Annotated in this window: 51 protein-coding genes and 1 pseudogene (1 of these 52 cut by a window edge); 19 read left to right on the top strand and 33 right to left on the bottom strand. The window is 61.0% G+C overall.

Annotation, left to right across the window (positions count from 1 at the left end; translation table 11 throughout):
* The 6 genes from MLC59_RS09360 to MLC59_RS09335 all read left to right on the top strand — a co-directional run.
* Positions 1-191: the end of a long-chain fatty acid--CoA ligase gene (locus MLC59_RS09360; RefSeq protein WP_248233663.1), read on the top strand. 1468 nt of this gene lie to the left of the window's left edge; 191 of the gene's 1659 nt are visible here — the last part of the coding sequence; the start codon falls outside the window, past its left edge; the stop codon is at positions 189-191.
* A 338-nt stretch (positions 192-529) separates the two neighbouring features.
* A complete protein-coding gene (locus MLC59_RS09355) occupies positions 530-1393 on the top strand; it encodes a branched-chain amino acid ABC transporter permease (RefSeq protein WP_248233662.1) in 864 nt (287 codons plus the stop codon).
* Between the two features lie 2 nt (positions 1394-1395).
* Entirely contained in the window at positions 1396-2433 is a 1038-nt protein-coding gene (locus MLC59_RS09350) for a branched-chain amino acid ABC transporter permease (RefSeq protein ID WP_248233661.1), read from the top strand.
* Entirely contained in the window at positions 2426-3193 is a 768-nt protein-coding gene (locus tag MLC59_RS09345) for an ABC transporter ATP-binding protein (RefSeq protein WP_248233660.1), read from the top strand. Before MLC59_RS09350 ends, MLC59_RS09345 begins: the two co-directional genes overlap by 8 nt.
* Positions 3180-3887, top strand: a complete 708-nt coding sequence (locus tag MLC59_RS09340) for an ABC transporter ATP-binding protein (RefSeq protein WP_248233659.1) — start codon at positions 3180-3182, stop codon at positions 3885-3887. The genes MLC59_RS09345 and MLC59_RS09340 overlap by 14 nt, the downstream gene beginning before the upstream one ends.
* Before the next feature lie 74 nt (positions 3888-3961).
* Positions 3962-5101 (top strand): ABC transporter substrate-binding protein, encoded by a 1140-nt coding sequence (locus tag MLC59_RS09335; protein ID WP_248233658.1) that lies wholly within the window; start codon positions 3962-3964, stop codon positions 5099-5101.
* A gap of 96 nt (positions 5102-5197) precedes the next feature.
* On the opposite strand, the gene MLC59_RS09330 is transcribed toward MLC59_RS09335, so the two are convergent.
* Entirely contained in the window at positions 5198-5656 is a 459-nt protein-coding gene (locus MLC59_RS09330; RefSeq protein WP_248233657.1) for a MaoC family dehydratase, read from the bottom strand.
* Between the two features lie 107 nt (positions 5657-5763).
* On the opposite strand from MLC59_RS09330, the gene MLC59_RS09325 reads away from it, so the two are divergent.
* A complete protein-coding gene (locus MLC59_RS09325) occupies positions 5764-6777 on the top strand; it encodes an NADP-dependent oxidoreductase (RefSeq protein ID WP_248233656.1) in 1014 nt (337 codons plus the stop codon).
* A gap of 97 nt (positions 6778-6874) precedes the next feature.
* Here the strand turns inward: MLC59_RS09325 and tpx are convergent, their stop codons facing one another.
* From tpx to MLC59_RS09310, 3 genes are all read right to left on the bottom strand, one after another.
* Positions 6875-7372: a thiol peroxidase gene (gene tpx / locus MLC59_RS09320; protein WP_248233654.1), complete on the bottom strand. Its 498-nt coding sequence runs from the start codon at positions 7370-7372 to the stop codon at positions 6875-6877.
* Between the two features lie 151 nt (positions 7373-7523).
* Positions 7524-8741 carry a Bcr/CflA family multidrug efflux MFS transporter gene (locus MLC59_RS09315; protein ID WP_248233652.1) on the bottom strand — a complete coding sequence of 406 codons (1218 nt, stop codon included), beginning with the start codon at positions 8739-8741 and terminating at the stop codon, positions 7524-7526.
* A 95-nt stretch (positions 8742-8836) separates the two neighbouring features.
* Complete coding sequence (locus MLC59_RS09310) at positions 8837-9739, bottom strand: LysR family transcriptional regulator (RefSeq protein ID WP_248233731.1); 903 nt, start codon at positions 9737-9739, stop codon at positions 8837-8839.
* A gap of 89 nt (positions 9740-9828) precedes the next feature.
* Here MLC59_RS09310 and MLC59_RS09305 point away from each other — a divergent pair, with 89 nt between their 5' ends.
* Positions 9829-10752: a 1-acylglycerol-3-phosphate O-acyltransferase, YihG family gene (locus MLC59_RS09305; RefSeq protein WP_248233650.1), complete on the top strand. Its 924-nt coding sequence runs from the start codon at positions 9829-9831 to the stop codon at positions 10750-10752.
* A gap of 22 nt (positions 10753-10774) precedes the next feature.
* On the opposite strand, the gene MLC59_RS09300 is transcribed toward MLC59_RS09305, so the two are convergent.
* The 8 genes from MLC59_RS09300 to MLC59_RS09265 all read right to left on the bottom strand — a co-directional run bounded on the left by MLC59_RS09300 (position 10775) and on the right by MLC59_RS09265 (position 22501).
* Complete coding sequence (locus MLC59_RS09300) at positions 10775-12760, bottom strand: ribonuclease R family protein (protein ID WP_248233649.1); 1986 nt, start codon at positions 12758-12760, stop codon at positions 10775-10777.
* Positions 12761-12885: 125 nt separating this feature from the next.
* Positions 12886-14619, bottom strand: a complete 1734-nt coding sequence (locus tag MLC59_RS09295) for a diguanylate cyclase domain-containing protein (RefSeq protein WP_248233647.1) — start codon at positions 14617-14619, stop codon at positions 12886-12888.
* Between the two features lie 162 nt (positions 14620-14781).
* Positions 14782-15234: a DUF411 domain-containing protein gene (locus MLC59_RS09290; RefSeq protein WP_248233645.1), complete on the bottom strand. Its 453-nt coding sequence runs from the start codon at positions 15232-15234 to the stop codon at positions 14782-14784.
* Between the two features lie 120 nt (positions 15235-15354).
* Positions 15355-18135 carry a heavy metal translocating P-type ATPase gene (locus MLC59_RS09285; protein WP_248233644.1) on the bottom strand — a complete coding sequence of 927 codons (2781 nt, stop codon included), beginning with the start codon at positions 18133-18135 and terminating at the stop codon, positions 15355-15357.
* Complete coding sequence (locus tag MLC59_RS09280; RefSeq protein ID WP_091852062.1) at positions 18128-18571, bottom strand: MerR family transcriptional regulator; 444 nt, start codon at positions 18569-18571, stop codon at positions 18128-18130. The genes MLC59_RS09285 and MLC59_RS09280 overlap by 8 nt, the downstream gene beginning before the upstream one ends.
* Before the next feature lie 586 nt (positions 18572-19157).
* Positions 19158-19469: a hypothetical protein gene (locus MLC59_RS09275; protein WP_248233642.1), complete on the bottom strand. Its 312-nt coding sequence runs from the start codon at positions 19467-19469 to the stop codon at positions 19158-19160.
* A gap of 67 nt (positions 19470-19536) precedes the next feature.
* Positions 19537-21810: a putative bifunctional diguanylate cyclase/phosphodiesterase gene (locus MLC59_RS09270; protein WP_345799763.1), complete on the bottom strand. Its 2274-nt coding sequence runs from the start codon at positions 21808-21810 to the stop codon at positions 19537-19539.
* Between the two features lie 259 nt (positions 21811-22069).
* A complete protein-coding gene (locus tag MLC59_RS09265) occupies positions 22070-22501 on the bottom strand; it encodes a CoA-binding protein (RefSeq protein WP_248233640.1) in 432 nt (143 codons plus the stop codon).
* A 171-nt stretch (positions 22502-22672) separates the two neighbouring features.
* On the opposite strand from MLC59_RS09265, the gene MLC59_RS20120 reads away from it, so the two are divergent.
* Positions 22673-23194: a 2-amino-4-hydroxy-6-hydroxymethyldihydropteridine diphosphokinase gene (locus MLC59_RS20120; RefSeq protein WP_427901715.1), complete on the top strand. Its 522-nt coding sequence runs from the start codon at positions 22673-22675 to the stop codon at positions 23192-23194.
* Here the strand turns inward: MLC59_RS20120 and MLC59_RS09260 are convergent.
* Both MLC59_RS09260 and folE read right to left on the bottom strand, forming a co-directional pair.
* Positions 23081-23806, bottom strand: a complete 726-nt coding sequence (locus MLC59_RS09260) for an SDR family NAD(P)-dependent oxidoreductase (RefSeq protein WP_248233638.1) — start codon at positions 23804-23806, stop codon at positions 23081-23083. The two genes, MLC59_RS20120 and MLC59_RS09260, sit on opposite strands and share 114 nt — an antisense overlap.
* Before the next feature lie 4 nt (positions 23807-23810).
* Entirely contained in the window at positions 23811-24380 is a 570-nt protein-coding gene (gene folE, locus MLC59_RS09255) for a GTP cyclohydrolase I FolE (RefSeq protein ID WP_248233636.1), read from the bottom strand.
* A 272-nt stretch (positions 24381-24652) separates the two neighbouring features.
* On the opposite strand from folE, the gene MLC59_RS09250 reads away from it, so the two are divergent.
* Positions 24653-25735: a patatin-like phospholipase domain-containing protein gene (locus tag MLC59_RS09250; protein ID WP_248233631.1), complete on the top strand. Its 1083-nt coding sequence runs from the start codon at positions 24653-24655 to the stop codon at positions 25733-25735.
* 11 nt (positions 25736-25746) lie between these two features.
* Here the strand turns inward: MLC59_RS09250 and MLC59_RS09245 are convergent, their stop codons facing one another.
* The 12 genes from MLC59_RS09245 to pilG form a co-directional block, all read right to left on the bottom strand.
* Positions 25747-27255, bottom strand: coding sequence for a CHASE domain-containing protein (locus MLC59_RS09245; RefSeq protein WP_248233630.1), 1509 nt, complete (start codon positions 27253-27255; stop codon positions 25747-25749).
* An 86-nt stretch (positions 27256-27341) separates the two neighbouring features.
* Positions 27342-28154, bottom strand: a complete 813-nt coding sequence (znuB, locus tag MLC59_RS09240; RefSeq protein ID WP_248233628.1) for a zinc ABC transporter permease subunit ZnuB — start codon at positions 28152-28154, stop codon at positions 27342-27344.
* A complete protein-coding gene (gene znuC / locus MLC59_RS09235; protein WP_248233626.1) occupies positions 28141-28932 on the bottom strand; it encodes a zinc ABC transporter ATP-binding protein ZnuC in 792 nt (263 codons plus the stop codon). The genes znuB and znuC overlap by 14 nt, the downstream gene beginning before the upstream one ends.
* Positions 28929-29423: a Fur family transcriptional regulator gene (locus MLC59_RS09230; RefSeq protein WP_248233624.1), complete on the bottom strand. Its 495-nt coding sequence runs from the start codon at positions 29421-29423 to the stop codon at positions 28929-28931. Before MLC59_RS09230 ends, znuC begins: the two co-directional genes overlap by 4 nt.
* Before the next feature lie 90 nt (positions 29424-29513).
* Positions 29514-29987, bottom strand: coding sequence for a chemotaxis protein CheW (locus tag MLC59_RS09225; RefSeq protein ID WP_248233623.1), 474 nt, complete (start codon positions 29985-29987; stop codon positions 29514-29516).
* A 10-nt stretch (positions 29988-29997) separates the two neighbouring features.
* Positions 29998-31056 carry a chemotaxis protein CheB gene (locus tag MLC59_RS09220; RefSeq protein ID WP_248233621.1) on the bottom strand — a complete coding sequence of 353 codons (1059 nt, stop codon included), beginning with the start codon at positions 31054-31056 and terminating at the stop codon, positions 29998-30000.
* A complete protein-coding gene (locus MLC59_RS09215; protein ID WP_248233619.1) occupies positions 31056-38657 on the bottom strand; it encodes an Hpt domain-containing protein in 7602 nt (2533 codons plus the stop codon). Before MLC59_RS09215 ends, MLC59_RS09220 begins: the two co-directional genes overlap by 1 nt.
* An 11-nt stretch (positions 38658-38668) precedes the next feature.
* On the bottom strand, positions 38669-39568 hold the full coding sequence (locus MLC59_RS09210; protein ID WP_248233618.1) for a CheR family methyltransferase: 900 nt from the start codon (positions 39566-39568) through the stop codon (positions 38669-38671).
* Positions 39569-39596: 28 nt separating this feature from the next.
* On the bottom strand, positions 39597-41675 hold the full coding sequence (locus MLC59_RS09205) for a methyl-accepting chemotaxis protein (protein ID WP_248233616.1): 2079 nt from the start codon (positions 41673-41675) through the stop codon (positions 39597-39599).
* A gap of 82 nt (positions 41676-41757) precedes the next feature.
* Positions 41758-42303 (bottom strand): chemotaxis protein CheW, encoded by a 546-nt coding sequence (locus MLC59_RS09200; RefSeq protein WP_248233614.1) that lies wholly within the window; start codon positions 42301-42303, stop codon positions 41758-41760.
* A gap of 22 nt (positions 42304-42325) precedes the next feature.
* A complete protein-coding gene (gene pilH / locus MLC59_RS09195; RefSeq protein WP_248233612.1) occupies positions 42326-42688 on the bottom strand; it encodes a response regulator in 363 nt (120 codons plus the stop codon).
* Between the two features lie 32 nt (positions 42689-42720).
* Positions 42721-43113 carry a twitching motility response regulator PilG gene (gene pilG, locus MLC59_RS09190; protein ID WP_091852009.1) on the bottom strand — a complete coding sequence of 131 codons (393 nt, stop codon included), beginning with the start codon at positions 43111-43113 and terminating at the stop codon, positions 42721-42723.
* A gap of 301 nt (positions 43114-43414) precedes the next feature.
* Here pilG and gshB point away from each other — a divergent pair, with 301 nt between their 5' ends.
* Genes gshB through MLC59_RS09155 form a run of 7 tightly spaced genes read left to right on the top strand, consistent with a single transcriptional unit; the run spans position 43415 to position 49110 of the window.
* Positions 43415-44362 carry a glutathione synthase gene (gshB, locus tag MLC59_RS09185; protein ID WP_248233611.1) on the top strand — a complete coding sequence of 316 codons (948 nt, stop codon included), beginning with the start codon at positions 43415-43417 and terminating at the stop codon, positions 44360-44362.
* Between the two features lie 42 nt (positions 44363-44404).
* Complete coding sequence (locus tag MLC59_RS09180) at positions 44405-45268, top strand: energy transducer TonB (RefSeq protein ID WP_248233608.1); 864 nt, start codon at positions 44405-44407, stop codon at positions 45266-45268.
* Positions 45265-45831, top strand: a complete 567-nt coding sequence (locus tag MLC59_RS09175) for a YqgE/AlgH family protein (protein WP_248233606.1) — start codon at positions 45265-45267, stop codon at positions 45829-45831. Before MLC59_RS09180 ends, MLC59_RS09175 begins: the two co-directional genes overlap by 4 nt.
* Complete coding sequence (gene ruvX, locus MLC59_RS09170) at positions 45824-46294, top strand: Holliday junction resolvase RuvX (protein ID WP_248233603.1); 471 nt, start codon at positions 45824-45826, stop codon at positions 46292-46294. The genes MLC59_RS09175 and ruvX overlap by 8 nt, the downstream gene beginning before the upstream one ends.
* A gap of 7 nt (positions 46295-46301) precedes the next feature.
* Positions 46302-46811, top strand: a complete 510-nt coding sequence (gene pyrR, locus MLC59_RS09165; protein WP_248233601.1) for a bifunctional pyr operon transcriptional regulator/uracil phosphoribosyltransferase PyrR — start codon at positions 46302-46304, stop codon at positions 46809-46811.
* Positions 46808-47845: an aspartate carbamoyltransferase catalytic subunit gene (locus tag MLC59_RS09160; protein ID WP_427901713.1), complete on the top strand. Its 1038-nt coding sequence runs from the start codon at positions 46808-46810 to the stop codon at positions 47843-47845. The genes pyrR and MLC59_RS09160 overlap by 4 nt, the downstream gene beginning before the upstream one ends.
* Positions 47845-49110: a dihydroorotase gene (locus tag MLC59_RS09155; protein WP_248233599.1), complete on the top strand. Its 1266-nt coding sequence runs from the start codon at positions 47845-47847 to the stop codon at positions 49108-49110. The genes MLC59_RS09160 and MLC59_RS09155 overlap by 1 nt, the downstream gene beginning before the upstream one ends.
* Before the next feature lie 85 nt (positions 49111-49195).
* Here the strand turns inward: MLC59_RS09155 and MLC59_RS09150 are convergent, their stop codons facing one another.
* The 6 genes from MLC59_RS09150 to mutM form a co-directional block, all read right to left on the bottom strand.
* On the bottom strand, positions 49196-50809 hold the full coding sequence (locus MLC59_RS09150; protein ID WP_427901714.1) for a phosphoenolpyruvate carboxykinase: 1614 nt from the start codon (positions 50807-50809) through the stop codon (positions 49196-49198).
* A gap of 98 nt (positions 50810-50907) precedes the next feature.
* Complete coding sequence (hslO, locus tag MLC59_RS09145) at positions 50908-51765, bottom strand: Hsp33 family molecular chaperone HslO (protein WP_248233596.1); 858 nt, start codon at positions 51763-51765, stop codon at positions 50908-50910.
* A gap of 33 nt (positions 51766-51798) precedes the next feature.
* The gene (gene hslR, locus MLC59_RS09140) at positions 51799-52212 is read right to left on the bottom strand and encodes a ribosome-associated heat shock protein Hsp15 (RefSeq protein ID WP_248233595.1); all 414 of its coding nucleotides are present in this window, start codon (positions 52210-52212) and stop codon (positions 51799-51801) included.
* 52 nt (positions 52213-52264) lie between these two features.
* Positions 52265-52954: a GMP/IMP nucleotidase gene (gene yrfG, locus MLC59_RS09135; RefSeq protein WP_248233593.1), complete on the bottom strand. Its 690-nt coding sequence runs from the start codon at positions 52952-52954 to the stop codon at positions 52265-52267.
* 69 nt (positions 52955-53023) lie between these two features.
* Positions 53024-53350, bottom strand: a complete 327-nt coding sequence (locus MLC59_RS09130) for a hypothetical protein (RefSeq protein ID WP_248233590.1) — start codon at positions 53348-53350, stop codon at positions 53024-53026.
* Between the two features lie 167 nt (positions 53351-53517).
* A complete protein-coding gene (gene mutM / locus MLC59_RS09125; RefSeq protein ID WP_248233589.1) occupies positions 53518-54330 on the bottom strand; it encodes a bifunctional DNA-formamidopyrimidine glycosylase/DNA-(apurinic or apyrimidinic site) lyase in 813 nt (270 codons plus the stop codon).
* Positions 54331-54483: 153 nt separating this feature from the next.
* Here mutM and MLC59_RS09120 point away from each other — a divergent pair, with 153 nt between their 5' ends.
* Positions 54484-55659: a DesA family fatty acid desaturase gene (locus MLC59_RS09120; protein WP_248233586.1), complete on the top strand. Its 1176-nt coding sequence runs from the start codon at positions 54484-54486 to the stop codon at positions 55657-55659.
* Here the strand turns inward: MLC59_RS09120 and rsmD are convergent.
* Positions 55638-56273: a 16S rRNA (guanine(966)-N(2))-methyltransferase RsmD gene (gene rsmD, locus MLC59_RS09115; protein ID WP_248233584.1), complete on the bottom strand. Its 636-nt coding sequence runs from the start codon at positions 56271-56273 to the stop codon at positions 55638-55640. The genes MLC59_RS09120 and rsmD overlap by 22 nt on opposite strands.
* 186 nt (positions 56274-56459) lie before the next feature.
* Here rsmD and MLC59_RS09110 point away from each other — a divergent pair.
* Positions 56460-56782, top strand: a pseudogene (locus MLC59_RS09110) (signal recognition particle-docking protein FtsY); the annotation flags it as partial.

Below are 56782 nucleotides of genomic sequence, written 5' to 3'. Positions count from 1 at the left end.
TCAAGGCGGTTGTGGTACTGACTCCCGAGGGCGAAGGGTCTACCACCGAGGAAGACATCGTCGCCTGGTGCCGGGAACAGATGGCGGCCTATAAGGTGCCCTCTGAGGTGCAGTTCGTCAGTGAACTGCCGAAATCCCCCACGGGCAAACTGATGTGGCGTGCTTTGCAAGAAGAGGAATGGAAGAAGTAATCCTGCCCTGACTGACTACCCCACTGGCCATCCTGGCCAGTGGGGTGCCTGACCTGCCCCTGCCTCCCGGCCTATTATGACGGCCATTGAAGGACCTGCCAGAATTCCATTTTCGTCATTGAAATTAACAATAAGGTTCGCATAGCGAAATCACATTCTGTCTATTGACAGTGCATGCTCGCAGTGTACTCTTGTGCATCGGCGTGAGGCTTTTTGCCAATACGTCTGAATTGTAAAGAAAAGCAAAAAAATCCAGAAACGTAAACCCAATAAAATCAATGAAAGTGTTGCAGTAACGGCAACTCTACAAAAACAACGTCGCCACGGGAGGGGCCGGTTTGACTACATTTCTCCAACAGGTTTTCAACGGGTTGACCCTGGGCAGCATCTACGGTCTCGTAGCGCTCGGTCTGACCCTTGTTTACGGGATACTCCATATCCCGAACTTCGCACATGGTGCGCTCTACATGGTAGGCGCCTTCATGTCGTACTTCTTTATGGTGGACATGGGCGTCCACTACTGGGTTGCCATGGCCGGGTCGGCCGTCGTGATTGCTGTACTTGGCATCATCTGTGAGCGCCTGGTATTCCATCCCCTGAGAAACTCGCCTCCAATACACGACAAGATTGCCGCTATCGGTATACTCCTGTTCCTGGAGGCCGTGGTGCACATGTTCTGGGGTTCCGATTTCCGCCGCATGTCGACGCCTTTCGGCGGTGTGGTTAACCTGGACGGTGTCTTCCTGCGGGAGCAGGGCATCCTGATCATTGCCTCCACCGTGGTGCTGGTGGTTGCCCTCAACCTGTTCCTGCGCAAGACCATGGTGGGTGCCACCATCATTGCCATGGCCCAGAACCGTGAGGGTGCATTCCTGGTGGGCATCGATGCCAACCGCGTGGCCATGATGACCTTTGCCATTTCCGGCATCCTCGCCGCCGTGGCCGCTACCCTGTATGCGCCGATGAACCTGGTATACCCCGCCATGGGCCACCTGGTCATCATGAAAGCCTTCGTTATCATCATCCTTGGCGGTATGGGCAGCATCCCTGGCGCCATTGTCGGTGGCATGATCATTGGCTTCGCCGAAGCCTTCGGTGGCTACTACATTTCCGACGCCTACAAGGACGTAATCGCCTTCGCTTTGCTGGTGGTTATCCTGTCCATCCGTCCACAAGGTCTGTTTGCTAAGGGGGCGCACTGATCATGATGTTTAAGCTTGGAGCCCTGTTAATGCACCCGGCCAGCAAATATGTGCTGCTGGCCCTGGCCCTGGTCTTTCCGGCCCTGGCCTCAAACGAGTACCAGGTCTATGTGATGGCAACCGCCTTCATATGGGCGATTGCGGTATACGGTTTTAACGTCATTACCGGTTTCTGCGGCCAGCTTAACCTGGCTCATGGTGGCTTTTTCGCCATCGGTGCCTACACGGTGGCACTGCTGACCTCGGACGCAGGCTGGAATTTCTGGCCCGCCTTCGTCGCGGCGCTGCTGTTGACCGCAGTGCTCGGTCTGCTGGTTGGCGCCGTATCGCTGCGGCTGAAGGAGCATTACTTTGCCATCTTCACCCTGTGTGTGGGCTTTATCATCTACCTGCTGCTGGACAAGTGGGAGGAGCTGACCCACGGTGCCCTGGGTGTTCGTAACATTGCTGCCCCTGATGGTTTCGGGCTGGTGAACTTCCGTGAAACCATGCCGCTGTATTACCTGGTCCTGTTCTTCCTGGTATTCATCATCTGGTTTACCAGCCGTATCCAGAAGTCCCTGGTGGGTCGAACCTTCGTTGCCATTCGCAACGGCGACGAACTTGCGGAGTCTCTGGGCATCAACCTGATGAAAACCAAGATTGTGGCGTTTGTGATCTCCACCACCTATGCCGGCCTGGCGGGTGCGCTCTATGCGGGGATGATCCGCTTCGTGGGGCCGGAAGACGGCAACGTGCTGCACACCTTCAACATGATCATGTACATGCTGGTCGGTGGTATTGGCACACTGTTCGGACCGCTGGTGGGTACTGTTGGCATTGTCTGGATCACCCAGTCCCTGCAGTTCCTCGAGGAGTACCGGATGATCATCTTCGGGCCGCTGCTGGTGGTGCTGGTGATCTTCTTCCCGCTGGGCGTGTGTGGTTCCTTCCTGACCTGGATGCATCGCAAGGCACAGGCTCTGGGTCTGGGTCCCAAGAAAGTGCAGACGGAAAGTAAAGTGAAGACCAGCAGTCAGGAGGCCAGCAACAATGCTTAAAGTAGAACACCTCACCAAGATGTTCGGCGGCCTGGCTGCGGTCAACGATGTGTCCGTGGACTTTGGCGCCAACCAGATCAATGCGATTATCGGCCCCAATGGTGCTGGTAAGAGTACTTTCTTCAACCTGATTTCCGGGATGCATCAGCCCACATCCGGCCGCATTCTGCTGGATGGCACCGATGTCACCCGGATGCGGTGTGATCATGTCGCCAAATTGGGTGTCGGGCGTACCTTCCAGACCACCAATCTGTTTGAAACCGCTACAGTTCTGGATAACCTGATCGTAGGTTACCGGTTGCGTACCCAGTCAGGTCTGTGGGATGTACTGATCAACTCCAAGCGCCTGCAGCGGGAAGAGAAAGCGGCTCGCGAGAAGGCCCGCGAAGCGCTCGACTTTGTTGGCCTGACCCATGCCGAGAACCGCTACATCGCGGACTGTACCCAGGAAGAGCGCAAGCGTGTCGCCTTTGCCCTGGCACTGGCCACGGATCCGAAGATCGTCCTGCTGGACGAGCCGGCCGCCGGGGTTAACCCGGAGGAAACCGAGGGCCTGGCTGAGCTGATGAAAAAGATGGTAAAAAATGGCCTGACCGTGTGTCTTATCGAGCACAAGATGGACATGATCATGGGTATTGCCGACAAGATCATGGTTCTGGACCATGGCGAGAAAATTGCCGAAGGCACGCCGGAAGAAGTGAAGAACAATCCGGTAGTTATTGAAGCGTACCTGGGGAGTGACCACGATGCTGCAGCTTAAGAACGTCGACGTCCACTACGGTAGCTTCAAGGCCCTGAACAACATCAACATGACTGTCGATACCGGCGGCCTGGTGGTGTTGCTGGGTGCCAACGGTGCGGGCAAGTCCACACTTTTCAACGCCATCAGTGGCCTGATCAAGCCATCGGCCGGCAATATCGAGTTTGAGGACAAGATCCTCAACGGCATGAAGCCCAGCGCCGTGGTTTCTGCCGGCGTGGTCCAGTGTGCGGAAGGCCGCCAGCTGTTCCCGCAGATGAGTGTCCATGACAACCTGATGCTGGGTGCCTACGTGCACCGCAAGGACAAGGACGGTAATCGCAAGCGCCTGAACGAGGTGCTGGAACTGTTCCCCATCCTTGAGGAAAAGGCCCACCAGCCGGCAGGTTCCCTGTCCGGTGGCCAGCAGCAAATGGTGGCGATCGGCCGTGCCATGATGAGCCGTCCGCGCCTGCTTTTGCTGGATGAGCCATCCCTGGGCCTGGCGCCGCTGGTGGTCAAGCAGATGTTCGAGACCATCCAACAGATCAACAGCCTGGGCACCACGGTGCTGCTGGCTGAACAGAATGCCTTTGCGGCACTTAAAATTGCCACACACGCATACGTTATGGAAAACGGCCAGCTCGTTATGGACGGCGACCGTGAGACGATGCTGGGTAACGAGGAAGTGCGCAAAGCATACATCGGGGCCTGATGATGGCCCCGGCTCGCTTGTAAATATACCTGACAAGCGCCTGTGAAAAGGCGAAATAAAACCAGGAGAAAACAATGAAAACAGCGAAGAAACTTGGACTGGCAGTTGCTGTAGCAACCACAATGGGCATGAGTTCCGCGATGGCGGCCGAGGTCAACATCGGCTTCACCGGCCCGCTTTCCGGTGGCGCCGCCCTGTACGGCGAAAACGTTCTGTCCGGCCTGCGTATGGCAGCCGATGAAATTAACGAGGCGGGTGGCTTCGACCTGAATGGCGAGAAGACCACCATCAACATCGTTGCCCTGGACGACCAGTACTCCCCGGCACAGGCGGCGACCAACGCCAAGCGCCTGAAGCAGGAATCCAATGTTCCTGCGGTATTTGTTCCGCACTCCGGCGGTATCTTCGCACTGATGGACTTCAACGTGGAAGACGACTTCCTCGTGATGGCCTACACCAGTGTTCCCACCATTACCGAACAGGGTAACCCGCTGACGCTGCGTATTCCGCCGACCTTTGACGGCTACGTGAAAGCGTTTACCAACTACGCCCTGGAGACCTGGGGCACCAAGCTGGCCATGGGTGGTGCCACCCACGAATACGCCAAGATCTGGGCATCCATGGTAGAGAAGGCCTGGACTGCCAACGGTGGCGAAGTCGTCGCCCAGAATCCGATGGACTATAACAAGTCTGCGGACTTCTTCACCGGCGTCAGCCGCCTGATCTCCGAGAACCCGGACGTCATGTTCGTTGGTGGTGCTTCCGAGCCGACCGGCCTGGTTATCCAGCAGGCGCGTCAGCTGGGCTATGAAGGCGCGTTCATCATGATGGACCAGGCCAAGATCGATGAGGCTGCCAACGTGGTCGGTGGCTACGAGCCGCTGGAAGACACTGTTGGTGTGGTTCCGCTGGGTGTATATGAAACGGAAGCCGCCCAGTCTTTCATCAAGCGTTATGAAGAGATCTACGGCAAGACTCCGGGCTCTGAAGCCGCGTTCAACTACGGTGCTCTGCATGGCCTGGTAGACGCCATGGATAAGACCGAAAGCACTGACCCAGAAACTATCCGGGCGGCACTTGGCGATGCCATTGCCAATCTTGAGTCCAGCAAGAACCCGTATGAAGTGGAAGGTGTCGACGAGAAGGGTGGCTTTATTACTGCACCCACCATGGCCATCGTGAAGGATGGTGAGATCGTCGAAGAGGAATTCTGATCCTTCCGGACGGAGTTCACTGAATGAAAAAGGGGGCCTCGGCCCCCTTTTTCACGTCCGGAGAATGCCAGGTATACTCCGGATAACGGATTGAACTTACGGCTTGACGTACATGGCCAGGTTTTCTGCCACTACGGCCGGCTTGTCCTCACCCTTGATCTCGATCAGCGTCTTGTAGGTGGCCAGGATTCGCTTTTCGTCCACGTCCTCAATATTCACCAGCTCGACGGTGGAGCGGATGTCCGATCCGGACTTAACGGCTGCCGGCAGCCGTACCTTGTTCATGCCGTAGTTGATGGTGGCGGCAGGACCTGTCACGGTCATGGCCTGCTGGTTGAGCTGCGGGATCAGCGACAGGGTCAGGAAGCCGTGGGCGACCGGGGCTCCCCAGGGGGCTTCTTTCTTTGCCCGTTCCACGTCCACGTGGATCCACTGGTGGTCACCGGTGGCATCGGCAAAGGCCTGGATCATCTCCTGGCTGACGTTCAGCCAGGGGCTCTGGCCCACAACCTTGCCCTTGTGTTTCGGCAGATCTTCGAGTGCGATACTTGTCATTATTGTCTCCTGGTTTCGTTTCGCGAAAATCAATTTCGTAAGCTATTCTCATGGACCTGAGCGTTTGGTGCAACAACAAAAATTCCCCCGGAACCAAGAGGTGTGATATGTCAAAAAGGCAACAATATACGCTGGTTGAGCGTCCGGTCGGCATGCCCGACGAAACCCACCTGAAGCTTGAAGAAACCGATATACCCGCTGCCGCTGATGGCGAGGTACTTCTCAAGACCCGTTATCTCTCCCTGGATCCCTATATGCGTGGTCGCATGAACGACTCCGCTTCCTACGCCAACCCGGTAGCCCTGGGCGATGTCATGACCGGGGAGGCTGTCAGCGAAGTACTGGAGAGCAACCACCCGGACCTGTCGCCGGGGGACCTGGTGATCGGTCGCACCGGCTGGCAGACCCATTCTGTTGCAACGCCGGACATTCTCTATCGTATTGATCCGGACCTCGCACCCCCCAGCGCCTGGCTTGGCGTAATCGGCATGCCTGGGTTTACCGCCTACGTCGGCCTGCGGGAATTCGGCCAGCCCAAGGCGGGCGAGACCGTGGTGGTATCTGCTGCATCCGGCGCGGTGGGCCAGGTCGTGGGCCAGATCGCGAAAATGAAGGGCTGTCGCGTGGTCGGCGTTGCGGGTGCTGAAGACAAGTGCCAGCACGTGGTGGACCACTATGGTTTTGATGCCTGCGTGAACTACAAGGACGAGGATTTCGAGGAGCAGCTCAGCACAGCCTGCCCGGACGGCATCGACCTCTACTTCGAGAACGTCGGCGGCAAGGTTTTCGATGCGGTGATGAAGCTGATCAATGATTTTGCCCGTATCCCGGTCTGTGGTCGCATTGCCCACTACAATCAGACGAAGTTACCGGAGGGACCTGATCGGCTGATTCCCTTTATGGGCCAGATCCTGATCAAGCGCCTGATGTTCAGGGGCTTTATCCAGTCCGACCACAATGAACTGTTACCGGATTTCCGTCGGGATATGGGGCAGTGGCTGAAGGAAGGAAAGGTCAAATACCAGGAAGATGTGGTGGAAGGTATTGAAAACACGCTCAACGCCTTCCAGGGGCTGTTACAGGGCCGTAACCGCGGCAAGCTGGTCATCAAGGTGTCCTGATCCCAAACGGTCAAACAAAAAGGGGCGTACCCGTGAGGGGCGCCCCTTTTCTGGTTATACCGGCAGCAATGTCGCTGTCGGCAGTAGTCTTGGTGAATCAGAGTACGGCCAGCGCCGCGTCGTAGTCCGGCTCCTTCTTGATCTCATCGACCAGTTCGCTGTGCAGCACCTTGTTGTCTTCGTCCAGAACCACCACGGCACGAGCGCACAAGCCGGCCAGCGGCCCGGTCTGCAGGGCAACGCCATAATCCTGCTGGAAGCTGTAGTTGCGGAACGTGGACAGGGTTTGTACGTTTTTGAGTCCTTCCGCTCCGCAGAAGCGGCCAGCTGCGAAGGGCAGGTCGGCGGACACGACCAGCACCTCGGTGTTGTCCAGGCTGCCCGCCTTCTCATTGAACTTGCGGGTGGAGGCGGCGCATACGCCGGTGTCGATGCTGGGGATGATGTTGAGGATCTTGCGCTTGCCGGCAAACTTGTCCAGCCCCACATCCTGCAGGTCGCCGGTGGTGAGGGTGAAATCCGGTGCGGTGTCGCCGGGCTGGGGGAAGGTACCGCTGAGCTCCAGCGGGTTGCCGTCGAGTGTGACTTGACTCATGGGTGTCTCCTGACTTTCGGGTTGGGTTTTTCCGTTTCCGGTACCGGTAACATACACCTGTTTAGTGCATTTTGGATGACCCGTCGAGCAGGATTCGTGCAATCCTTCCGTTAACACGCCCCCGCTGGATGACGGTCTGGCGTGGTCGATGTCAGCGGGAAGCTTCCGCCGGCTCGAACCCGCGGGCCGGATAGCGTTGCACCAGCAGCAGGTAGGCCCCCATGGCGGCAACGGCACAGATGGCGATGATACTTGCCATCACCAGTGAGGTCCCGGTATAGAGATAGCCCACCAGGGACCCGACACAGGCGGCCAGGGCCATCTGCACGAAGCCGAACAAGGCCGAGGCCGACCCGGCCATGCGGGGGAAGTTGGCCAGGGCGCCGGCCATGGTCTGGGGCAGTGTCATGCCCACGCCGGCCATGAACAGGCTCTGGGGAATCATCACCGCCCAGACGTTATAGACCTCGGCCATGGCCAGCGCCGCCATGGAGGTTCCGCCGGCCACGCTCACCAGCAGCCCCCGCAGAAGGATCTGGTCTGGCAGCCAGCGACGGCCCAGACGGATCGCCAGCAGGTTACCGGCAATATAACCGGCCACTACGCAGGCAAAGTAGAGCCCGAAATGCTCCGGCCTGACCCCCAGAAAGTCGATCAGCACGTAGGACGAGCCGGACAGGAAGGCGAACAGCCCGGCGAAGGCAAAGGCATTGGTCAGGGTGTAGCCGATAAAGCTCGGGTCGGTACCGATGTGCCGGTAGTTCCTGACCAGGGACCCCAGTTTCAGGGACTGACGGTTTTCCGGGGCCATGGGTTCACGGATACCAAACGCCACGATGGCCGCCACCACAAGCCCGTAAACGCCGAGCGCCACAAAGATGGATGGCCAGCCAAAACCGGTCAGCAGGAACCCGCCAACGGTGGGTGCCAGGGCCGGGGCAAGGGCCATGATGCTGGCCAGCAGCGCCATGATGCGCGCAGCATCCCGCGGCGTATAGATATCCCGGATGGCGGCCCGGCCCAGAACAGGGCCAGCCGAGCCACCGAGGGCCTGCAGGAAGCGGAACAGCATCAGGGTTTCCACGTTGCTGGCCATGGCACAGCCAATACTGGCGAGGAAGAACAGCAGCAGTCCGCCGATCATGATCGGCTTGCGCCCAAACCGGTCCGCCAGCGGTCCGCAGAACAGCTGGGCCACGGCAAAGCCCGCCATGTAAAGGCTTAGGGTGAGCTGTACCTGGTCAGGACCTGCTGACAGGGCCTGGCCCATGGCGGGCAGGGCGGGCAGGTACATGTCGGTAGCCAGCGGCCCGAGGGCTACGGCGGCCGCCAGCAATACGGTTGTCCAGATACTGGTCAGTGCGAGCATGGGTCTTCCGATCATAAAAACAGGTCGCCCACTATACGGCGAGCGGCTGCAAAGATAACGACCGGTCGGATCATAGAACCTATGAAGAAAATCGATTAATGGTCAAGGTGCCGGGCCACAGCAGCCAGGCGGTTTCGCAGCCAGCGATGGCCGCTGTCGGTCTGGTAGCGCTGGTGCCAGATCATCAGCAGGTTCACGTCCCGGTAGTCGAAGGGCAGGGGCGCCGTGGCGAAGCCCCGCAACAGCTGGTGCTGCATGCGGGAGGGGGCCGAGGCCAGCAGGTCTGTGCCCCGCAGGAATTCCGGAAGGCCGGAGAAGTTGGAGACGGTAACGGCGATATTCCGGCTCAAGCCCCGGGCCCGCAGGGCATTCTCCAGTCCGGTGCGCTCCCCGGTGCCAAACAGCACATCCACATGCCTGGCCCGCAGATACTCCGCCAGGGTGGCCGGAGCGGAGCGCACGGACGGGTCGTAGAAAATCACCATCTGATCCCGGAGCAGGCCTTTCTGGATAATGTCGCCGGTATCCGGTGCGTGGGGCGTGATGATCAGGTCGCATACATCCTCCCTCAGCAGTTCCGGGCCCGGAATGCCCGAAGGAATCACCTGCAGCCGGATACCGGGGGCCTCCAGCGCCAACTGTTTCATCAATGGGGGCAGTAACAGGTCCCGCTGGTAGTCGTTGGCGGCAATGGTGAAGGTGAATTCGGCTGAGGCCGGCTCGAACGGGGGGCCGGCGGAGAGGGCGCGCAGTTCATCCAGGATCTGCTGGATATGGGGCCCGGTTTTCAGGGCATAGCGGGTCGGTGCAATGCCTCGGCCGGATTTCACGAACAGCGGGTCGCCCAGGGCCTGGCGCAACCGCTCCACGGTGTGGCTGACGGCTGACTGGCTCATGCCCAGGGTGACCGCGGCACGGGAAACGCTGTTCTCTCTCAGTACCGCGAGAAAGACTTCCAGGGAGCGGGTATCAAGGTGGAATTGATCAACGGTTTTCATGAATGCAGTGTAGCATGCCATAGGTCTGCCCAATCGAGGCCTCCATTGTTATGATGCTCGCCTTATAACACCGGAAAACGGACGACAAGATGTTGGGATTCCTGCCTAAGCCCCTGATTGGTGTGATTGCGGTCACCCTGTTGGCTCTCAATACCCTGTTCTGGGCGCTCTTCCTGTATATACCGGCACTGCTCAAGTTGGTGGTTCCCCACAAGGGCTTCCGCATTGGCTGTACCCGCCTCATTATCTGGGTGGCGGAGAATTGGGTGGCCGGTAATAATGCCTGGATGCGCCTGACACAGCGCACTCGCTGGTATGTTACCGGTGCTGAGGAGCTGGAGCGGGAAAGCTGGTACCTGGTGCTGAGCAATCACCAGAGCTGGGTGGATATCCTGGCCATGCAATGGGTCTTCAACCGGCGGGCACCGTTTCTCAAGTTTTTCCTGAAAAAGGAGCTGATCTGGGTGCCGGTGATCGGCATCGCCTGGTGGGGGCTGGACTTCCCCTTTATGAAGCGCCACTCCCCCCAGTACCTGTTAAAGCACCCGGAGAAGCGTGGGCAGGACCTGGCGACCACCCGCAAGGCCTGTGAGAAGTTTCGCTTTACGCCGGTCAGCGTGATGAACTTTGTCGAGGGCACACGCTATACCCCTGAAAAACACCGCAAGCAGAAATCCTCCTATCAGCACCTGCTGCAGCCCAAGGCCGGCGGTGTCGGGTTCGTGCTGGATGCCATGGGGGATGCCATGGAAACCCTGGTGGACGTTACTATCGCCTACCCTGATGGCGCACCCAGTTTCTGGGATTTCGCCTGTGGCCGGGTCAGCGAAGTGCGCATGGAAATCCATACCCACCCCATTCCGGAGGCCCTCAAGGGACGGGATTACTCCAAGGATGCAGAATATCGTCGCCAGCTTAAAACCTGGTTGGGGGATCTGTGGCGGGAAAAGGATCAACGACTGGAGCGTATGCTGGCGGAGGCAGGCCAGGGCGAGCCCAGCGTGAGCCGCTGAGCCTGCCCGGCCTGGAAAGCACTTAGCCCTGAGAGGACGGTTGTGCCTCGTCAACGTTGTCAGCAACCAGTTCCAGGTTGATCTGGCGGCGCTCCTCATCAATACCCGCCAGTCTTACCGTCACCGCCTGGTCCAGCTGGAAGGTCCGGGCCCCCTTGGTCGCCTCCAGGCGCAGGGTCACAGGATCAAAGCTGAACTTGCCTGACAGGGTCTTGCAGCTGACAAAGCCTTCCAGCCCGTTGCTATCCAGCCTTACGAAGAAACCAGCAGGTACGGTGCGGCTAATCACCCCGGTAAAGCTGGCGCCTTCGTCCAACTGGCGGGCGTAATCGCTCTTGAGCCAGCTCTCCAGCGAGTTTGACGCCTGCCGTGCCTGTATCTGCGCGGATTGCAGCGCATTCAGGCCTGCGTCTGCCAGGCGGTCGTGTTGCTCATCCCACAACGCTGCCTTGATCAGGCGATGCACGTAGAAGTCCACGTAACGCCGCAGTGGTGAGGTGAACGTGGTGTACGCCGGCAGGCCCATGCCCTGGTGAGGGGCTGCCTCGAACACCATCTCGGCGCGGGCCAGCTGGCGGGCGATAATGGTTTTCACCGGTACTTCCGCGTCCAGGTCAGAGGTGCGTACCATCAGCTCACGGAAGCCTTCCGGGGTGGCCGGGTCGATGCTGGCCAGGTCTGGTGCATAGCGCTCCAGCAGCGTGCGGATATTATCGGCGCGGTCGTCCCGCAGGCCGGGATGGGCAATAAACAGGCCGTGTTCCTGCCGGGCGAGGAAGTCTGCTGCACAGCGGTTGGCGGCGACCATGCACTCCTCCACCAGCCGGTGGGCTTCGTTCTGTACAGTCGGCTCGATGGTACGGATGCGCCGGTTTTCGTCGAGCCGCAGGCGGAACTCCGGCCGATCGCCGTTCAGCAGGGCATGGTCCGAGCGCCATTTGCGCAGGGCCGTGGCCGCCTGGTGGAGCTGGTCCAGGTTGTTGGTGACCTCCGGCGCCAGGGCGTCGGTTTCCTCGGTGTGCTGGTCTTCCAGCAGCTGGGTCACCAGCTCGTAGCTGAGCTTGCCCCGGGAGCGGATCACGGCGCGGTGAAAACTGAACTCGCCCAGGCTGCCATCGTTGTTTACCTGCAGGTCACATACCAGGGTGAGCCGGTCGGTGTCCGGCATCAGCGAACACAGCCGGGTGCTGATGGCTTCCGGCAGCATGGGGCGTGGTTCACCGGGGAAGTAGATTGCCGTCGCACGGTTGCGGGCTTCCTGGTCAGCCGGCGAGCCTTCGGGGATCAGCGCTGTGGGGTCGGCAATGGCTACAGACAGCCGCCAGCCAGTGGCATTGGGCTCTGCCAGCAGGGCGTCGTCCATGTCCTGCGTGCCCGGGCTGTCGATGGTGACATAGGGCTGGGCGGTGCGGTCTTCGCGACCTTCCCGTTCCGGTGCGATGGATTCTTCCGACAGGTTGGCGGCCTGCTTTTCTACAGCGTCCGGGAAGGCGTCGTCCATATCGAAACTGGCGAGGGTAAAGTTGCGCTCTATACCCGGGTCGCCGGTTTTGCCAATTACCCGGATGACCTGGGCCTGGCCTTTGCCATCCTTGATGGGGTGGCGCAGTATGCGGCAATAGATGAAATCATCCGGTTTCGCTTCACTGCGTTCCTTGGGCGGAATAAAGATCCAGCGGCCTATGCCCGGGGTTTCAGGTGCAACGAAATGGCCCTTGCCCTTCACCAGGTAGCGGCCGACAAAGGTGGTCAGGCTGGTTTCCAGCAGTTCCTCGACGATACCCTGGGTACGGCCTTTCTCGCCGGCCACTTCGGATACTGTGACCCGGTCTCCGGGCAGGACTTTCTGCATCTCCTCAGGCGGCAGGAACACGTCGCGACCTTCGTCCAGTGCTACAAACCCGAAACGACCGTTGGTGGCCTTGACGGTGCCGGGATAGACCGCCTTGTTTTCCTTGATGTCTGTTTTGAGCTGGCGCAACTGGTTGAGCGCGTCGGCATTAAGCATGAATGAAACCTGGCTGGTAAGAGTGACTGTTGGCGGGAGTATACCGGTTATGGCTGGCTGAGTCAGATGGTGTGGTGTGTCGGTTGGCGGTAAGAAAGGAGTCTTTCAGCCAGGTTCGTCTCGCCTCAGGTTTCACTCGGTACTGGCTGAGTGGCCGTTTCAGGCATTGCGTCACTGATAACCAGCTGGTTCCGCCCTGCCTGCTTGGCCCGGTACAGTGCCTGGTCAGCCTGCCTGAGAATGTCATCCAGTGGTTCCCCGGGCTGGACAAGGTGTCCACCCATACTGACGGTAACGGGCATGCCCATGGCCCGGCTCTGGCTCTCGACGTGGGTGCGTATACGCTGGCCGATATGGCTGAGCGTATGAGAGTCGCATGGGGAGAGGATCACCACGAATTCGTCCCCACCCCAACGGCCGGCCTGGTCATAGGGGCGCAGGCTGGCCCGCAGCCAATGGGCAACATCGCAAAGAATGGCGTCACCGCTCTGATGGCCCTGTTCGTCATTGATGTCCTTGAAATGATCAATGTCGAGCCAGAGTACGCCAAAACCGCTGCCCTGGCGGTGGCTTCTCTCGATCTCGGCGGCGAAAAGTTCATCCAGGGCCCGGCGATTACCCAGCTCTGTCAGGGGATCCATACGGGCAAGCCGGTGTAAGTCCCGGGTGCGCTCGTCCACCTGGCCTTTGAGGTCGTCGTTGACGATTTTCAGGTTGGCGGTCATGGCCTCGAAATGCGTGCTGAGCCGGCCAATTTCGTTATCAGGCTTGGGCAGGGGCGGCAGTTCGAAATTCCCTTTCTTGACCCGGTAAACGGCTTCTTCAAGTGCCAGCACCGGGTTCAGCACCCGGCGACTGATCAGCCAGTGGAATAACAACAGGCTGATCAGCAGGGTGGCCAGGAAAACCCCGACCAGTGGCCACAGGTAACTCACCGGTAGCAGGGTTTCCAGGTCCAGCAGGGTAATCTCGAACCAGCCAATGGCGGGCAGGTAGGCAACCCCCGCCAGGTGTTTGCGGCCCTCCACCTCAACAAAGCTGCTGGCAACGGCGCCCTGGCGGCCGCCCTCATTCTTGAGCATTTGCAGCATGCCCAGGACTTTCTTCTGGTCGTCCGGCGACTCGAACAGCAGGTCGACCGTGTTCTTCTGGCCTTCGGGTTTGATGATGCTGGCAAAGTCGATGTAGTTGCGGTCCCGGTAGAGCTGTATGGCGCCGTTGTAGTCGACAAACAGGGTGGTGATGCCGTCCTGCCCGATGTCCACGATATCCTTCAGGAAGTCATCCAGGGCCATTCCGGTGCCCACCATACCCAGAATCTCGTCGTCAGGCCCGCGCATCAGCACATCGATCCAGAGCTTGGTAACGCCCAGTTCGGTGTCCGGGTTCACATTCAGGTGGAAGTCGCGGCCTTCCTCAATCAACTGGAAGAACCAGGCATCGTCCGGGTCGTCGGGGTTGAGCACATAACGGAACTGGTTACCGGCGTAGTCGTTAGCCTGGTTGTTGAAGTAATAGCGACCGGTTTCCCGCAGGGCGACGAAATAGCTGTTGTCGCGGAAGTTGGCGCGGAAGCTTTCCATTTGCTCGATTGCCGCAGCCTCCAGGGCAGGGTCATCCGGGTTGCGGGCCCACTGGATCAGAGTGGAGGAGTCCGCCATCTGGCGGGCCAGGCCAATCTCCCGTTCAAGGGACTGCAGCAGCCGTGCGCTGTCATAGCGAACCTGGATCTCGGCAACCTGCTGCCCCCAGCGTTCAATAATATCTTCCGAGAGGGCGCTATAGGCCAGCCAGGAGGCAGCTGAGGCTGCTATGATCAGAAGTGCAGTTAGTCCAAGGATGCGGGTTTTCAGGCTCAAGGCGGTAATCCTTCCGGCTTGGGGTCAGGTGTCTCCATGATAGACCAGGCAGGTGCTGCATGCGTAGTAATCCCGTCGACTCACGCGACAGAGCACTGTGTTGTGATTCGAAGTGCGTCTGTCGCCGGCAGCACCTTGTATGGCGAGCCGACGGGACACCATTCAGTGGTAGTCGGCAAACACCCGGGTCTGGCCGGCCTTGTTGAACAGCAGCACCTGGTAGTTGTCCTTGCGGTCACCCATCTCCATGCCCGGTGAGCCTACCGGCATACCCGGAACGCTCAGGCCATGGGCCATCGGCTTCTCTTCCACAAGCCGGCGAATATCGGCCGCCGGTACATGGCCCTCGATGACATAGTCATCAATAAACGCGGTGTGGCAACTGGCCAGCTGTGGCGTCAGGCCGGCGTCCATTTTTACCTGGTTCATGTTGTTGGTGTCGGTGACGTCCACCTCGAAGCCATTTTCTTCCAGGTGGTCCACCCAGTCGCCACAGCAGCCGCAGGTGGGTGATTTGTAGATCTTGATGCTCAGGTCGTCGTCGGCCCAGGCGGTCTGACCGACCGTCAGGGTAGCGACCAGGCCAAGGCCAAGGGCAAGGGTAAGCTTCTTCATAGTACTGTCCTCAATGGTGATCGTGTTGGTCGCCGGCACCGCCGGATTCCGAGAGCCAGAACCACCAGACGATGGCGCCCATTAGTAAAAGTCCTGCAAGGTTGACTAGCACGGTGGCCATCAGTTCCCCTCCTGCGTTTCAGATTCGTGACGGGGTTTGAACAGCCGCAACCGGTTGGCATTGGTGACCACGGTGACGGATGACAGTGACATGGCGGCGCCGGCCAGGATCGGGCTCATCAGCACACCCCAGACCGGATACAGCACCCCGGCGGCAATGGGAATACCCAGGGTGTTGTAGATAAAGGCCCCGAACAGGTTCTGGTGAATATTGCGAACCGTGGCCCGGGAAATCTGTATCGCATCCGCCACTCCGTGCAGGGACCCACGCATCAGGGTGATGGCGGCACTTTCGATGGCCACGTCGGTACCGGTGCCGATGGCAAAGCCGACGTCCGCCGCCGCCAGTGCCGGTGCGTCGTTGATGCCGTCCCCCACCATGGCCACAGTGTGGCCCTTGCGGCGCATCTCTTCCACGATTTCTGCCTTGTCTTCGGGCAGCACTTCGGCGCGAATATCATCAATGCCGGCCTTGCGTGCGATGGCCTCGGCGGTGGCCTGCACGTCACCGGTCACCATCATCACACGGATGCCCGCATCGTGCAGGCGCCGGATGGCTGCCTCGGAGTCTGCCTTGATGGCATCGGCTACCCCGATCACGCCCTGGGCGCGGCTGCCCCGGGACAGGAACAGCGGCGTACCGGCCTCATCGGTGATGGTGCGCGCGGCCTCGTCCAGGGCAGACAGGTCGATGCCTTCGCTCTCCAGCCAGCGACGATTGCCAAGGCGCAGGGGCTCACCGTCCAGCTCACCCTGAACACCCTTGCCGTTGAGGGCCTCGAAGCCGGTGACGGAGCGCTTGGCTGCCCCATCGGACTTTGCCCTTTCCAGGATGGCCTCCGCCAGTGGGTGCTCGGAGTTCTGCTCGAGGCCGGCGGCCAGTGCGAGCAGTTCGGCTTCATCGCCCTCAGTAGCGTGAACCTGGGTTACTGCCGGGTGGCCCTCGGTAATGGTTCCGGTCTTGTCCAGGATCACCAGGTCCAGCTTGCCGGCGGTTTGCAGGGCATCCCCCTGACGGATCAGGGCACCATACTCGGCCGCCTTGCCGACACCTACAATGACCGACATTGGCGTGGCCAGGCCCAGGGCACAGGGACAGGCGATGATAAGCACGGTGGTGGCCGCAACCATCATGTGGACCACCCGTGGGTCAGGGCCAAGGTTGAACCAGGCCAGCGCTGTGACCACGGCAATCAGCATCACGCTGGGTACGAACACCGCCGAGATCCTGTCCGCCAGCCGACCAATGGCCGGCTTGGAACCCTGGGCCTTTTTCACCAGCCGGATGATCTGGGCCAGGGCGGTCTCGCTGCCCACCCGGGTAGCCTCGTAGACGATGGAGCCGTGGGTGTTCAGGGTACCGGCGGAAACCTCGTCGCCGCTGGCCTTGGTGACCGGCATGGGTTCGCCGGTGAGCATGCCTTCGTCAATGCGGGTGCTGCCGTCCACGATAACGCCATCCACCGGCAGCTTTTCACCGGGCCGCACGCGGATATGGTCGCCCTTGCGCACCTGTTCGACAGGAATGTCCTGCTCCTCACCATCCCGGATCACTCGGGCGGTCTTGGCCCGCAGGTCCAGCAAGCGCCGCACCGCTTCTGATGTCTTGCCCTTGGCCCGCAACTCCAGGGCCTGGCCCAGGTTGATCAGGCCGATAATCATGGCCGACGCCTCGAAGTAGACGTGGCGGGCCATGCCCGGGATCACGTCCGGGAATAATGAGACCACCATGGAGTAGAGCCAGGCAGTACCGGTACCCAGGGCAATCAGTGTGTCCATGTTGGCGTTGTGGTGGCGGAAGGCCTTGGCAGCACCCACATAGAAATGCCCGCCGGTGACGACCATGACGGCGAAGGTCAGTATGCCCAGGTTGATCCAGGTCAGCTGGTTGGCGTCGCTGATCATCATGGAACCGAAGCCCATGCCATAGGCCATAAGCCCGATACCCAGGCCAAGGCTGACGGCCATCTTGACCATCATGTCCCGGTACTGCTTGCGGTCCTGGGCCTGCTTTTGTTCATCGGCGGCGTCGGGGTCGTCAATAACGCTGGCGCCATAGCCGGCACTTTCCACCGCCTGCACCAGGGCATCGGGATCGGCATCGCCGGTAGCCGTGGCGGTATTGTCCGCCAGGTTCATATGAGCCCCGGTTACTCCTTTCACGGACATCAGGGCCTTTTCGATGGTGGCCACGCAGGAGGCGCAGGTGGCGCCGGTCACCGAGAGCTGGACCTGGTCATCGTTGCTGGCCGGTGCCGGTGTATCCGTTTCCGGAGTTTCGTCTTGTCCAGGTGTTTCGTGCACCTTGTTTGTTTTCGGTTCTGGTGGCTCCGGTTCGACGGGCTCTTCGTCGTTCAGGGGCCGTGCCGGGTACCCGGCTTCCGTTACTCGTTCAGCCGCGTCGTTCCGGTCAATACCGGGCATCAGCAGAACGGTCTGCTTTTCCAGGTCCACATGGGTGCGCTCCGGCGCGCCGGTTAGCGGCTCCAGGGCATTGCGAATCTTGCGGGCACAACCCTGGCAGGTGGCACCGGAAACCGAGAGTGCCGGCTGCCACAGGGGTTCGGCCGGGTAGCCGGCATCGGTGACTCGCTGGGCGGCGTCGGACAGGTCGGTATCAGCCGGCAGTGCCACAGTCTGTTTCTCAAGGTCCACCTCAACACGTTCCGTGCTGCCGGTGAGGGGCTCCAGGGCCGCGCGAATCTTTTTGGCGCAACCCTGACAGCTGGCGCCAGTAATTGACAGGGCCGGTACCAGGGTTTCCATTTCAGCTTCAGCCATGGTGGCGGTCCTCCTCGGGCCTGGATGGGGTGTCGTTATCCCAGTGTTCGATCAGCCGGCAGATAGTGTGGCCGTCGGGTGTGCCGTCCGGCATTGCCTGCCAGGCGGTGAGGGCGCTTTGCATGCGTTCCCGCAACTGCTGCAGCTGTTCGATCTCTTTCTCGACCTGGGCGAGCCGGTCCTCGAATACTTCGCGGACCATGGGGCAAGGGGAATGATGGTCATCCGCCTGTTCCAGGATGGAGCGAATCTCCGGCAGTGAGAACCCCAGCTGCCGCGCCTTGCGGGCAAATCGCAGTCGCCGCAGGTCTTCGGCGTCATACTGCTGGTAGTTGTTGTCCGGGTTGCGGGTCGGGTTCAGCAGGCCTTCGCGGGTGTAGAACCTGACCGTGTCCGGTTTTACCTTTGCCGCCTTTGCCAGTTCGCTTACTTTCATTGCGGTTAGTCCGGTTTTCGATCTATATGAGATTAGACTAAAACCTGTGAGTTGCTCATAGGTCAAGAGTTTGTTTGTTTATTGGTGCTGGTTGGTTCCGGCTAGGAAGTATGGAGCTTTACTTTGGGGGCGGGCCCGGGGGTGGGGGGGGGTATTACTCCGCCACAATTCACGGTCCGTCCGTGGACCGGCCTTGCTCCGCGCCATCCATGGCGCTGCTGCGTAATACCCCCACCCACCCCCAGACCTATGAGCAGATGCAGTTAACGCCGATTTTTTGCGGGGCCTGTAAGCCGGGACGGTTATTGTTCAGCCGCCGTTCAGTGAGGCATTAAAAGGGCATTTCAGGAGGCAAGTTACGGAGTAAGGTTGATCGATCCGATTGTGCTGTAGTGCTGTTGGAGGATAGCTCATTAGTCTGACGGATCTGGGGTGGCCTGGGGATTTTGGAACAGCGCCATGGATGGCGCGGAGCAAGGCCGGCCCAGGGATGGGCCGTGAATTGCGGTGGAAAAATCCCCGGGGCGCCCCAGAGCCAGGCACCAAAACCCAGCAGGCGTGGTAATTCCTGATCTGGACATCCAGGTCAACCAGAACGAGACCGAAGAAACACCCCACAGTGCCGACACTGATCCGGCGCCATCAGCTTGGCCTGCCAACCAATGGGGTGCCCACAGGCCGGGCACTTGAGCCGCAACTGCAGGACGACGATGGGAGTAACCAGAAGGCCAATCAGCACACCCAGGGGCCCCCAGCTATCACCACTGGACAACCCAAGCTGACTGCTGAACACCAGCAGGATAATCAGCGCCGCAAAGGCGAAAATGAAATAGGCCTTGTTAACCGCTTCCCAGCGGCGCAGGCGCTGGTTCTGTTCAGGCGTCAGATAGCTTGCCATGGGATCCTGTCTGTCAGAAAAAGGGGAAATAGAGCCTGAATCCTAACATGATCTGCTTCGGCCAGGCTCAGATGCGGGTTTCGGTGGGGTTCCCTGAGGGATGCGGGTACAGCCCGTTTTCAATCAGCCCTGGCAACTCCCTGGCGGGCACCGGGCGACTCATCAGATAGCCCTGGGCCAGGTCGCACTGGTTCTGCTTCAGGAATCGGAGCTGCTCCTCGGTCTCGACGCCTTCTGCCACCACCCGAATACCCAGGTTGTGGGCCAGGTTGATGACCGCCCGGGTAATGACTGCGTCATCATGACGCTGGGTGACGTCTGTAATGAAAGAGCGGTCAATCTTGAGCTGATCCACGGTAAAGTCACGAAGATACCCCAGGGACGAATAGCCGACCCCGAAATCATCGATAGCGAGCTTAACACCCAACTCGCTGATACGTCGCAGCTGCTTGTGGTTGTGTTCTATGTTGGCGATAAACGACTCTTCCGTCAGCTCGATTTCCAGCTGCCCAGGCTCGACACCGTATTCCCGGAAACAGGCCGAGAGGAAGTCCGGCAGGTCCACCTCTGCCAGTTCACGACCGGACAGGTTGATGGCAATACCGAGCTTCGCAAGGGAAGTGCCGTGCCACTGCCTGAGCTGCTGGCAGGCGGCACGGATGACCCATCTGCCGATCTCGGTAATACGACCGCTTTCCTCCGCCAGGGGAATGAAGTCGATGGGCGGCACCAGGCCCCTCTGCGGGTGGTTCCAGCGAATCAGCGCTTCCACACTGGTGGCTTCAGAGGTGGTCAGGTCCAGCTGGGGCTGGTAATAGAGTTCGAATTCGTTCCGTGCCAGGGCCTCGCTCAGGTCCTTGTCCAGTTCCAGCCGTCGTACTTCCCGTTCCTGCATGCCCTCGGTGTAGAACTGGTAAGTGTTGCGGCCCTGTTCCTTGGCCCGGTAAAGGGCGATGTCGGCGTTACGCAGCAGTGTGTCTGCATCCAGGCCGCTCTGGGGATAGACTGCGACGCCCATGGTGGCGGTTACGAAATGGCGCTGGCCATGGATATCGAAGGGCTCGGCGAAACAGCCTTTGAGCAGGCCGAGCAGGTAAATCACGTCGTCAATATTCTCCACATGCTGCTGGCAGACCATGAATTCGTCGCCACCGGAATAACCTACCATGATCCGTTCGTTACTGAGGGTTTCCAGCCGCCGGGAGATCTGGCGTAACAGTTCATCGCCAAAGTGATGGCCCAGTGAGTCGTTGAGCATCTGGAACCGGTCCAGGTCCATCATTACCAGGGCCACCTGCCGCAGTTGGCGGTCCGCCTGGCCCAGTGTGTGCTGCAGATCTTCCATGAAAAACCGGCGGTTGGCGAGGCCGGTGAGGGGGTCCGTGGATTCCAGCCGGGCCAGGTCCTGCTGGATGGCTACCCGTTGGTCGATTTCCTCTTCCAGCTCCTGCCGGGTGCGCAACAGCGCCTGGTTGCGCCTGAAAATCTGCTGGACCAGCAGGATGGTGAGAGACCCGAGCAATCCGAGGGTAAGCATGCTGATAAAGGTCACCCAGGGCCAGGGGCTCCGATAACGCTGTATCCACTCTGCGGTGGGTCTGACGCTGATCGACCATTGGACCGAGGGCAGGTTGGTGGCCGTGGTATGGCTGAACTCTGACTGTGCCGGCTGGCTCGCAGGGAGGCTGAAGGCAACCTCGCCATCTTCCAGTAACTCGACGCTGAAGTTGCCGCGGATGCGGGGCAGGATCAGGGCATCGGCCAACCGTTCCATACGGAAGACACCGGCCATGAAGCCGTTGTTGTTGTCGCCGGCTCCCACAGGCGCATAGACCACCAGCCCGGGCCCACCCTGGGTCAGGCGGATCACCCCGGAAATATCCAGCTTTCCTTCCTGCTGGGCACGTTCGAGTTCCCGACGGCGCTCCGGCGTGAACCCGGCGTTGTAGCCCAGGGCTGCTTCATTGCCTTCCATCGGCTCTACCCAATGGATAACCAGGTTGCGGTCGATCCATTCGATAGCCTGGAAGGTCTGGAAATCCTCCAGGTAATTGCGGGCGTCTTCGCGCCATACGGCCTGGGGAAGGTCCGGCTGTTCCTCCAGACGGCTCGCCATTCGTCGTAGGGCAATGACATGATTGAGGAAATCCTGCTCCAGGCGCCTGGCCAGGGCTTCGGTGTCCAGGGCCAGGGTCTGGCGGATCTGGGCATCCTCCTCGGAGTCCAGGCCGATCTTCAGGCCGGTGGCAATGGCGAGAAACGTCAACAGTACGATGGCCGGGAAAACCGGCTTCATCAACTGGCGTAACAGAACGACAGATATGGGACGTCTCAGCGGCACACAGGGCTCCGGTGCGAGGCGGGGGAGCCCACTGACAATCCCGGATCACTCTACAGGGCAGAGATAATACGGAATGTTCAGGGGTTCCCGGTGCGATGGTTCGATTATTATTATGGTCCGGCGTCGCCGGACAATGTCCCGGCATGTCCCGGAAGTTCGTTATCCGAGTAATTTTCGAGTACAGATAGTGTAAACGGCTCCGGCTTCCGGTTCTTTAATACTTTCCGTTAATGGGAACCGGGGCACTGTTTCATTCCCCTCAGGCTGCTACCGGTGGAATTCCCAGGCGGGGAATTTCCTGCTTTGGGCAACGGTCCATGACCACCCGTGCTCCGGCGGCTTCCGCCCTGTCTGCACCGTCCTTGTTAATCACTCCGATCTGAAGCCAGATGACCGGAATCTTCTCTGCGACAGCAGCGTCCATAACCGGGTCAGTGCGTTCAGAGGCGAGGAAAAGCTCTGCCATGTCTACGGCGACGGGCAGGCTTGCCAGGTCCGGGTAGACAGTCTCGCCCAGCAGGGTTTGCCCGGCGAGTTTCGGGTTTATCGGAATTACCCGGTAACCCCGTCCTTGCAGGTAGGCCATCACTTCGTGGCTGGGGCGGTGGGGCTTGTCGCTGGCGCCCACCAGGGCAATGGTGCGAACCTCGCCCAGAATCTTGCGAATTTCCTCGGGGTGTTCAACTGGCATGCTCAGGATCTCTCGCTGACGTATGGTGTGCCCTCATACTAACGCCCTGTCCGGGAGTCTGTCAGCACCCGGCTTTCCGGTAACTGGGCCGAAGCAGCCAGAAATCCGTATGATGTTGGAGAAAGCAACGGATAAGGCTTGGGTAGCCTGTCATTCAGTCGGGTAACCGGTATGTGGTATCTGTGTGGTATGGGCAGCAATATTGCGCCTGAAGAAAATCTGCCGCGGGCTGTCGCCAGGCTGTCCAGCCTGTTCGGAAAGGTCTCCCTTTCAGTGGTTATTCGTACCTCGCCCGAGGGCATGGTGTCTGCTAATCCCTTTCTCAATGCCCTGGCGATTTTTGAATCGCAGGAGCCTCCCGGCCGGGTCAAGGGACGGCTGAATGCACTGGAAGAATCCCTGGGCCGGGACCGGTCGGACCCCCTGAGTAGTGTGCGGGACCGTCCTATTGATGTGGACATTCTGGAGACTGCAAGCATGCCCCGTTTTAACGGAGCAGACATCGGTGAGGCGTATTTCCGGCAGCTTCTACGGGGAGATGCTGTGTCTGGGGTGGCCCTGTTGCTGGATGGACAACCCCTAGGCCAGGCGCCGGCCACCGTCTACCGGAATCAGGGCGCCGGTCATGAAGTGATTGTCCTGCAAGGCGAGAATCTGCTGGACCACGCAATCAAATCCCCCCTCCCGGGCTAGCAGGGTTTCCGACAGCACCTGGGCCTGGTCCTCGGTCGTATGGTCCGGTAAAAAGCGGATGGGACCGGGCATGATGGCGTTCACCCGAACGTCCGGTGCCAGCATGCGGGCGTAGCTCAGGGTCAGGTTGCTCAGGGCGGCTTTGCTGGCACAGTAGGCCGCGAACTTCGGATTGGGTTTTTCCACAAAAATATCGGTGATGTTGATCACCAGGGCCGGCTTGTGGGGCTCACGGCCACCCTTGCGCAGGGCTTCCGTCAGCCCGGCCATCAGCATCATGGGGGCAATGCTGTTTACCTGGAACAGCCGGCTGGCCTGTCGGGCCAGGGCCTGCTGGTCGGGCTCGTCCGCCGTGAACTCGGAGGCGTTGTTGACCAGTAAATGCACGATGGGGGTGTGTTCCAGAATGGAGGCAATGGCTGTGTCAACGCTTTCCGGGTCCGCCAGGTCTGCCTGCAGTGTCATGGCCCCGCGGTCGGCCAGCTGGCAGAGCCCATCGGTTTCGCTGCGGTAAAGGGCGAAGATCCGGAAGCCCCGGTCCAGCAGGGCCTTACAGGTTTCCAGGCCCAGACGGCGCCCGGCTCCGGTTACGACAGCGACAGGACGGTCCATGGTGTCAGTTGTGCCCGGAGACCAGTTGCAGGAATTCGGTGCGGGTAGCCTGGTTCTTGCGGAAACTGCCCAGCATCATGGATGTCTTCATAACCGAGTTCTGCTTCTCAACGCCCCGCATCATCATGCACATATGCCGGGCCTCGATGACCACGGCAACCCCGGCAGCATTGGTCACCTGCTCTACCGCTTCGGCGATTTCCCGGGTCAGGTTTTCCTGGATCTGCAGCCGGCGGGCGTACATGTCGACGATACGGGCAAACTTGGACAGGCCGAGCACCTTGCCATCCGGGATATAGGCGATGTGGCACTTGCCGATAAAGGGCAATACATGGTGCTCACACAGGCTGTAGAGCTCGATGTCCTTGACCACCACCATCTCGTCCATGGCCGACTCGAATACAGCCCCGTTGACCAGGTCATCAAGGCTCTGGCTGTAACCACGGGTCAGAAACTGCATGGCCTTGGCGGCTCGGGTGGGAGTATCCCGCAAACCTTCACGGTCAGGGTCTTCGCCGAGGCCTTCAAGGATGGCGCGGTAGTGGTCGGAGAGGGAGTCGAGAGCGTCGGTCATGATGGATTCCGTCTGCGGTGTAGCATGGCTGAACCGGCCATTGTAAGACAAGTTGGCCGTTAACAGTATCCTATACGGCCGTCCTGTTGAGTGGACCACAGAAGTCCGGATAAACCTGGCCAAGGCCCGGGGTGGCAATGGCACCGCAGGCTGGACTTCGATAAACTCCCGGCCATCGAGATAAACGCGTGTTTGATTGCACGTCAAGGTGTCGCGAAACCCCGCCGGACCACTGCGGGATGGACACCACGGACCAGGGAGGTTACCCAGCCATGCCAGCCATTCATACCCGACCGCCGGCACTGGTAGTCCGTGCCGGGCGTCGCGCCCTCGAGCGGGTACGGGACAGGGGCCTGCGGCCTGAAGATGTACACGTGGTTCCGGGCGCCGCAGGTGGTCCCAAGGCACTGGGGCTTTCCGGGCTGGACCGGGCCATTTTCGGCGACTGGTTACTGAGGCATCCACAGGAACGGGCACTGATCGGTTCCTCCATCGGTAGCTGGCGCTTTGCGGCGGTGACGTCGTCTGACGATCCGGCCGCCCAGCTGGCAAAGCTGGCGGAGCTTTATACCTGCCAGCGTTTCTCGAAAGGCGTCAGCCCGGCGGAAGTCACCCGCAAGAGCACGCTTTTCCTGGAAGAGCTTATCGGTGGACGGGAAGAGGCCATTCTTGCGCATCCCTGGTACCGGCTCAGTATTGTGGTCGTACGCAGCCTGGCAGGGCTGGAGGATGATGCCCGGGGCCGGCTCGGGCTGGGCCTGATGAAGGCTATCAGCGCCAATATGGTCAGCCGCCGTCACCTGGGGCGTTTCTTCGAAAGGGGCATTATCCATGACCGCCGTCTGCCGGCGCCCCTGGCCAGGCTGGTGGACTTTCCCAGTCACCAGGTACCACTGACCCGCGAGAACCTGATCCCGGCCCTGCTGGCGTCCGCCTCGATACCCCTGGTGATGTCGGGTGTGCGCAACATACCGGGGGCGCCGGAAGGGGTATATCGCGACGGCGGCCTGCTGGATTATCACCTGGATTTGCCTTACCAGCAGCCTGGCGTTGTGTTGTATCCCCATTTTACAGACCGGGTGGTTCCGGGCTGGTTCGACAAGACACTGCCCTGGCGGCGTGGCGACGCCGGTCGCCTGCAGGATGTGGTGCTGGTGGCACCGTCCCGGGCCTACCTGGACTCCCTGCCTGACAAGAAGCTGCCAGACCGGAAGGACTTTGAGCGTTACGCCGGGGACGACGCCGGCCGCGAGCGAACCTGGCGTACTGCCATTGCCCGCAGCGAGCGCCTGGGCGAAGAGTTTCTCGAGCTGGTGGACTCAGACCGGGTTCGGGAAGTTCTGCAACCTCTCTGATTTCAGGATGGTTATCTGGGAGTGATTGATACCCGGAAGCCGGCGCAACCACTGAGTGGATCCTTCAGCGCTTTCACCCGCAGGGAGACCGGGATGGCGAGGCCATCCCGCGTTACCAGTTCGGTATCCAGCCGCTGGATGCCCTGGTCCCGACGGGCGGCATCGAAGGTCATCGCGATCTCCCGCTTTTCTTTTTCGGCAAACAGGGCATCCAGTGGTGTACCCACCAGTTCGGTTGACGGTATGTCCAGCAAGGTGGCGGTCTGGGCAGACAGGTAGCCAATATGCCGCCCTTCATCCAGCTCTGCAAAGATACCCGCCCCCAGCTCAATAAGGTCCCGGGCGCGGCGGTCACTTTCCTGTAGCGAATGGTGCAGAATGGTTTTCTCCACCCGGGTATTGTCCAGTTGCTGGCCGAGCCTTCGAGCACGAATTGTGCGGCGTTGAAGCAGGCGCTTTTGGGTGATCAGCTGCCAGCAGGCCAGGGCCGTGAGCAGGGTGGCCAGCAATGTGATCGTCAGACCCGTAAGCCAGGCCGGCCAGAGCGCCTGTTGACGCAGGCTGTCCAGCCAGTCGCCGGCCGGGCGGGTGCTGAGCATCCACTGACGGTTTGCCAGGGTCAGGGTGGATCGGGTCGCCGGAATGTCACCGGCCGGTGGGCTGGCTGCTGGCAGTGTAGCCAGGGGCTGGCGGGCGTGTTGCGAGATGTCATGGATTTCGACTTGCCAGCGGGTGTCGTGTATTCCCGACAACTGGTGCTCGAGCCACTGGTCGGGCCTGATTACCAGTGCCAGCAGATGCCGGGCCTGGTTCTGTTCGCCGGCGTCCGGGAATGGAATAAAAACCCGTAACGCCCTTTGTTCTCCGCCGTTTCGTTCCAGTTCGGTGACTGTGGTGGCAGCGGGGCGCCCCTCTCTTTCTGCCAGCCGAAGCGCCTCCCGCCAGTGGGGGACCGAGCTGGCGACCAGGCCAAGGCCCGAATATCCCGTGCCGGCATCCGGCTGAAATACGCCCTGGAGTATCACCAGGTAGTGGTCGGCCGGCTCCGCAAGCTCGCTGTCGCGAGTGCCTGTCCAGCGGGCGAGGCGGACAAACTGTCCCGCCTGCTCAGTGAGCTGGCGTTCAACCATGGGGCGCTGGGCATGGTTGATCCGGGTCAGCAGTTCCACGCCCGCCACTTCGGGGAACTCGCCCAGCAATGACCTTGCCCGGGGTTTGAAGGCATCCGAGCCGGTTGAGGTGTCACGGGTAGTGAGCCCCCGGGCTGCAACCAGCACATCGGTGGCCCGCTCCACCAGTGCCTGGCTGAGCTGGTCATGGTGGGTCCGTGACAGGTCGCGGGTCAGGGCCTGAACCGGAACCTGGCTGCGGGGTGCGATAACGGCCGTCAGCACCAGCCCAATGATCAGCGTCAGGGCTGGCAACAGCCACCAGCGATAACCGGGTCTTCCTGACGTGGAGTGGGTGTCCATGGGCGCGTCCTGTTCGCTGTCGTCCCGCCGTTGCCGGGCAGTCTGCAATCAGTCTTTACTCTAGCAGTCTGTCCGGCTTAAGCAATTGTTCCCGGCGACAGTCCGGGCGCCTCAAACCTTCAGGCAGACAGGATTCAGGCGCGGCTCCGGCGGATCAGGGTATAGACCAGCAGGAAGGTCACAAAGGCGGACACCACGATGGATGGCCCGGCTGGTGTGTCCAGGTTCCAGGACAGGGTGAGGCCGCAGGCAACGGCAACCATGCCAAAGCCGATGGCCATCACCACCATCTTTTCCGGGCTGCTTGCAAGCCGGCGGGCCGTGGCGGCGGGAATAATCAGCAGCGCGGTAATCAGCAGCACGCCCACCATTTTCATGGCCACGGCAATCACCAGGGAGAAGATCACCATCAGTACCAGTTGCAGCCGGGCCACAGGGTAGCCCTCAACACGGGCGAGCTCCTCGTGAATGGTGGCCATCAGCAGGCCTTGCCACAGCCACCACAGCAGGCCCAGTACCACCAACCCCCCACCGAAGATCCAGGCCAGGTCCTGGCGGGTCATGGCCAGCAGGTCACCGAACAGGTACCCGGTCAGGTCGACCCGTACATCCGGCATGAAACTGAGCGCTACCAGGCCAATGGCGAGTGCGCTGTGGGCAAGTATGCCAAGCAGGGTGTCTGTGGCCAGTGCGCGGTTGCGGGAGAGGAGCACCAGGATCAGCGCAAGCACGACACAGGTGGCTGCCACACTCAGATTGAGGTTGGTATGGAACAGGAAGCCCAGTGCGACCCCGAGCAGTGCTGAATGGGCGAGGGTATCCCCGAAATACGCCATCCGCCGCCAGACCACGAAGCAGCCCAGGGGGCCTGCCAAGAGGGCGACGCCCAGTCCACCGAGCAGGGCGCGCCAGAAAAAGTCGTTCAGCAGCGGATCAAGAAGGGGCATGGTTATGCTCGCATTGGGTGACATCCGGCTGGCCCTCGATAACGTCACCATGTAGGTCGTGGCGGTGAGTGTGGTGGTGATGGTAAACCGCCAGGCTTTCTGCCACTGGCCGGCCGAAGGTTTCGACGAAGGCCGGATCATGGGAAATATCCGCCGGGTAGCCACTGCAGCAGACATGCTGGTTCAGGCAGATCACCCGGTCGGTGGCCGCCATCACCAGGTGCAGGTCATGGGAGATCATGATCACGCCGCATTGCAGTTCGTCGCGCACCGCCCGGATCAGGTCATACAGCGCCGCCTGGCCGTTGATATCCACCCCCTGTGCCGGTTCATCCAGCACCAGCAGGTCCGGTTTACGAACCAGCGCCCGGGCCAGCAGCAGGCGCTGCATCTCGCCCCCGGAGAGGTGGTGCACCGACTTGCGGAACAGGTGGCCAATACCGGTACGTTCCAGTGCCGCGCGGGTGTCGGTTTCCGATGCCCCGGTCAGGGCCATGAACCGTCGTACGCTCAGGGGCAGGGTGGGTTGCAGCTGCAGGTGCTGGGGGACGTAGCCGATCTGCAGGGATGGCGATTTGTGAATCCGGCCGCTGGTTAGCGGCTGGATGCCAAGAATGGCCTTGATCAACGTGGTCTTGCCTGCGCCATTGGGGCCGATAATGGTCAGGATATCGCCCCGGTTAACCGAGAGGCTGACGTGGTCGACTACCGGGCTGTCGTCAAAGGCAATGGAGGCCTGCTCCAGGAGGACCAGGGGCTGGTCGTGACGGTCTTTCATGCCGGCGCTTCCTGTTCGTGCTGGCAGCGAGGGCAGAGCCCGGAGACTTCGATGGTGGTCTCCACCGGTGTGAAGCCTTCGGCATCGCTGGCAGTCTCGATCGCGCGGGTGACACCCTCGGATGCCAGCTCGTGGACGTTACGGCAGCTCTGACAGATGAGGAACAGGCCGGTGTGATGCTCGCGCGCATGGCTGCACCCGATAAAGGCGTTCAGGGAGGCGATGCGGTGAACCAGGCCATACTGCTGCAGGAAGTCGAGCGCACGGTAAACGGTTGGTGGTGCCGCGTTATGGCCCTCCTGGGCCAGCATGGCCAGCAAATCATAGGCCCCCAGGGGTTTGTGGGATTCCCAGATCAGCTCCAGCACCCGCTGGCGGATGGGGGTCAGCCTGGCGTTTTGGGCCTGGCAGATGGCGCGGGCTTCCGCCAGGGCATCGCGCACACAGGCATCATGGTTATGGGGGCGGTAGGGTAGTGCATCATGACGCATAAGAGGTAATCCGGGCAGTATTGTAACAGTATAACATTGCCCGGAAGGGGAGAAAAATGTCGGCTACCAATGACAGGCTGACAGCCTGGCTCAGACTGATCCCAGCGCCTGGATGCCCAGGCTCTCCAGGTACTCCAGGTTGGGAATCCACGCGGCTTCTCCCTCCAGGTCCACCTGCATCAGGTCAGCCGGGCCGGTGTCTGTCGTTTCCTGGCCCTGGACCTGTTCCGCATCCAGGCGTGCCTGGCTGGGGATGCCCCGGGTAACGATGGCCATGAACGGCAGGCGGTCATGGTCCGGGCCGATGGTATTGAGCACGACGATGCGCCCGCGTCCCGCTTCCGGCTGTGCGGCTTGCTGCTGGTTGGCGCCTTCATAGGAAATGACGGGCAGCTTCTGACCACGCCAGTCCAGGTAGCCCGTCAACCAGGGCTGGTCGTCGGACCCGGAAAGGGTGGTATCGTGGTCCACCACTTCCGCAATGGATACGTTGGGTAACAGCAACTGACGATCCTGCATGGGAATAAGCACACAGTGCAGGTTTTGCGTGGCGGTGTCGGTCATGTTTCGGTCCTCAGGTTACATCCTGTGACGTTGTCTGTTTCATCAGGGCCGGGTCGGCCAGTGTTCGCACCAGTGCCCGGGCCAGGTCTCCGGGCGAGCCCGAGACGCTGGTACAGCCGGTGCCGGCTACCGCTTCCGGCATGGCACTGTTGGCACAGGTATCACTGGACTGCACCCAGATATGACTGCCAAAAGCCTTCAGTATAGGGGCCGCGACGGCACCGTCGTTACCCATGCCGGAAAACAGGATGGCATGGCAGCGACCCCGGAAATGGTCGCCAAAGTTCAGCAGCACCTGGTCAATGGATGGCCCATAGGGGCCGGGCCAGGGCTGATCCTTTTCGGTCAGCACTCCATCGGCAGTCAGTCCCCATTCCCGCTCCACCGGCATCACCGTGACCCGGCCACAGGCAATGCGCATGCCTTCCTCTGCCTTTTGTAGCCGGTAGTGGGCATGGCGACCCAGTACCCGCGCCAGCACATCGGTGAAATTGCCATCGATGTGCTGCGCATAGACAAAGCCCACCGGCAATCCGGGGGGCAAGTGGTCCAGGAACTCCTTTACGGCCGCCGGCCCCCCGAGTGAAGCTCCCAGTATCCAGACCTCTTCTGCAACCTGCCCCGGGCTGGCCGGTGTAATCCCGGCAGGCAGTTCGAGTGCCGTGTCGGTTGACGGTGTCGCCGGTTGTTCAGCCAGTTCCGCCAGGTCCTCGCGGGATTCAGTCTGCTCCAGCGGGCCCAGTTGCTTTTCCAGTTTTTCCAGCAGACGCCGCTCCCAGCGGACAAAGTCCCGAGTGCCGGGCCGGGGGGCTGGATCGATACCGAACAGGATTGGGGCGTCGGTATGGTCCAGCAGGTGGTCAAACAGTTGCGGGTGGTCTGCCTCATCTTCCAGGGTGATCAGCCAAAGGTCGGCCTCCGGCAAGGCTTCATAGCCCAGGATCCTTTCCGGCGATCCGGAAAAGCCCGGGCGTAGCCCGAAACGACCTGTCGCCTCCTGAAGGCGGTGACGTTGCAGCACATCGTCAGAAACGATGGCTACAGCCGGTCGGCCGCCGTCCGTGGTCATCAGCCTTCTCCGTTAACAGGCTCTTCGCTGGTCAGACGCTCAATGGTGTCAAGCAGCTCGGATTCCTGGAACGGCTTGCCCAGGTACTCGTTGACGCCCAGGCCCAGGGCCCGCTCCCGGTGCTTGGCGCCGGTACGGGAGGTGATCATGCAGATGGGCACTTCCCGCAGGTCGTCGTCGTGGCGTACGAAGCTGGCGACCTCGAACCCATCCATCCTCGGCATCTCGATATCCAGCAGGATGATGTCGGGCTTGTGGTCCTGCAGCTGGGCCACGGCGTCGAGGCCGTCCTTTGCGGTGACTACCTCCATACCGTTACGTTCCAGCAGGCGCGAGGTTACCTTGCGCACGGTCACCGAGTCGTCCACCACCATGACCAGTGTGGGCCGGTCTTCCCGGTACTGCTGTTGCTGGGCGGCCTGTTCGGCCAGGCGCTGGCGCTCGGACAGGATATCGGAACGGATCATCGCCGGCAGGTCCAGGATCACGACCACGTTACCGTCACCCAGGATGGTGGCACCGGATACGCCGCGTACGGAACTGAACTGGGGGCCGAGGGATTTAACAACGATTTCCCGGCTACCCAGCAGGCTGTCCACCTGCAAGGCCATGGGCTGTTCGGAGCCCCGCACCAGGATGACCGGCAACGGCAGGGCCTGGCCCTGAAGCTTGGGCCGGTGGTCGCTGTGCAGCAGGCCACCGAGATACTGCAGGCGGTACTGCTGGCCCGCGTATTCATAAAGCGGTGCGTCCGGCTGGTAGTACTCTTCCAGCTCCCAGGTACTGACCCGCACGATACCCTCGATGGTGTTCAGCGGGATAGCGTAGAAATCCTCGCCCGTGGATACCATCAGGGCGCGGTTAACCGACACAGTGAACGGCAGGCGCACCGTAAAGGTGGTGCCCTGGCCGACCTGGGAGTCGATATCCAGGCTGCCGCCGAGCTGCTTGATTTCGCTGGCGACCACATCCATGCCCACACCCCGGCCGGAAATCTGGGTGACCGCCTCGGCCGTGGAAAAGCCCGGTTGCAGGATGAACTGCAGGATTTCCCGCTGGCTCAGGTCTTCCTGCTCGCCCAGCAGGCCGCGCTCGATGGCCTTGCGGCGAATGACGTCGCTGTGGATGCCGGCGCCGTCGTCCATCATTCGCAGCACCACCTCGCCCCCTTCCCGGGTCAGGGTGAGGGTGACCTGGCCGGTTTCCGGCTTGCCGGCACGGGCCCGCTCTGACGGTGTCTCGATGCCGTGGTCCAGGGCGTTACGGAGCATATGCTCCAGTGGCGCTACCATGCGCTCAAGGATGTTACGGTCCAGTTCGCCTTCCGCGTTACGGACGTCGAACTCCACCTTCTTGTCGAGCTCGCTGCTGATCTGCCGGACGATACGTCGCAATCTCGGTACCATGGAGGCGAACGGGATCATCCGGGTCTTCATCAGACCTTCCTGCAGCTCGGTATTGATCCGTGACTGCTGGACCAGCAGTGTGTCGGTATCCCGCACCCGGTCAGACATGGTTTCCCGCAGGTCGGCAAGGTCGGAGGCAGACTCGCTCAGGGCCCGGGACAGCTGCTGGATGGACGAGTAACGGTCCATTTCCAGCGGGTCGAAATCCTCCCCGTAGTCCGGACCATGTTCCTGCTCGGCGCGGAACAGGATCTGGGCCTCGGTTTCGATATCCATCCGCCGCAACTGCTCCCGCAGACGGTCGATGGTGGCCGCCATTTCGTCCAGGGTATGGCCGAAATCACTGTTCTGTTGTTCCAGCCGGCCCCGGGTAATACTGGTTTCACCAGCCAGGTTGACCAGTTCGTCCAGCAGTGGCGCGGAAACGCGGATGGTTTCCTGGGCTGCGCGAGCGCTGTCCTTACGGCGCTTTTGAGTCGCCCTGGATGCCTCTTGTCGCTGCCTGGCAGCCGGTGCAGGCGTGGCCGCCGCCGGTGCGACCGGTTGCTGTCCGGCCGGTTCGGGTTGCTGTGCTTGCTCATCGGTATCGGCTGCCGGTGCCGGTTCATCCTGACCGGCGAGCCAGGTTTCAAATTCCTTGCGTACCCTGGCCACAGAGGCGATCAGGCCATCGTGGTGCTCGCTGATCTTTGTCCAGTCATCTGGTGAAGGCGGCTGGTCTCCGAGGTCGGTGAGCAGGGTCTCGAAGTTATGGGACAGGTCCCCCAGTTGTGGCTGCCGCGACAAGCGGGCACCGCCCTTGAGTGTATGCAGGGCTCGCTGGGCCTCCTGGCTGAAATGTACGCTTTCTGGTTCCTGGCGCCAGTCGGCCAGCAACTGTTCCAGCTGGTCCAGGATTTCCCCGGCTTCTTCCAGGAAGATTTCCAACACTTCGGTGTCGGGGGCATCGTCGCCGGTTACGGCTTCCCGTGCCTTGTCTTCATCTTCATCCCGGTGACTGGCGGCTTCTTGCAGCAGGCGCAGCAGCCCGGTATCCGGCCCCGGCCGATGGCCTTCCTCCAATTGCTCGAGCATGGTCTGCAGGCCGGTATGGGCGCGTTCACTGAGGGTCAGGACGAGGGGCTGGTTGCCGGAACCTTCGAGCAAAGGACCGAGGGCGTCGGACCAGGCTGCGGCCAGGTCGGCCACGGCATCGATATCTGCCAGCCGAGCACCTCCCTTCAGTGTCTGGAGCTCCTGCTGAAGCTGGGTGATACCGGTAAGCTGCTCGGGTTTTTCCCGCCATTGGGACAGGCTTTCGCCGATGGATTCGCAGATGTCGAGGCCTTCCTCGAGGAACATGCCGGTGATTTCGTCAGCGGTCAGTTCTGCCGGCTCCTCCTCGGCTGCGATTTCCGGGGAAGGGGACTCAGCTACGGTGCTTTCCGGTACCTTTGGCTGTGCTGTGTCGACCGGCTTGCCATCAATGATGGCGCGAACCCGGGTGACCAGTGCCGTAGCCGGCGCACAGGGCCGCGCCGTGGCTACTTCGTCCACCATGCCGGCGAGCCGGTCATGGCAGGCAAAGAGCAGGTCCAGCATGTCAGGGTTGGCCTCGATGCGGCCGTCAGCAACCCGCTCGAACAGGTCTTCCAGTACGTGGGTCAGGTCGGCGATAGGGTCTACGCCAGCCATGCGGGCGCTGCCCTTGAGGGTGTGCACGTCCCGCTGCAACTCACCGGCCAGGGAGGTGTCCGCCGGATTCTCGCTCCAGCTGTGCAGGGCGCTGCCGGTGGAGTTGATCAGGTCGTAGGCTTCTTCCAGGAAGATCGCTACCAGGTCAGGGTCCAGGTGAGACAGGTCATAGGTCTCCCCGGCTTCATCAGAAGCATCGCCACCCGCATCGATTGCCGGCCGGGGTTGGTCGCTTGCCTCGCTGGCTATGGGATCCGACTGGTCACCGGCATCGCTGTCGAGATCACCCAGGTCCTGGTGGAGCTGTTCCAGTTCACTTTCCAGGTCACTGACATCCAGTTCCGGCAGATCCTCCGGCGTTTTCGGTTCGTCCGCCTCGGGGATATCGGTGACGGGGCGTTCGCCATTGGCGTTGCCCATGTAATGGCGAATATCGGCTTCCAGGTCCGGTGCCGGGCGGGGGTTCTCGCCATCAGCCAGGGACTCCACCATGCTTGCCAGGCGATCATGGCAACGGAACAGCAGGTCTGAAAGCGCCTCGGTAACGCCCAGGCGGTGCTCGGCCAGGCCCTCAAACAGGGTTTCCAGCTCATGGGACAGGTCGCCGATGGGCTGGATGCCCGCCAGTCGGGCGCCGCCCTTGAGGGTGTGCAGGTCCCGCTGCAGCAGGCGCAGCATTTCGCTATTTTCGGGCCGGGCCTGCCAGGCTTCCAGGGCATCGGCCGTGCTGGCAATCAGGTCCTGGGCTTCCTCAAGGAAAATTTCCGCCAGTTCGTTGTCCGGCTCTTCTGTGGTGCCGGCTTCGGATTCCCCGGCAGGGAGGTCATAGCCGTCGTAGCTGATTTCTTCGGGCTGTCCGGCTTCTGTGTCCGGCGTGGACAGGGAGTCTGCCAGTACCTGGAGTTCGGTCAGCAGGGTCGGGTCTGGCTGGGTGGCCAGGCCAGCGGCTACCTGGTCCATCAGGTTGATCAGGTGGTCATGGGCAGACTGGACGGTCTCCATGAACCAGTCATCGGGGCCTTCCGGGTGTGCCAGGGCGTTGTGGTAGACCCTCGCCAGGGCTTCGGTGAGTTCGGCAACGTCGGCCAGCCCTGCGTCCTGTGCGCTGCTGGTCAGCTGTCCCAGCTCGTGGGACAGGCGGTCCATGTCATGGGTTCGGGTCGGGTCAGAGGCCCATTCCTGCACGATCCGGTCTGCGTCCAGCAGAACATCCAGGCCATCGTTGAGGAAAAGGGAAACCAGCTGGCTGTCGGTGCCCCCTGTGGCTTCTTCGGCGTCAGTGTCCCGCCGGCCCAGGGTGTGAGCAGACACAGCAGCAAGCTGCTCGAGATACGCTTCAGTACCGGGCAATGGTTCTTGCGGGGAGGAATCCAGCTGGTCGAGGCCGGCCTTGAGGAACTCGCAGCACTGGCGAATCAGGTCGGTAACCTCACTGTCCGCCCTGCGGTTTTCGGCCCGCGCCTGCTTGACGAATTGCTCAAGTGGCGTAACCACCCGAGCAATGGGATCAATGGCGGCGGTATTGGCACTGCCCTTCAGGGTGTGCAGCGCGCGGGAAACCTGGTCTGTGTAGGCGACGCTGCTGCGCCCGTCGGCATCTTCAAGGAAGTCTTCGAGGGCGGCGAGGTGGGTTCGGGCCTCGCTCTCAAAGATTTCCACGAGGATTGGATCTACCAGGTCATCATCACTGTCCTGGTCGACGGTTTCACTGACGTCGGGCGCTGTCTCCGGGGCAGCCTGGTCGATAGCGTGACCCCAGGTGTCGGTATCGTCCTGGCTTGCCTCATCCGCGCCCTGGTCACTTTCACCCTGGTCACCATCGGGCATGCTGTGGGCGTTAGGTATCTCACCGTTGGCGAGGGCGGTGGCCCTCTCCTGCAATGCCGTGGGATCCACTGAGGGTGGGCGGCGTTGTTCGAAGTCGGTCACCAGGGCCGGAATGATGTCCGTAACCTCCCGTAGCAGTCCGGCCACATCATCGTTCATGAACACTGTGCCGTCGATCACGCGGTTAAGCATATTCTCGACGGACCAGGCCAGCTCACCTACGATGCCGGCGCCGACCATGCGCCCACTGCCCTTGAGGGTGTGGAATGCGCGTCGTACTTCAGCCAGTGCGCTGCGGTCGTCATACTGGCGCAGCAGCATGGGCAGGTATTCGTTGATGGTTTCGAGTACCTCGCCGGCCTCTTCGACAAAGATTTCAATGATTTCGTCGTCGATCAGGTCGTCGTTGTCAAAGCGGTTAGCACCCGTTTCGGTGCCTTGCGGCGCCTGGCCTTCTGTCGCGGTTGCGTCAGCCTGCGGGGCTTCCTCGTCATTACCGGTCTTGCGGGTATTGGCCATGGCCTCGGCCCGCTGGATCAGGGTGTCCACGTCCCCGGTAGCATCGCCGGTCCGGAATTCCTCGATCAGTGAAGGCACCCGGTCGTTGACGTCGTCCACCAGGGCAAACAGGTCCTCGGTGGGCCGCAAGCTCTGGTCCAGGACCCGGTTGAGCAGGTTCTCGATCGACCAGGCCAGCTCGCCAATACTCGTCGCGCCCACCAGCCGGCCGCTGCCCTTGAGGGTGTGGTAGGCACGGCGAACTTCGGTGAGGGCCTCACGGTCGTCGTGGTCCTGGCGAAGACGGGGATACCAGTTATTGATGGTATCCATGACTTCGCCGGCCTCTTCGACGAAGATTTCCAGGATCTCGTCGTCCACCAGCTCCATGTCGGAGTGCTTGGCGGTTTGTTCCGGCGCTTCCAGCGGGGCTTCTACTGCATCTGTCGCTGCCGTCGTGTCTGTAGCGTCAGCGTCCTCCTCGGCCCAGGTGGGCTCGGCACCGGGCGGGAAGCCAAGGGTGTGCAGGCTTTCTTCGGCTACACGCAGAACGGACTCGTTATCGCTGATGCCGTCAGTGAGGCGCTCCAGGTAGTATTCGATACTGGTGATGGTGTCGGCGAGGGTATCGAGTTGTTTCCAGTCCGGAATCCGCTTGCGTTCCAGCAGGACCTGCTGGATATAGTCCCTTGCTGCGCTCAGTATCAATGCCGGGCGTTCCAGGGGAACGACTTTGAGTCCGCCTTCAATGCTGGTCAGCATCTCCGGCACATGCTCTATTTCACGCGGATCCCACTGGGAGGCGATGAAGTTGACCACCGCGCTCTTGACTTGTTCCAGGGCGTTACGGGACTCCCGCAGCAGTGCGGTATGGGCATCGCCAAGCTCCTGGCGGCCAAGGCTGGTGTATTCCTCGGGGTCAGCGCTGTCGCTGCGATCAGCCGTCAGGTTGTGGTCCCGGTCCATCCCTGAAAGTGTCGCTTCCACATAGAGCAGCGCGCCGGCAATATCCAGCAGGGTGCCATCGTCTGCAGTGTCGCTCTGGTTCAGCAGGCGTTCCACGACGTCGAGCTGTTCACCGATAATACGGCGGGGGTTTCCGAGGCCCAGAACAGCCAGAGTATTGGCAACCTGGCGCAGCCCCGGCAACAATTCCTCGAGGTCGTCGTTCTGGCGATTCTGGTCCCGCACGAACAGGTCGAGCTGGTCCTTGAGCCTGGCTACTTCTTCGTTCAGCGCCACCACGACCGAGTGAATGGCCTCCCGGCCCGGGCCACTGGCACTATCGACGCTGGCGCCCGAAGGCATGGCCTGCTCCAGGCCATAGCGTTCACGCAGGTCGGTGATATACGGTGAGCCGGCCTCGTGGGCCTGGGCCACGTAGTACAACAGGTTTCGGAACAGGGTTTCTGGTACCGGCTGGCGCAGGATATCGCCAGGCTCGCGGGTCAGGCGGTCGATCTCGTTGTCGAGTTCTTTCAGCAGGGTATGGGTGGCCGGGGTTAATTCGTTGATCTCTTGCTGCAAGGTCTCGATAAAGCCGCCGGATGCCCGCCAGAGCTCTTCCCGGGGCGTGCCGGTGCAGAGTTTGACGAGGCGCTGGATAACCTTCTGCAGGTTGTCGTAGTGACCGCCGTTGTCCTTGCCAGGGGCAATGCTGGTGACCGCACGGTGGAACATTTGCCCCAGCTTGCCCACGTTTGCCAGTATCCTGGGATCTTGCAGCAGGCGCGCGACACGGGGCGAGGCCTCGAAGCGGGCCTGGCTCATGTCCGGACGGAATAGCGACAGGTCAGATAACAAGCCTTCGCCACGGGCTGCCCGCAGGTCATTGAGCAATGGCAACAGGCTTAGTGGCAGGTCGTCAGCGCTGCTGTGCAGGCTTTCCAGGTACCGGGGCAGCCGGAGAATGGCTTCCATCAGGCTGTTCAGGGCCTGGTCGGTATCCGGCACTTCGCCCTTGAGCACGCTCTGGGTGAGCTTTTCCATTTCCTCGGTGAGCAGCGCAGCGCCCTGCAGCTCGACCATCTGGAGTGTACCGTTCACCTGGTGCAGGTAGTTGAGGCAGAAACGCAGGCGAGCGGTGTCGTCGCGGTTCTCCACATAGGCTTCAAGCGCCTGCTGGCCCTGCGTCAGTGTTTGTTCTATTTCGCCACGAACCCAGTCCAGGGCGATACTGTCATGGTTGTTGCCCATAACCACTCCGGTTATTCGTCGTCTGACTGGCGGCGAATCCACGCCAGCACATGTTCCGAGGGAACCCGCTGCAGTCCCGGCGGTTGCCAGCCGGTGATCTCACCCTGTCCCAGCACCAGCAGGCCGCCAGGGGCCAGGTGTTCCGCCAGCCTGGTTACGATTTCCCGCCGGCGCCAGCGGCGGAAATAGATCAGCAGGTTCTGGCAGAAAATGATGTTCACGCCCTGCATGGGCGCCTGTTTCAGGTCCAGTACATTGAGCCGGGTGAAACACACACGCTCGCGAATGCTCTCTGCGATTTCTTCACTGTTACGGGCTCCTGCCCGGAAATATCGCTGTCGCAGGCTGTCATCCATGCCGCTCAGGCGCCTGGGGTTAAAAAGCCCTTTCTGGGCCTTCTCCAGGGCCGGCTTGCTGATGTCAGAACCGGTCACTCCGTACAGCGTCGGCAGCCTCAGCTGCGCCATGCACTCATTCAGCAGGATCGCCAGGGTATAGGCTTCCTCGCCGGTGGAGCAGCCCACGCTCCAGGCCTCAAGGGGCCGTTGGCGCAGTTGCTCCCGTGGCCGGGTCATCACATAGTCGGACACCAGCCGGAAGGCGTCGGCGTCACGGAAAAACCGGGTTTCCTGGACAGTAAGCCGGTCCACCAGGGTGGACCATTCCACGACCGCTTCCGGTCCGGCCACAATCTTTTCGTAATAGGCCTGGAAACTGCCACAGCCAATCTCGCGCATGCGGATGCCGATGTTGGTTTCCAGGAAGGATTTACGCTCAGGGGCGAGGGCCATTCCGGTCCGGTGTTCCAGCAAGGTTTTCCACTGGTGGAACTGCGCCTCGTCCATATCCGGGAGCGGGCGCAGTGCCCAGTGTTCCGGGCCGGGAGACAGGTTGTGGGGTACGTCAGCCATAAACCCTCATCGCCCCAGGCAACGGTGGTCAGCTGACCACCGTTGCGTTGCTGTCCTCCTCGCTTTCCATGGTGTCGACCTGGTCTTCTTCCGGCAGGGTGAAGCCGGCAACCGAAGACCGCAGCTCGGAAGCCATCTCGGCCAGGTTCCCGATAGACCGCGCGGTGGCGTTGGTACCGGAAGACGTCTGGGAGGTGATTTCCTGTATGACGTTCATGGTGTTGGAAATGTGCGCCGCTGACGACGCCTGCTGGCGTGCTGCGTTGGAGATGTTTTGGATCAGTTCCGCCAGGCTCATGGATACGCTTTCGATTTCCTCCAGGGCAACACCGGCGTCCTGTGCCAGGCGTGCACCACGGACCACCTCGGCGGTGGTGTGTTCCATGGAGATGACCGCCTCGTTGGTATCCGACTGGATGGTTTTAACCAGTGCCTCGATCTGCTTGGTTGCTGCAGAGGAGCGTTCCGCCAGGCGCTGTACTTCATCCGCGACCACCGCGAAGCCACGGCCAGCATCGCCGGCCATGGAGGCCTGGATGGCGGCGTTCAGGGACAGGATGTTGGTCTGGTCGGCAATGTCGTTGATCAGGGATACGATGTCACCGATTTCCTGGGAAGATTCACCCAGGCGCTTGATCCGCTTGGACGTTTCCTGGATCTGCTCCCGGATGTTGTCCATGCCGCGAATGGTGTTCTGTACCACTTCGGCGCCTTTCTTGGCGATGGCAACCGAGCGCTCCGCAACCGCGGTGGATTCGGCGGCGTTGGAGGATACCTGGTCGATAGACACCGCCATCTCGTTAACCGCTGCAGAGGCGCCGGCAATTTCCTGGGCCTGGTGCTCGGAGGCGTCCGCCAGCTGCATGGCCGTGGACTGGGATTCCTGGGCAGCGGACGCAACCCTTACCGCCGTACCCCGGATGGCCTGTACCAGGCCGCGCATCTGGTCGATCGCGTAGTTGATGGAGTCGGCGATGGCGCCGGTGAAGTCCTCGGTTACCGTCGCCTCGGTGGTCAGGTCACCATCGGCCAGGTCGGCCAGTTCGTCCAGCAGTCGCAGGATCGCGTTCTGGTTCTGTTCGTTCTGGGCCTGGGTCTGTGCCAGTCGTTCCTGGGCGGCACGGTAGAGCACCACACCGATGGCAATGACGGTCGCGACCATCAGGGCCAGGATCAGGTAAGCCAGCAGCGGGCCGATAACCCGGGCCCCGGCCTGGCTGGCAAAGCCGTTCGCCAGGGTGGAGATTTCCTGCAGCAGCAGCTGGGAGTTCTGGAAGATGTCATTGGAGGCGTTACGCACGCGGTAGAGGGCGGGAGAAGCCTCCAGGATCGCGTCGATGTTCTGGGAAACGTACTGGTAGAGTTCCTGTACCGCTTCCAGGCCGTACCGGGCTTCCTCGATATTGATCCGGGAGATGCTCATGGCCGGGTTGCCTTCGAGCTGGCCCTGGAGTACCCGGCCGAACTCGGTGGCATCACGGCCAAACCGGTCGGCGGCTACGACTGCGTCTTCTTCACCGGAAAGCACGCTGTTTACCGCCCGGGCAATACGTTCTGCCAGCAGCGACTGGCGCTGGGCCAGTGCTACCTGGTCGGCCGGTGCGTCGCTATCCAGCAGTACCGACACGATGTCCCGGTATTCCACCTGCAGGCGGGGAATGGTTTCGTTCAGGGTGCTGGCAACCTCATGCAGGCCGAGAACTTCCTCACGGGTGTTTACAATGCTGTCGGCGCTGTCACGTACGGTATCCCAGTAGGGCTGAACCTGGCTGTCAGCCGCCAGGTCACTGGCCGGGAGGCCGGTTTGCGGATTACCCTGGAGGATATAGCCCCACAGCTCCGCGAATTCGTTGCGGCTGCCCTGCAGCCGGGTAAACGCCTCCTCGTTACCGTCGGCGGCCTCGGTGGCGTTACTGGTAATCTCCTGGGAAAGTACCCGCAGCTCACCCGTGTAGGCAATGTATTCCTGATCGTTGCGGCTGTCCTGGTTGATAATGAACAGAACCACAACGAGCAGCACGGTAAGTACGATCAGCGCTGCGATCAGACCACCAACAAGCTTGTTGGCACCCTGTCCCGTGCTGAATCTTCCGGCTTTGTTTTTCATCTTTGGCTCCCGGCCTCTCTTCTTTTTGGCAAATAGGTTTCAGAGGGTAAGTCGGCCAGCAGTGCCGGCACGGCCGTAAACATTACCACTGTGACACATCCAGAAAGCGCTCATCATCGATTAGCGCAAAAGTTGAGAACACGTTCCAGATTTCCTCGTCACGGACATAGCCCCCCTGCACAAAGGGGGTCATTGCTTCATGGATATCTTCTGACCGGGGAACAAAACTGTCCTCGGCGAAATACTGCATACCGACTACGTCATCCACCACCAGGCCGGTAAAAATGTCGTCTTGCTCCACCACCAGTACCCGTCGGTCACGATTGCTGCGGGCACTCCGCGGCAAGCCGAAGAACTGGGCGAGGTCGATCAGTGGCAGCAGGCGACCGCGGACATTGGCGACGCCGAGCATGAAGGGGCGAACCCCGGGTACATGAGTGAAGCGGGGCAGGTGCAGGATTTCGACCACTTCACCCATCGGGGCAACGAAGCGCTGACCGGCCAGCATGAAGCCGATACCGTTCCACAGGGTCACTGCTTCCTGCTGTTCCGGCAGGCCGGCAGCCAGGGACCGGCTTCGCCGGGCAATATCGGTCAGTACGGCAAAGGGTGTGGCCTGGGCAGACATGCTTACTCCAAGGGACGCTTGTTCAGGACACGAGACTGTTAATAGTGCTGATCAGGTCGTTCTCGTTCACAGGCTTGACCAGGTACCCCTTGGCGCCTTGCCGGGTACCCCAGACACGGTCGGTTTCCTGGTCCTTGGTGGTCACGATAACCACGGGGATTGAGGCGGTTTCCGGTGCCCGGGTCAGCTGCCGGGTGGCCTGGAAGCCATTGAGTCCGGGCATGACCACGTCCATCAGCACCAGGTCCGGGTTTTCGGCCCGGGCCATGGCAACGCCATCAGCACCATTATCGGCGGTCAGGACCTCGTGTTTATGCTTTTCCAGGATGGTTGAAATTTTCTTGATTTCGGTGGGGGAGTCGTCAACGATCAGAATGCGGGCCATGTTATCCTCGATGGTTCTTTTTTAGCGCGGATTCACTGTTCCGCCTGGGGAACATACTGGCGAATCGTGTTAAGCAGCTCGTCCTTGCTGAATGGTTTGGTCAGGTACTGGTCTGACCCGACAATGCGACCCTTGGCCTTGTCGAACAGCCCGTCCTTGCTGGACAGCATGATAACGGGAGTCTTGCGGAACGCGGAGTTGTTCTTGATCAGGGCGCAGGTCTGATAGCCATCCAGCCGTGGCATCATGATGTCCACGAAGATGATGTCAGGATGGGAATCAGCTATTTTGGCGAGCGCATCGAAACCGTCGGTCGCGGTGATCACCTCGCAGCCCACTTTTTTGAGCAGCGTCTCTGCGGTGCGACGAATCGTCTTGCTGTCGTCAATCACCATGATTTTCAGATTTTCGAAGTTGTCATCCATTATGCAACTGCCTTGCGCTCTGCGAGTGTCGGTGTTCAGAGATTGGCTTTTTAACACACAAATTGAAGGTGTTCTATCAAGCCTCTCTATTTATAGGCTATTCGTGACATGCAACAAAGTTTCAGTTTGTGACGTATTGTACGGGCTCACATTTCCAACTCACTTCAGCGACGGATAATCGGCGCCCGGCAGGTGCATTCCGGCGCCCGGTACAATACCATCTTCAAGCAGCATAGCACCGTTTGATCAGTATTCTCTGTAGACGGGTTCCTGTTTTTCGTCAATTGACCGGAGAGGCGTAATGACACTCAGAATCGGCGTGGTGATGGATCCGATCCAGGACATAACCTTCAAGAAGGATACCTCACTGGCCATGTTGTGGTCAGCCCGGCAGCGAGGCTGGGAGATCGCCTATATGGAACTGCCCGACCTGTATATGAAGGGTGGCCAGGCCCGGGCGCGGATACGTTCCCTCGATGTGCAGATGGATCCGGCCGACTGGTATACCTTTGGCCACGAGGATGACATCGCCCTGGGCGACCTTGATGCCATCCTTATGCGCAAGGACCCCCCGGTGGACCGTGAGTTCCTGATGGCGACCTACATCCTCGAGGCGGCCGAGCGCCAGGGTGCGCTGGTGGTCAACCCGACCCAGGCCCTGAGGGACTGTAACGAGAAGTTATTCGCCACACAGTTCGAGGACTGCACGCCGCCGCTGTTGGTCACCCGCTCGGCTGAGCGCCTGCGGGAGTTCTACCGGGAGCACGGTGATGTGATCATGAAGCCGGTGGACGGCATGGGAGGCAAGTCGATCTTCCGGGTCCGTGAAAACGACTTCAACCTGGGGGTTATCATTGAAACCCTGACCAACGACGGCCAGCATCAGTGCATGGCCCAGAAATATATTCCGGAGATTACTGAGGGCGACAAGCGCATCCTGCTGATTGAAGGTGAGCCGGTACCCTACGCCCTGGCCCGGATACCGTCGGTTGGTGAAAATCGCGGCAACCTGGCCGCCGGCGGTCGCGGTGAGGGGCGTGAACTGACTGCCAGGGACCGGGAAATCTGTGAGCGAGTGGGTCCCATACTGAAAGAGAAGAACCTGATCTTCGTGGGTATTGATGTGATTGGCGATTATCTGACCGAGATTAATGTGACCAGCCCTACTTGCGTCCGGGAGCTGGATGCGGCGTTCGGTATCGATATTGCGGGCCAGCTCATGGATGCCATCGAGCGTCGTCTGGGATAATCGTCCGTTTCCCTGAATCAGAACTCCCTGGAAGTGGCAGGAATGGCAGCACAGGTCACGGCGAACGATCGCCTGATGTTTACTTTGTTCATGGCCGTCGCGCTGCATGCGGTGGTCCTGTTGGGGGTAACCTTCGCCCCGGAGGAACCGGCCACCAGCGCTTCCACCATGGAAATCACCCTGTCCCGGTTTGAGGACGAGCAGGCACCGGAAGAGGCTGATTTCCTGGCCGCCACCAACCAGCAAGGCAGTGGTGAAGCCGAGGAGAAGCTTGAGCAGACCACGCCCGAGGTGGCCGAGGTGAGCGCCCGGGAAGTGGCGCCGGTGCAGCCTGAGCCGCCTGCGGTTACCGAGCCACAGCCGCAGCCGGAACGGGAAGTCGTGCAGGCCAGGGCATCATCGGAAACCGCTGTTGCCAGGGAAGAGTCCGACGAGCCACCGGAGGAAGACTTCCCGGTGGCCGAGAAGAAAAGCCTGATGGAGCGCAGCCTGGAAATCGCCAGCCTGGAGGCCCGGCTGGATGCCCAGAAACAGGCCTATGCCCGCCGCCCCCGGGTCACGCGGGTCACCGCTGCATCCACCCTGCAGTCTTCCAGCGCCTGGTACGTACGGAGCTGGGTCGACAAGGTAACCCGGGTGGGCAACAGCAACTATCCGCAGGAGGCCCGCAGCCGGGGTCTCTACGGCGACCTGCGTTTGCTGGTATCCTTGCGCAAGGATGGCACCATAAAGGAAGTGAGCATTCTGGAATCCTCCGGCAGCACGGTTCTTGATGATGCCGCCATCCGCATTATCCGTCTTGCCGCACCCTTTGCCCCTTTCCCGGAGGAAATGCGTGAAAAGACCGATGAACTTGAAATCATACGTACCTGGTCGTTCCAGCGTCGGGGGTTGTCGTCGGGATGACTGATCGCCAAGCCTCCTCGCAGAACCTCAGGGATCATTTCCTGGTGGCCTCTCCGTGGCTGGGGGACCCCAACTTCCATGGTGGCGTGGTCTATATCTGTGACCACGGAGACGACGGCACCTTCGGCCTGCTGATCAACCAGCCGCTGGATGTCTCCCTGGGCGAGATCCTGGAGCAGCTCGATATGGACGGCGGCCACCTGGAGGTTCCGGTGTTCGCTGGCGGTCCGGTGCAGCAGGAGCGGGGTTTTGTGCTTCACCCGCCGGGCCGTGAGTGGCAGAGCACGGTGGCGGTCAGTGACGCCATCCAGGTCACCACCTCCCGGGATATCCTGCAGGCCATCGGCAACGACACCGGTCCCGGGCGCTACCTGGTGGCCCTGGGTTACGCCGGCTGGAGTGCCGGTCAGCTGGAGGAAGAGCTGGCCGGAAATGCCTGGCTGACCTGCCCCGCCAGTGCTGGCCTGTTGTTCGATACTCCCTGGCAGGACCGCTACAAAACCATACTGGCGCAGATGGGCATAGATCCCGGTCAGTTGGACCAGTCGGTGGGCCATGCCTGAGGTGGATTCACGACCGAAGCGCGGGCACCAGGTGCTCGCCTTTGATTTTGGCCTGCGCCGCATTGGCGCTGCCTTCGGCCAGTCCCTGCTCGGCACCGCAAGCCCGGTGGCGATGATTCCTGCCCGGGATGGCGTACCTGACTGGCAGCAGGTTGAACAGTTGCTGACCGAGTGGCAGCCAGACCTGGTGGTGGTCGGCCTGCCCCTGAACATGGATGGCACTGAAAGCGATATGTGCGCCCGGGCCCGTAAATTCGGCAAGCGCATCCACGGACGCTTTCACCTGCCAGTGGAAATGATGGATGAGCGACTGAGCAGCTTCGAGGCCAAGGATGCGGTCCTGGCCCGTGGCGGCAGCAGTGATTTTGGTCGCCATGGTGTGGATGACCTGGCGGCAGTACTGATCCTGGAAAGCTGGTTCAATCACCAGCGGGACCAGGCCAGGGATTCAATGGGAGAATGACACCGTCATGACTGATTTACCCGCCGTTCCTGCCTTGCTGGATACGCTCGAGCAAGGGCTTCGTCGTTACCTGGAAGAACGGAGTATCCAGCACCCGCTGTTGGTCGGTATTCGTACCGGAGGTGTCTGGGTGGCCAGCGAGCTGCATCGTCGGCTTGGGCTGGACGAGCCCTGGGGTGAGCTGGATATCTCCTTTTACCGGGATGATTTCAGTCGCATCGGGCTCAACCCCCGGGTTACGCCTTCCCACCTGCCCTTCGAGACCGAGGGGCGGGACCTGGTCCTGGTGGATGACGTGATTATGAGCGGGCGTACCATCCGCGCGGCCATGAACGAGCTGTTTGATTATGGCCGCCCCAGCTCCGTCTCACTGGTTGCCCTGCTGGATATGCGGGGCCGTGAGCTGCCAATCCAGCCGGATGTCTGCGGGCAACAGCTGACCCTGCCGCCGACACAGCGCGTGAAGCTGGTCGGGCCGGACCCGCTTACCGTTGAAATTCGGGAGGTGAAGGCATGACCGACCAGCTGGCAAGCTCCCTGAGCGCCCACGATATGGCTTCCCGAAACCTTCAGCTGACCAGTGATGGTCAGTTGCGCCACTTCATTACCCTGGATGGCCTGGACCGGGCCATGCTGACCGACATCCTGGATACCGCCGACTCCTTTATCGAAGTGGGCGAGCGCACCATCAAGAAAGTACCGCTGCTGCGGGGGCGCACAGTGGTCAACCTGTTCTTTGAGTCCAGTACCCGCACCCGCAGCACCTTCGAGCTGGCGGCCAAGCGGCTGTCCGCCGACGTACTCAACCTGGATATCAACACCTCCGCCACCTCCAAGGGCGAATCCCTCTCGGACACCCTGCTCAACCTGGAGGCCATGGCCAGCGACATGTTCGTGGTTCGTCATTCCCAGAGCGGCGCGCCCCACTTTATCGCTGAATCGGTGACTCCCGGGGTCGCCATCATCAATGCCGGCGATGGCCGCCACGCCCATCCCACCCAGGCGATGCTGGACATGCTGACCATTCGCCAGAACAAGCAAAGGTTTGAAGGCCTGAGAGTCGCCATTGTCGGGGATATTCTCCACTCCCGCGTTGCACGTTCCCAGGTGCGTGCCCTGCAGACGCTGGGTGCAGAGGAGGTGCGGCTGATTGCACCCGGAACCCTGTTGCCGGCGGATGTGGACAGCCTGGGCTGTACGGTGGAGTACGACATGAGAAAGGGCATGGCAGACCTGGACGTGGTGATCATGCTACGGCTGCAGAAAGAGCGGATGGAGGGTGCCTTGCTACCAAGCGAGCGTGAGTTCTACCGGTTGTACGGGCTGGATACTGAAAAGCTGGCCCTGGCGAAACCAGGCTGTATTGTCATGCACCCTGGTCCCATCAACCGGGGGGTGGAGATCGAATCGGCCGTCGCTGATGGCCCCCAGTCAGTGATCCTCAACCAGGTGACCAACGGCATCGCCATCCGCATGGCTGTTATGTCCATGGCCATGAGTGGCCAGGTGGCGGAGCGCGCTTCCCGTAGCCGCCAGCAGGAGGGCGAGTAATGAGCACCAGCCTGCGAATCGACAATGCTCGCCTGGCGGACGGTACCGCCATCAACCTGCTGGCACGGGATGGCCTGATCCAGGCCATGGGTGCTGAACCGGTCACCGGGTCTGCGGAGACGGTCATCGATGCCAGCGGACTGACCCTGCTGCCGGGCTTCGTCGACCTGTGCTGCAACCTGCGGGAGCCTGGCAATGGCCAGAAGGGCAATATCGCCTCGGAAACCCGAGCCGCTGCCAGGGGCGGGTTTACCACTGTGTGTGCCTCCCCGGACACCTCGCCGGTGAACGACTCCGGTGCGGTGACCAACCTCATCCGTGACGTCGCCCGCTCCAGTGCCGCTATTCGTGTACTGCCGGTCGGGGCGGCCACCCGGGGGCTGGCCGGGGAACTGCTCAGTGATATGGTCGGACTCAGCAACGCCGGGTGCGTGGCCTTCAGTAACGGCACCCGGGCCATGGCAAATGCCCGTATCCTGCGTCGCTGCATGGCCTATGCCCGTACCTTCGACCTGACGCTGATGCTGCAACCCCTCAACGATGCACTGGCTGCCGATGGTTATGCCCACGACGGCAAGGTGGCCGCTCACCTGGGCTTGCTCGGGGTACCTGAAGTGGCCGAAACCGCCTCGGTCATGGAGATGCTGCTGCTTGCAGAAGAAACCGGCGTGCGCCTGCACCTCGGACAGCTGTCCTGCGCCCGCAGCGTGGAAATGGTGGCTGATGCCAGGCAGCGTGGCGTATCGGTCACTGCCGATGTGGCCATGCACCAGCTGGTGTTCACCGAAGAAGCCCTGTCCGGTTTTGACAGCCGTTACCACGTGTTGCCCCCCCTGCGCACAGAAGCGGACCGAAAGGCCTTGCTCAAGGGTGTCGAGGCAGGCGTCATCGATGCCATCGTCAGTCAGCACCAACCCCACGACTCTGCGGCCAAGCAGGCGCCGCTAGGCGTCACCGAGCCGGGTATGTCCACGATTGAGAGCGTATTTTCGATGGGGCTGGGGCTGGTCCAGCAAGGCGAGCTCTCCCTGGCCGCGCTCCTGCGAGCGCTGACGGCGGGACCTGCCGGGGTCGTTGGCGCAGTCAGCGAATTGAAGCAGGGTGGTGAGGCAAGTCTCAGTCTCTGGGACCTGGAAGGGCAGTGGCATGCTACGCCAGGCAACATTCAGTCCAGGGGTGCCCACGTACCAGTGCCGGGCCGGCCCCTGAGCGGTGTGCCCCACTGGACCGTTGCGGAAGGCCGGGTGGTGTATCGCCTCGACTGATCCCGCCTCTGCGCTGCGGGAAATGAAGGAACAAAAAAAGCGCCGTGCCGTGAGGCAGGGCGCTTTTTCTTACCTGGCTGTCTGATTACAGCTTCGGACCGGCTGCCACGATCGCGTCGGAAACTTCGAACTTCTTGAAGTTTTCCACAAACTGGCTGATCAGCTCCTTCGCCTTGGCATCGTAGTCTTCCTTGCTGGCCCAGGTGTTGCGCGGGTTCAGCAGGTTGCTGTCGACGCCGGGTACTGCCTTGGGTACCGACAGGTTCAGGGTTGGCAGGTGCTCGGTCTCGGCATTGTCCAGCTCACCGTTCTGGATGGCGCTGATAATGCCACGGGTGGTGGGGATGCTGAAGCGCTCACCCACGCCGTAGGGGCCGCCGGTCCAGCCGGTGTTGACCAGGAACACCTTGCTGCCGAAGGCATCCATCCGCTTCATCAGCAACTCGGCATAGACGCCTGCCGGGCGCGGGAAGAAGGGCGCACCGAAGCAGGTGGAGAAAGTGGACTTCAGCTTGGAGGATGAGCCCATTTCAGTGGAGCCCACCAGTGCGGTGTAGCCACTCAGGAAGTGGTACGCAGCCGCTTCCTTGCTGAGAATGGACACGGGCGGCAATACGCCGGTCATGTCACAGGTCAGGAAGACGATGTGGGACGGCTCACCGGCGCGGTTTTCCTCGACACGCTTCTCCACGTGCTCCAACGGGTAGGCACAGCGGGAGTTCTCGGTCAGGGAGACATCCGTGTAATCCGGCTCCCGGGTCTCCGGATCGATAACCACGTTCTCGACGATGGCGCCGAAACGAATGGCATCCCAGATGATCGGTTCGTTCTTCTTGCTCAGGTCGATGCACTTGGCGTAGCAGCCACCTTCAATATTGAAGACGGTGCCCGGACCCCAGCCGTGTTCGTCATCACCGATCAGGTAGCGGTTCGGGTCGGCGGACAGGGTGGTCTTGCCGGTGCCGGAGAGGCCGAAGAACAGGCAGGTGTCGCCATCTTCGCCGACATTGGCGGAACAGTGCATCGGCAGTACGTCTTTCTCGGGCAGCAGGAAGTTCTGTACCGAGAACATGGCTTTTTTCATCTCGCCGGCGTAGTGCATGCCCGCCAGCAGGACCTTGCGGTCAGCGAAGTTGATGATTACGCAGCCGTCGCTGTTGGTGCCGTCGCGCTCAGGGTCACATTCGAAGTTCGCAGCGTTGATAATCTGCCACTCGTCCCTGGAGGACGGGTTGTAGCTGTCGGGGCGGATGAACAGGTTGCGGCCGAACAGGTTTTGCCATGCGGTTTCGGTGCGCATCTGTACCGGCAGGTAGTGAGCCGGGTCAGAGCCAACATGGACGTGGGACACGAAGTGGTCCTTCGCGGAGAGATAACTCTCTACGCGATCCCACAAGGCGTTGAACTTGTCGGCGTCAAACGGTCGGTTGATCGGCCCCCAGTGAACGGCATTCTCGGTGCCGGGCTCCTGAACAATGAACCGGTCCATCGGTGAACGGCCGGTTCGCTTGCCGGTCGTCACGACCAGCGAACCGTTTGCGGCCAGTTGACCTTCTTGTCTTTCCAGTGCCAGCTCGACCAATCGTGCTGAGCTCAGATCTGTATAGGTTGTGCTCACTTCGACCTCGCCCTCAAGGTGTTTTGACTGCTCGGTCCTCCCGGCCCGGGGACAGCGGCGGGCTGGTGGAATTGTGAGCAGTCGGGTCAATTCAGGCGCGCTATTATGCCAGACGCGGCCGAAAAAAACGACAGCCCGGGAAGCCTTGCTGTACCTGGCCCGGGGCTGGTGTGTCCGGTTCAGTGGAGTGTGTGACCAGAGAACAACTGATCAATGTCAATTCGCTGGAACCGGTAGCTGGTATGACAGAACTGACAGTCCATCTCAATAGTACCCTGTTCGTCCAGAATGCTGTAGCACTCTTCCTTGCCAATGGAACTGAGGGCAGCCAGTGTCCGGTCACGGCTGCAGGTGCAGCGAAAGGCGACCGGTTCCCGGTCAAACAGTCGCACTTCCTCTTCGTGGAACAATCGGTGCAGCACGGTCTCGCTATCGAGCCCCAGCAACTCTTCGGCGCTGATGGTAGCGGCCAGGTGCTCCACTCGCTCCCACAGTTCATTGTCTTCGTCGGTAGCGCCGGGCAGGCGCTGGATCAGAAGGCCAGCGCTTTGCTTGCCATCGGCGAACAGGAAGAGTCGGGTGGCTAGTTGCTCTGAACGCTCGAAGTATTCTTCCAGCGCGCCGGCCAGGGTATCGGATTCACGGGGTACCACGCCCTGATAGCGCTGACCCTGTTCCGGGGTGATGGTGATCGCCATGCGGCCCTTGCCCAGTAGCTCGTTAAGGTTGCCCTCCAGTACTGAGGCATCTTCGTCCACACGGGCAATGCCCCTGATGAAACGGTCATGGCTGCTCTCGGCAAGCAGCGTGGTGACAGGGCCCTCGCCATTGGCCTGTAATGACAGGGTGCCTTTGAACTTGAGTGTGCTGCTCATCAGTACGCTGGCGACCAGGGATTCACCCAAAAGCCGGGCGACCGGTTCCGGGTAGTCCGTCTGGGACAGGATGTCATTGTAGCTGTCATGCAGGTGCACCCAGGCACCGCGGATCTGACTGTGCTCAAACAGGAATTTGCGAAACTGGTCGCTGGCTTGCATCGGGGGCTCCGGGAAGTAGTGGGAACTGGGGGCTCAGAGGCCCTGCTGTTCGCGGAATTTCTGTAGATCGCGCCGGTCTTTCTTGCTGGGCCGGCGGGCCGGGGGCAGCTGGGCAGCCTGCATGGTCTTGCGTTGCCAGGCCAGGTCTTCCCGGCGGCGGATGCTGTCCTCGGTCTCGTGGTAAAGGGTCTGTGCTTCCGGCGCACCCCGGCGTTTATCCGAGATGCCATCGATAATCACGATCTTTTCCTGCCAGCCCAGGCGAAGCTTGACCGTGGCGCCGGTTTCCACGGTCTTTCCGGGTTTACAGCGCTGGTCATTGTAATGGACCTTGCCGCCCTCGATCGCCTCCCTGGCCAGGCTGCGGGTTTTGAAGAAGCGCGCAGCCCACAGCCACTTGTCGAGGCGTACCCGGGCGTTGTCGGCGTCAGCTTGTCTGGAACTCATGATCCTCCATGGGTCGGGGCTGTTCCGGAAGTTATTGCCACTATTATAAAGCTCATGCCGGTGGTTTGGCAGCGCCCTGGCCAGAGAGTGCAGGCAGGACTTCGTCAAAATGCCGCACGGCAGGAATGTCCGGGTGGGGTTCCCGGTCAGGCTGCTGGCTGTCCGGGGCAAGGATGGCAAGGCACTGGCCAATACCGGCGCGGCGGGCACTTTCCAGTACCGGAAGGCTGTCGTCCACCATTACAGCCCGTTCGCGATCGTGGGTATGGTGGTCCAGTAGCCGGTCCCAGAAAGCCTGCTCTTCCTTGGCGGCGCCGAGGTCGTGGCTTGAGATGACGCGGTCCACGTACTGGTCCAGCCCGGTGCGGTCCAGTTTGAGCCTGAGCGGGTCCGGATGGCAGTTGGTCAGGATAACCGGGGCAAGACGGTTGCGGCGCAAGGCCTGGAGGAATTCCTTCACCTGGGGGCGGTAGGCGATGCGGTCGCCCACCTCGGCCTTGAGTGCAGTGATGTCCAGGCGCAGGCGCTCGCTCCAGTAGTCGGTGCAGTACCAGTTCAGGCTGCCGCGTTCGGCCATGATCATGGGCACGATCAGGTCCCGTGCCTGTTCCGCGGTGAGGCGGTTGGCCTGGCCATATCGCAGGGGCAGGTGTTCGAGCCAGAAATGGTTGTCAAAATGCAGATCAAGCAGTGTTCCGTCCATATCCAGGAACACCTGGTCTGCCTTGGGCCAGTCTATCATCTTGGGGCAGCCTGAGTGGGTTCGGGGGTTCAGGCTGCCCAATCTTGCCGGCCTGTGCAAGTACGGGAATTACTCAGTGACCGTTGCCTGCTTGCGGCCAGACCTGGTGCAGCCAAGGCAGCGCACGAAGGTGGCCTCTGCCGGGCCCTTGACCAGCACCGCGCCAGCCTCGCCAGCATTGCCGCCCAGCAGGGAGAAGGGCAGGGAGACGATATAGACCGCGGTGCCGACAACGGTAGTTGCCAGCAACAGTGGGCGGGCCAGGACCAGGTCTCCGGTCATGGCCAGGGCAGACGGCTCTTCATCCACCGCCTGGGCGTGACCCGGGGAGGAGAAGCCGATCAGGCACGCCGCCAGGGTGGCCAGCAGGGTTCGGGATAGGCGCTTGTACGTCATTGTCAGTCTCCTGGTTCCTGATTGTCGCAGGTCAGAAGTCCTGCGTTATTGCCAGATTCTGTCATAAGTGTAACTGAAAAGTTGTTCTCCGTTGCGCCAGGTGTGACGCATTTACCTGAACCGGTTCACAGCTCGGCACGGCTTTCTCCTGGTGTCCTTGCCCGAACTTACCTCTGGCACCGGGTGCAATAAACGGTGCTGCGCTGGTTCATTCGAATCTCCTTCAGCGGGTGCTGGCACTCCACGCACGGCTGGCCACCGCGGCCGTAAGCCAGTAGCGATTGGGCAAAGTAGCCTGGCTTGCCCTCGCTGTTGACGAAATCCCGCAGGGTGGTGCCGCCCATAAGGATAGCCGCGCTCAGGGTTTCCTTGATGGCTTCGGCCAGCTGGTGATAGCGGGCCGCACTGATGCGCCCGGCGGGACGGTTGGGGTGTATGCCGGTTTTGAACAGGGCCTCGTTGGCGTAGATGTTGCCGACACCTACCACGATCCGGTTGTCCATCAGGAGGCTCTTGATCGGCGTTTTGCGCTTTCGGGATTTGCGAAACAGGTATGGTCCATTGAAGCCTTCACTCAGCGGTTCCGGTCCAAGACTGGCAAGCAGGGGGTGCTTGTCAGGTTGCTCAGCCCAGAGCCAGCAGCCGAAACGGCGCGGGTCGTTAAAGCGCAGCCGGACGCCATCGCTGAACACCAGGTCAATATGGTCGTGTTTTTGAGCCGGACTGGCATCGGTGATCACCCGCAGGCTGCCAGACATGCCCAGATGGACAATCACGGTGCCGTGATCGAAGCGCAGCAGCAGGTACTTGGCGCGACGGTCTGCTCCCCTCAGGACACGCCCGGCCAGTAACGCCGGCAGGTCGCCGGGTACCGGCCACCGGAGGCGGGGGTCGCGGACAATCAGCTCGGCGACGGTTTTGTTTTCGCTGTGGGGGGCTATGCCGCGCCGGGTGGTTTCCACTTCGGGCAGTTCAGGCACATCAGACTCCTGATAAAACGGTAACAAATGACAATGCAAATAACGTTGTTTGAGCGAACAGGTGTACGCTAAAGTGTTCTGGCGTCAAACTGCTTGCAGAAAGTGGTGCCTGGCGGATTAACCGCCTGTTTTTAGTAAGTTGAGGATTTATCTATGTGGTACAACGGTCTCCTGGACCTGTCCTGGGTGCAATTGGTGCTGGTTACCCTGGTGCTGACTCATGTCACCATTGTCAGCGTAACGCTCTACCTGCATCGTCATTCCGCCCATAATGCCCTGGAGTTACACCCGGTGCTGCGGCATTTCTTCCGCTTCTGGTTATGGCTGACCACCAGTATCAATACCAAGGAGTGGACCGCTATCCACCGCAAGCACCATGCCACCTGCGAAACCGAGAACGACCCCCACAGCCCTGTGGTAAAAGGTATCCGCAAGGTGCTGTTTGAGGGCGCTGAACTCTATGCAGAGGCAGCGACGCCAGAAACCCTAGAACGTTTCGGCAAGAATACACCGGATGACTGGGTCGAGCGTAACGTTTATACCCGCCATCGCAACCTCGGCATTGCCCTGATGTTCCTGCTCAACCTGGCCCTGTTCGGGGTCAATGGTATCTGGATCTGGGCGGTTCAGATGATGTGGATTCCTGTATGGGCTGCCGGTGTCGTGAACGGCCTCGGTCATTACCTGGGGTATCGCAACTTTGAGTGCCAGGACAACGCCCGCAATATCTCACCGCTGGGGATAATTATCGGTGGTGAGGAATTGCACAACAACCATCACACCTATCCGAATTCCGCCAAGCTGTCCCGCCGGTGGTACGAGGTGGATGTCGGCTGGGGTTATATCCGCCTGTTCCAGTTGTTCGGCCTGGCGAAACCGAAGGGCTACCGGCCCGTAGTGCACTGGGTGCCGGGCAAGAAAGAGGTGGATGCTGAAACGGTCCAGGCCATTGCCAATAACCGTTTCGACATCATGCGGCAGTATCGAAAGCGGGTGATGGAGCCGGTGCTGCGTCAGCAGAAAGCGGTGATGGATGGTGCTATCCGGACCCGCTACCGCCGCGTCAAAAAGCTGCTGTCGCGGGATGTTTCGCTGATTCCGCCCCAGGAGCAGGCGCACCTGGAAACGGTGCTGGACAACCATCCGGCACTGCGGCAGATCTACGACATGAACCAGGAACTACAGGCCCTGTGGCGCCGTCGCGGGGTAAAGCCCCAGGAAAAGCTGCAGGCGCTCATGGCCTGGTGCCGTGAAGCAGAGGCCAGTGGCATCCGGTACCTGGAAGACTTTGCTGCCCACCTGCGGGCTTATTCGTTGCGCCCTGCCTGATCGTCAAGGATGTGATAGAGCGCATAGGTTACCTGCCCCGCCTGCTTCTGGCGGTGCAGGTGCCAGCGAGCCGGGACCGATGGCGTGGCCCGGTCACTCTCGTATTCCAGGTAGACCCGGCTGCCGCCGCCAATCCACCCGTTTTCGTCAATCAGTGGAATCAGTAGCTCCAGCCAGCCCTGGCGGAACGGGGGGTCCATAAACAGGATGTCATAGCGTTCCCCCGGTTGGTTCTGCAGGAGTGCCTGAACGTCCGCACACTCCACCTGGCCATCGTCGCTGCCAAGCTTGTGCAGGTTTTCCCTGAGGCTGCGGGCCAGTGCCGGGGTGTGGTCAACGAAGGTAACCTGCCGGGCGCCCCTGGACAGGGCCTCCAGGCCCAGCACGCCACTACCGCAGAACAGGTCCAGGCAACGGCTGCCTGGCACCTTGAATTGCAACCAGTTGAACAGGGTTTCCCGGGTTCTCGCGGGTGTGGGCCTGACACCACCTTCATCCGGAAACCTCAGGACCCGGCTGCGCCACTCGCCACCGATAATACGCAGTTCACCTTCGCAGGAAGAACGTCCGGTACGGTGGTGGCGGGTTGGCGAGGGGCGACGTGGGCGACTCATGGCAGAATCCGTATGCGAAGGAAGGCATCATGGTAGCGAAAAACGGCGCCCCCGGTAACCGGTTGGCGTGGGAGGCTTGGACCCCGGGGGCCCCTGCCGCTAGAATGACCGCTTTCCTGACAGCGGCCCCGGTAACCAGAAGGCGAGCGGGCGGCTGACCCTCCAGCAAAAATGGTAAGAGAAATGATGGCAGAGTGGATTCTGATCGGCCTGCTGGTGCTGCTGGTACTGGCCTTTATCGTGGATGTGGCAGGCCGGCGAGCGGCTGCTCCGCGCCCGCAACCGGTTCCCCAGCGCAAGCCGGAGGCCTTGCCGGGTCCGGCTCCAAAACCCCTTAATCGCTCAGCAGGGCCGGATGTTGCTGCACAGCCGGAGGCGGTACCGGTTGATGAAACAGTGGTGGTCAGCCCGGCGGATACAGCGCAACCTGCTCCAGAGCCAGAGCCAGAGCCAGAGCCAGAGCCAGAGCCAGAGCCAGAGCCAGAGCCAGAGCCAGAGCCAGAGCCAGA

The organism is Marinobacter bryozoorum, from assembly GCF_023156245.1.
Lineage (GTDB): Bacteria > Pseudomonadota > Gammaproteobacteria > Pseudomonadales > Oleiphilaceae > Marinobacter > Marinobacter bryozoorum.
The sequence above is the reverse complement of the archived record's forward strand: the minus strand, read 5'-3'. Positions and strand labels throughout refer to the sequence as shown.

Excerpts from the sequence above, each read along its gene's own strand:
- gshB (WP_248233611.1), top strand. The coding sequence starts at position 43,415 with ATGACACTCAGAATCGGCGTGGTGATGGATCCGATCCAGGACATAACC.
- MLC59_RS09340 (WP_248233659.1), top strand. The coding sequence starts at position 3,180 with ATGCTGCAGCTTAAGAACGTCGACGTCCACTACGGTAGCTTCAAGGCC.
- MLC59_RS09250 (WP_248233631.1), top strand. The coding sequence starts at position 24,653 with ATGCCAGCCATTCATACCCGACCGCCGGCACTGGTAGTCCGTGCCGGG.
- pilH (WP_248233612.1), bottom strand. The coding sequence starts at position 42,688 with ATGGCCCGCATTCTGATCGTTGACGACTCCCCCACCGAAATCAAGAAA.
- MLC59_RS09175 (WP_248233606.1), top strand. The coding sequence starts at position 45,265 with ATGACTGATCGCCAAGCCTCCTCGCAGAACCTCAGGGATCATTTCCTG.
- MLC59_RS09325 (WP_248233656.1), top strand. The coding sequence starts at position 5,764 with ATGTCAAAAAGGCAACAATATACGCTGGTTGAGCGTCCGGTCGGCATG.
- MLC59_RS09300 (WP_248233649.1), bottom strand. The coding sequence starts at position 12,760 with ATGCTTAATGCCGACGCGCTCAACCAGTTGCGCCAGCTCAAAACAGAC.
- pyrR (WP_248233601.1), top strand. The coding sequence starts at position 46,302 with ATGACTGATTTACCCGCCGTTCCTGCCTTGCTGGATACGCTCGAGCAA.
- MLC59_RS09280 (WP_091852062.1), bottom strand. The coding sequence starts at position 18,571 with ATGAAAGTAAGCGAACTGGCAAAGGCGGCAAAGGTAAAACCGGACACG.
- MLC59_RS09285 (WP_248233644.1), bottom strand. The coding sequence starts at position 18,135 with ATGGCTGAAGCTGAAATGGAAACCCTGGTACCGGCCCTGTCAATTACT.
- MLC59_RS09200 (WP_248233614.1), bottom strand. The coding sequence starts at position 42,303 with ATGTCTGCCCAGGCCACACCCTTTGCCGTACTGACCGATATTGCCCGG.
- znuB (WP_248233628.1), bottom strand. The coding sequence starts at position 28,154 with ATGCCCCTTCTTGATCCGCTGCTGAACGACTTTTTCTGGCGCGCCCTG.
- MLC59_RS09335 (WP_248233658.1), top strand. The coding sequence starts at position 3,962 with ATGAAAACAGCGAAGAAACTTGGACTGGCAGTTGCTGTAGCAACCACA.
- MLC59_RS09155 (WP_248233599.1), top strand. The coding sequence starts at position 47,845 with ATGAGCACCAGCCTGCGAATCGACAATGCTCGCCTGGCGGACGGTACC.
- MLC59_RS09305 (WP_248233650.1), top strand. The coding sequence starts at position 9,829 with ATGTTGGGATTCCTGCCTAAGCCCCTGATTGGTGTGATTGCGGTCACC.
- yrfG (WP_248233593.1), bottom strand. The coding sequence starts at position 52,954 with ATGATAGACTGGCCCAAGGCAGACCAGGTGTTCCTGGATATGGACGGA.
- MLC59_RS09220 (WP_248233621.1), bottom strand. The coding sequence starts at position 31,056 with ATGACCACGGACGGCGGCCGACCGGCTGTAGCCATCGTTTCTGACGAT.
- MLC59_RS09315 (WP_248233652.1), bottom strand. The coding sequence starts at position 8,741 with ATGCTCGCACTGACCAGTATCTGGACAACCGTATTGCTGGCGGCCGCC.
- MLC59_RS09230 (WP_248233624.1), bottom strand. The coding sequence starts at position 29,423 with ATGCGTCATGATGCACTACCCTACCGCCCCCATAACCATGATGCCTGT.
- MLC59_RS09215 (WP_248233619.1), bottom strand. The coding sequence starts at position 38,657 with ATGGGCAACAACCATGACAGTATCGCCCTGGACTGGGTTCGTGGCGAA.
- hslO (WP_248233596.1), bottom strand. The coding sequence starts at position 51,765 with ATGCAAGCCAGCGACCAGTTTCGCAAATTCCTGTTTGAGCACAGTCAG.
- tpx (WP_248233654.1), bottom strand. The coding sequence starts at position 7,372 with ATGAGTCAAGTCACACTCGACGGCAACCCGCTGGAGCTCAGCGGTACC.
- rsmD (WP_248233584.1), bottom strand. The coding sequence starts at position 56,273 with ATGAGTCGCCCACGTCGCCCCTCGCCAACCCGCCACCACCGTACCGGA.
- MLC59_RS09205 (WP_248233616.1), bottom strand. The coding sequence starts at position 41,675 with ATGAAAAACAAAGCCGGAAGATTCAGCACGGGACAGGGTGCCAACAAG.
- hslR (WP_248233595.1), bottom strand. The coding sequence starts at position 52,212 with ATGAGTTCCAGACAAGCTGACGCCGACAACGCCCGGGTACGCCTCGAC.
- MLC59_RS09210 (WP_248233618.1), bottom strand. The coding sequence starts at position 39,568 with ATGGCTGACGTACCCCACAACCTGTCTCCCGGCCCGGAACACTGGGCA.
- pilG (WP_091852009.1), bottom strand. The coding sequence starts at position 43,113 with ATGGATGACAACTTCGAAAATCTGAAAATCATGGTGATTGACGACAGC.
- MLC59_RS09310 (WP_248233731.1), bottom strand. The coding sequence starts at position 9,739 with ATGAAAACCGTTGATCAATTCCACCTTGATACCCGCTCCCTGGAAGTC.
- MLC59_RS09260 (WP_248233638.1), bottom strand. The coding sequence starts at position 23,806 with ATGGACCGTCCTGTCGCTGTCGTAACCGGAGCCGGGCGCCGTCTGGGC.
- MLC59_RS09290 (WP_248233645.1), bottom strand. The coding sequence starts at position 15,234 with ATGAAGAAGCTTACCCTTGCCCTTGGCCTTGGCCTGGTCGCTACCCTG.
- MLC59_RS09160 (WP_427901713.1), top strand. The coding sequence starts at position 46,808 with ATGACCGACCAGCTGGCAAGCTCCCTGAGCGCCCACGATATGGCTTCC.
- MLC59_RS20120 (WP_427901715.1), top strand. The coding sequence starts at position 22,673 with ATGTGGTATCTGTGTGGTATGGGCAGCAATATTGCGCCTGAAGAAAAT.
- MLC59_RS09330 (WP_248233657.1), bottom strand. The coding sequence starts at position 5,656 with ATGACAAGTATCGCACTCGAAGATCTGCCGAAACACAAGGGCAAGGTT.
- MLC59_RS09180 (WP_248233608.1), top strand. The coding sequence starts at position 44,405 with ATGGCAGCACAGGTCACGGCGAACGATCGCCTGATGTTTACTTTGTTC.
- MLC59_RS09345 (WP_248233660.1), top strand. The coding sequence starts at position 2,426 with ATGCTTAAAGTAGAACACCTCACCAAGATGTTCGGCGGCCTGGCTGCG.
- MLC59_RS09130 (WP_248233590.1), bottom strand. The coding sequence starts at position 53,350 with ATGACGTACAAGCGCCTATCCCGAACCCTGCTGGCCACCCTGGCGGCG.
- MLC59_RS09265 (WP_248233640.1), bottom strand. The coding sequence starts at position 22,501 with ATGCCAGTTGAACACCCCGAGGAAATTCGCAAGATTCTGGGCGAGGTT.
- ruvX (WP_248233603.1), top strand. The coding sequence starts at position 45,824 with ATGCCTGAGGTGGATTCACGACCGAAGCGCGGGCACCAGGTGCTCGCC.
- znuC (WP_248233626.1), bottom strand. The coding sequence starts at position 28,932 with ATGAAAGACCGTCACGACCAGCCCCTGGTCCTCCTGGAGCAGGCCTCC.
- MLC59_RS09275 (WP_248233642.1), bottom strand. The coding sequence starts at position 19,469 with ATGGCAAGCTATCTGACGCCTGAACAGAACCAGCGCCTGCGCCGCTGG.
- folE (WP_248233636.1), bottom strand. The coding sequence starts at position 24,380 with ATGACCGACGCTCTCGACTCCCTCTCCGACCACTACCGCGCCATCCTT.
- MLC59_RS09225 (WP_248233623.1), bottom strand. The coding sequence starts at position 29,987 with ATGACCGACACCGCCACGCAAAACCTGCACTGTGTGCTTATTCCCATG.
- MLC59_RS09120 (WP_248233586.1), top strand. The coding sequence starts at position 54,484 with ATGTGGTACAACGGTCTCCTGGACCTGTCCTGGGTGCAATTGGTGCTG.
- MLC59_RS09350 (WP_248233661.1), top strand. The coding sequence starts at position 1,396 with ATGATGTTTAAGCTTGGAGCCCTGTTAATGCACCCGGCCAGCAAATAT.